Annotated in this window: 37 protein-coding genes and 1 tRNA gene; 12 read left to right on the top strand and 26 right to left on the bottom strand. The window is 69.2% G+C overall.

Annotation, left to right across the window (positions count from 1 at the left end):
• Positions 1-220 precede the first annotated feature (220 nt).
• Positions 221-919: a demethylmenaquinone methyltransferase gene (locus tag ACTH43_RS14230; protein WP_441445557.1), complete on the bottom strand. Its 699-nt coding sequence runs from the start codon at positions 917-919 to the stop codon at positions 221-223.
• Positions 920-1047: 128 nt separating this feature from the next.
• Here ACTH43_RS14230 and serC point away from each other — a divergent pair, with 128 nt between their 5' ends.
• Positions 1048-2211: a phosphoserine transaminase gene (gene serC / locus ACTH43_RS14225; protein ID WP_441445556.1), complete on the top strand. Its 1164-nt coding sequence runs from the start codon at positions 1048-1050 to the stop codon at positions 2209-2211.
• Between the two features lie 138 nt (positions 2212-2349).
• Here the strand turns inward: serC and ACTH43_RS14220 are convergent, their stop codons facing one another.
• The 12 genes from ACTH43_RS14220 to ACTH43_RS14165 all read right to left on the bottom strand — a co-directional run bounded on the left by ACTH43_RS14220 (position 2350) and on the right by ACTH43_RS14165 (position 16660).
• Positions 2350-2874 carry a MarR family winged helix-turn-helix transcriptional regulator gene (locus ACTH43_RS14220; RefSeq protein WP_441445555.1) on the bottom strand — a complete coding sequence of 175 codons (525 nt, stop codon included), beginning with the start codon at positions 2872-2874 and terminating at the stop codon, positions 2350-2352.
• A complete protein-coding gene (locus ACTH43_RS14215; RefSeq protein ID WP_441445554.1) occupies positions 2871-4376 on the bottom strand; it encodes an NCS2 family permease in 1506 nt (501 codons plus the stop codon). The genes ACTH43_RS14220 and ACTH43_RS14215 overlap by 4 nt, the downstream gene beginning before the upstream one ends.
• A gap of 52 nt (positions 4377-4428) precedes the next feature.
• A complete protein-coding gene (gene nagB / locus ACTH43_RS14210) occupies positions 4429-5229 on the bottom strand; it encodes a glucosamine-6-phosphate deaminase (RefSeq protein WP_441445553.1) in 801 nt (266 codons plus the stop codon).
• A 235-nt stretch (positions 5230-5464) separates the two neighbouring features.
• On the bottom strand, positions 5465-6838 hold the full coding sequence (locus tag ACTH43_RS14205) for an NAD(P)/FAD-dependent oxidoreductase (protein WP_441445552.1): 1374 nt from the start codon (positions 6836-6838) through the stop codon (positions 5465-5467).
• A gap of 88 nt (positions 6839-6926) precedes the next feature.
• Complete coding sequence (locus tag ACTH43_RS14200; RefSeq protein ID WP_441445551.1) at positions 6927-7880, bottom strand: Ppx/GppA phosphatase family protein; 954 nt, start codon at positions 7878-7880, stop codon at positions 6927-6929.
• Positions 7877-8422 carry a DUF501 domain-containing protein gene (locus tag ACTH43_RS14195; protein ID WP_441445550.1) on the bottom strand — a complete coding sequence of 182 codons (546 nt, stop codon included), beginning with the start codon at positions 8420-8422 and terminating at the stop codon, positions 7877-7879. Before ACTH43_RS14195 ends, ACTH43_RS14200 begins: the two co-directional genes overlap by 4 nt.
• Positions 8419-9108, bottom strand: a complete 690-nt coding sequence (locus ACTH43_RS14190; protein WP_441445549.1) for a septum formation initiator family protein — start codon at positions 9106-9108, stop codon at positions 8419-8421. Before ACTH43_RS14190 ends, ACTH43_RS14195 begins: the two co-directional genes overlap by 4 nt.
• A 132-nt stretch (positions 9109-9240) precedes the next feature.
• The gene (gene eno / locus ACTH43_RS14185; RefSeq protein ID WP_441445548.1) at positions 9241-10524 is read right to left on the bottom strand and encodes a phosphopyruvate hydratase; all 1284 of its coding nucleotides are present in this window, start codon (positions 10522-10524) and stop codon (positions 9241-9243) included.
• A 66-nt stretch (positions 10525-10590) separates the two neighbouring features.
• Positions 10591-11496 (bottom strand): MazG nucleotide pyrophosphohydrolase domain-containing protein, encoded by a 906-nt coding sequence (locus ACTH43_RS14180; RefSeq protein ID WP_441445547.1) that lies wholly within the window; start codon positions 11494-11496, stop codon positions 10591-10593.
• 10 nt (positions 11497-11506) lie between these two features.
• Positions 11507-15109: a transcription-repair coupling factor gene (mfd, locus tag ACTH43_RS14175; RefSeq protein ID WP_441445546.1), complete on the bottom strand. Its 3603-nt coding sequence runs from the start codon at positions 15107-15109 to the stop codon at positions 11507-11509.
• Complete coding sequence (gene pth / locus ACTH43_RS14170) at positions 15106-15720, bottom strand: aminoacyl-tRNA hydrolase (RefSeq protein ID WP_441445545.1); 615 nt, start codon at positions 15718-15720, stop codon at positions 15106-15108. Before pth ends, mfd begins: the two co-directional genes overlap by 4 nt.
• Before the next feature lie 334 nt (positions 15721-16054).
• Entirely contained in the window at positions 16055-16660 is a 606-nt protein-coding gene (locus tag ACTH43_RS14165) for a 50S ribosomal protein L25/general stress protein Ctc (protein ID WP_441445544.1), read from the bottom strand.
• Positions 16661-17033: 373 nt separating this feature from the next.
• Between ACTH43_RS14165 and ACTH43_RS14160 the strand changes: the two genes are divergently transcribed.
• A complete protein-coding gene (locus tag ACTH43_RS14160; RefSeq protein ID WP_441445543.1) occupies positions 17034-17612 on the top strand; it encodes a hypothetical protein in 579 nt (192 codons plus the stop codon).
• A 157-nt stretch (positions 17613-17769) separates the two neighbouring features.
• Here ACTH43_RS14160 and ACTH43_RS14155 read toward each other — a convergent pair whose 3' ends face one another.
• The 3 genes from ACTH43_RS14155 to ACTH43_RS14145 all read right to left on the bottom strand — a co-directional run bounded on the left by ACTH43_RS14155 (position 17770) and on the right by ACTH43_RS14145 (position 20388).
• Positions 17770-18750 carry a ribose-phosphate diphosphokinase gene (locus tag ACTH43_RS14155; protein WP_441445542.1) on the bottom strand — a complete coding sequence of 327 codons (981 nt, stop codon included), beginning with the start codon at positions 18748-18750 and terminating at the stop codon, positions 17770-17772.
• Entirely contained in the window at positions 18747-20255 is a 1509-nt protein-coding gene (gene glmU / locus ACTH43_RS14150; RefSeq protein ID WP_441445541.1) for a bifunctional UDP-N-acetylglucosamine diphosphorylase/glucosamine-1-phosphate N-acetyltransferase GlmU, read from the bottom strand. Before glmU ends, ACTH43_RS14155 begins: the two co-directional genes overlap by 4 nt.
• A 61-nt stretch (positions 20256-20316) precedes the next feature.
• Positions 20317-20388 (bottom strand) — tRNA-Gln (locus ACTH43_RS14145).
• A gap of 259 nt (positions 20389-20647) precedes the next feature.
• Here ACTH43_RS14145 and ACTH43_RS14140 point away from each other — a divergent pair.
• The 3 genes from ACTH43_RS14140 to ACTH43_RS14130 all read left to right on the top strand — a co-directional run bounded on the left by ACTH43_RS14140 (position 20648) and on the right by ACTH43_RS14130 (position 24040).
• On the top strand, positions 20648-21295 hold the full coding sequence (locus tag ACTH43_RS14140) for a TetR/AcrR family transcriptional regulator (protein WP_441445540.1): 648 nt from the start codon (positions 20648-20650) through the stop codon (positions 21293-21295).
• A 20-nt stretch (positions 21296-21315) separates the two neighbouring features.
• Complete coding sequence (locus tag ACTH43_RS14135; protein WP_441445539.1) at positions 21316-21852, top strand: MarR family winged helix-turn-helix transcriptional regulator; 537 nt, start codon at positions 21316-21318, stop codon at positions 21850-21852.
• A 304-nt stretch (positions 21853-22156) separates the two neighbouring features.
• Positions 22157-24040, top strand: a complete 1884-nt coding sequence (locus tag ACTH43_RS14130; RefSeq protein WP_441445538.1) for an ABC-F family ATP-binding cassette domain-containing protein — start codon at positions 22157-22159, stop codon at positions 24038-24040.
• A gap of 85 nt (positions 24041-24125) precedes the next feature.
• Here the strand turns inward: ACTH43_RS14130 and ACTH43_RS14125 are convergent, their stop codons facing one another.
• The 4 genes from ACTH43_RS14125 to ACTH43_RS14110 all read right to left on the bottom strand — a co-directional run bounded on the left by ACTH43_RS14125 (position 24126) and on the right by ACTH43_RS14110 (position 29427).
• Entirely contained in the window at positions 24126-25826 is a 1701-nt protein-coding gene (locus ACTH43_RS14125) for a DUF222 domain-containing protein (protein WP_441445537.1), read from the bottom strand.
• 795 nt (positions 25827-26621) lie between these two features.
• Positions 26622-27548: a 4-(cytidine 5'-diphospho)-2-C-methyl-D-erythritol kinase gene (locus ACTH43_RS14120; RefSeq protein ID WP_441445536.1), complete on the bottom strand. Its 927-nt coding sequence runs from the start codon at positions 27546-27548 to the stop codon at positions 26622-26624.
• Positions 27548-28456, bottom strand: a complete 909-nt coding sequence (gene rsmA, locus ACTH43_RS14115; protein WP_441445535.1) for a 16S rRNA (adenine(1518)-N(6)/adenine(1519)-N(6))-dimethyltransferase RsmA — start codon at positions 28454-28456, stop codon at positions 27548-27550. The genes ACTH43_RS14120 and rsmA overlap by 1 nt, the downstream gene beginning before the upstream one ends.
• On the bottom strand, positions 28453-29427 hold the full coding sequence (locus ACTH43_RS14110; RefSeq protein WP_441445534.1) for a TatD family hydrolase: 975 nt from the start codon (positions 29425-29427) through the stop codon (positions 28453-28455). The genes rsmA and ACTH43_RS14110 overlap by 4 nt, the downstream gene beginning before the upstream one ends.
• 321 nt (positions 29428-29748) lie before the next feature.
• Between ACTH43_RS14110 and rpmF the strand changes: the two genes are divergently transcribed.
• Positions 29749-29919 carry a 50S ribosomal protein L32 gene (rpmF, locus tag ACTH43_RS14105; protein ID WP_096799564.1) on the top strand — a complete coding sequence of 57 codons (171 nt, stop codon included), beginning with the start codon at positions 29749-29751 and terminating at the stop codon, positions 29917-29919.
• A gap of 259 nt (positions 29920-30178) precedes the next feature.
• Here the strand turns inward: rpmF and rsmI are convergent, their stop codons facing one another.
• Positions 30179-31021, bottom strand: a complete 843-nt coding sequence (rsmI, locus tag ACTH43_RS14100; RefSeq protein ID WP_441445533.1) for a 16S rRNA (cytidine(1402)-2'-O)-methyltransferase — start codon at positions 31019-31021, stop codon at positions 30179-30181.
• Between the two features lie 95 nt (positions 31022-31116).
• Between rsmI and ACTH43_RS14095 the strand changes: the two genes are divergently transcribed.
• Both ACTH43_RS14095 and malQ read left to right on the top strand, forming a co-directional pair.
• Positions 31117-32718: a dolichyl-phosphate-mannose--protein mannosyltransferase gene (locus tag ACTH43_RS14095; RefSeq protein ID WP_441445532.1), complete on the top strand. Its 1602-nt coding sequence runs from the start codon at positions 31117-31119 to the stop codon at positions 32716-32718.
• Positions 32719-32763: 45 nt separating this feature from the next.
• Positions 32764-34887, top strand: a complete 2124-nt coding sequence (gene malQ, locus ACTH43_RS14090) for a 4-alpha-glucanotransferase (protein WP_441445531.1) — start codon at positions 32764-32766, stop codon at positions 34885-34887.
• Here malQ and ACTH43_RS14085 read toward each other — a convergent pair.
• From ACTH43_RS14085 to ACTH43_RS14070, 4 genes are all read right to left on the bottom strand, one after another.
• Positions 34874-35347, bottom strand: a complete 474-nt coding sequence (locus tag ACTH43_RS14085; protein ID WP_441445530.1) for an S-ribosylhomocysteine lyase — start codon at positions 35345-35347, stop codon at positions 34874-34876. The two genes, malQ and ACTH43_RS14085, sit on opposite strands and share 14 nt — an antisense overlap.
• Before the next feature lie 77 nt (positions 35348-35424).
• Positions 35425-35970, bottom strand: a complete 546-nt coding sequence (locus ACTH43_RS14080) for a LysR substrate-binding domain-containing protein (RefSeq protein WP_441445529.1) — start codon at positions 35968-35970, stop codon at positions 35425-35427.
• A 90-nt stretch (positions 35971-36060) separates the two neighbouring features.
• Complete coding sequence (locus ACTH43_RS14075) at positions 36061-36930, bottom strand: alpha/beta fold hydrolase (protein ID WP_441445528.1); 870 nt, start codon at positions 36928-36930, stop codon at positions 36061-36063.
• Between the two features lie 10 nt (positions 36931-36940).
• Complete coding sequence (locus ACTH43_RS14070; protein WP_441445527.1) at positions 36941-37651, bottom strand: alpha/beta fold hydrolase; 711 nt, start codon at positions 37649-37651, stop codon at positions 36941-36943.
• Positions 37652-37841: 190 nt separating this feature from the next.
• Between ACTH43_RS14070 and ACTH43_RS14065 the strand changes: the two genes are divergently transcribed.
• Together ACTH43_RS14065 and ACTH43_RS14060 are read left to right on the top strand one after the other, a co-directional pair.
• Positions 37842-38189, top strand: coding sequence for a hypothetical protein (locus ACTH43_RS14065; protein ID WP_441445526.1), 348 nt, complete (start codon positions 37842-37844; stop codon positions 38187-38189).
• Positions 38190-38250: 61 nt separating this feature from the next.
• Complete coding sequence (locus ACTH43_RS14060; protein ID WP_441445525.1) at positions 38251-39099, top strand: NAD-dependent epimerase/dehydratase family protein; 849 nt, start codon at positions 38251-38253, stop codon at positions 39097-39099.
• Between the two features lie 117 nt (positions 39100-39216).
• Here the strand turns inward: ACTH43_RS14060 and ACTH43_RS14055 are convergent, their stop codons facing one another.
• The gene (locus ACTH43_RS14055) at positions 39217-40191 is read right to left on the bottom strand and encodes a LysR family transcriptional regulator (protein ID WP_441445524.1); all 975 of its coding nucleotides are present in this window, start codon (positions 40189-40191) and stop codon (positions 39217-39219) included.
• A 75-nt stretch (positions 40192-40266) separates the two neighbouring features.
• Between ACTH43_RS14055 and ACTH43_RS14050 the strand changes: the two genes are divergently transcribed.
• Together ACTH43_RS14050 and ACTH43_RS14045 are read left to right on the top strand one after the other, a co-directional pair.
• Positions 40267-41106 carry an aldo/keto reductase gene (locus tag ACTH43_RS14050; protein WP_441445523.1) on the top strand — a complete coding sequence of 280 codons (840 nt, stop codon included), beginning with the start codon at positions 40267-40269 and terminating at the stop codon, positions 41104-41106.
• A 62-nt stretch (positions 41107-41168) separates the two neighbouring features.
• On the top strand, positions 41169-42101 hold the full coding sequence (locus tag ACTH43_RS14045; RefSeq protein ID WP_441445522.1) for an aldo/keto reductase: 933 nt from the start codon (positions 41169-41171) through the stop codon (positions 42099-42101).
• Positions 42102-42340 lie beyond the last annotated feature (239 nt).

Here is a 42340-nt window from a genome sequence, read left to right as displayed (position 1 = left end):
CTGGCCGTTCCTTGTTCCCGTTGTCCGGGGCACGAGGAAGAACATTACGGGCCTGGCGCACCCCCGTCAAGCCAGAACGACCATTTCCGAAGTGGCCTCGACCACACACGCCTTCCGGCGGCCTTGCGATTGCCAAAAGGCCTGGTCACGGCGCTCTCTTCGCGCTGGTTCCGCGCACCGGCTCATTCCTCGGGTCCTCGAGCACGCCGGTACCCGGGACTCAGGGGTGGGGCACTACTCCTCGGTGGAGAGCGACGATGCCTCCGCTGAGGTTCCGGTACTGGGTCTGCTCGAGGCCGGCGTCGATGAACCATCGGCGCAGCAGCTCCTGGTCCGGCCATTCGAGGATGGACTCCGCGAGGTACTCGTAGGCGTCGACCGTGGTCGCGACCTTGCCCGCCACCGCCGGCAGAGCACGCAGCAGGTACTTCTCGTACACGGTGCGGAACGGCTTCCAGGTGGGAGTCGAGAACTCGCAGACGACGATCCGGCCGCCGGGCCTGACAACCCGGGCCATCTCTGACAGCGCAGTTCTCGGCTCCTGCACGTTGCGCAGCCCGAAGGAGATGACGGCGGCGTCGAAGGAGTCGGTCGCGAAGGGCAGGTGCTGGGCGTCGGCACCCACGAAGGGCACCGGGGCACCACGGCGGCGGCCCTCGGCCATCATCCCGAGGGAGAAGTCTGCTGCGACTACCCGGGCCCCCGCGCGGGCGATCGCGGTGGTCGAGGTTCCGGTGCCGGCGGCGAGGTCCATGACCACATCGCCCTGCTCTATGTCGAGCGCCTCGACCATCAGCTCACGCCACATCCCCACCTGCCCCATGGCGGCGACGTCGTTCATCAGGTCATAACGTTTGGCGATACCGTCGAACATCGTCGCGACGTCGTACGGCTGCTTCTCGAGATCGGCACGGCTCATGCTCCGATCTTCCCACGCAAGTCGTCGCTCGCGGACCGACTGCGGCCCATCCGGCATCCGCTGGAAGAATGGGGACGGGCGCCCCGCACCGTCGGCGCCCCAGGCCCGCCCTCAGGAGGAGAACCCGAATGACCGATGCCAGCTCTGCACGCTCCGCAGCCATCAGCTCCCTGTCCATCCCTCAGGAGCTGCTTCCGGCCGACGGTCGCTTCGGCTCCGGCCCGTCGCGGATCCGTGCGGCGCAGATGGAGGCGCTGCAGTCGGTCTCGCGCTCGGTGCTCGGCACCTCTCACCGCCAGGCTCCGGTCAAGGACGTGGTGGGGCGGGTGCGCTCAGGACTGTCCGAGCTGTTCGCTCTGCCGGAGGGCTATGAGGTGGTGCTCGGGAACGGCGGCTCCACCGCATTCTGGGACGTGGCCGTGTTCGAGCTGATCGAGCGTCGCTCCCAGCATCTGGTGCTCGGAGAGTTCTCGCAGAAGTTCGCCTCCGAGGCCGCGGGCGCCCCGCACCTCGAAGATCCCGAGATTCTGCGCTCCGAACCCGGGGCGCTGCCTCAGGCAGCTGCGAACCCTGATGTCGATGCCTACGCCTGGCCGCACAACGAGACCTCGACCGGTGTGATGGCGCCGGTGCAGCGTCCGGCCGGTGCGGGCCAGGACCAGCTGGTCCTGGTCGATGCGACGTCGGTGGCCGGCGCCGCCGCGGTGGACATCTCGCAGACGGATGCGTACTACTTCGCCCCGCAGAAGGCATTCGCCTCGGACGGAGGCCTGTGGCTCAGCGTCCTGTCCCCCGCCGCGATCGAGCGTGCGCAGCGCCTCGGAGCAGCGAGCGACCGGTGGACGCCGTCGTTCCTCTCGCTCACGAGCGCGATCGAGAACTCCCGCAAGAACCAGACGTTGAACACTCCCGCGGTCGCCACCCTCGTGCTGCTCGCGGAGCAGATCGAATGGATGCTGGCGCAGGGCGGTCTGGCATGGGCGGACGCCCGGACCAGGGCCACCAGCGGAATGCTCCATGAGTGGGCCGCCCGACGCGACGAGATTACGCCCTTCGTCGCGGATGCTGCTGCGCGATCGCAGGTCGTGACCACCTTGGATGTGGACGAGGCGATCGATGCCACGGCGATCACCTCAGTGCTGCGCGCACACGGTGTGGTCGACATCGAGCCGTACCGGAAGCTGGGACGCAACCAGCTGCGGATCGCGACCTTCCCCGCCGTCGGCGAGGACGACACCGCGGCGCTGATCTCCGTGCTCGATCACGTGCTGGACGCGAGCCGCGACGCCTGACGCACACCCCGCAGAACACGACGGCCGGGCCATCCCTGTGGGGTGGTCCGGCCGTCATCATGTTCGGTCGAGTTGGGGCGGGCGTACCGGGAGGGCGAGCGCAGAGGCGGGCTGCCCGGTTCTCTCCCCCGACGTCGGTCAGTGTCGGGGCGGGATGAGGATCTGCCGCAGCAGTGTGGAGGCGTCCCGCAGGCCATCCCGCTGCGCAGGGGTGGCCTCGCCGAGCCGGGCGCGGAGCCACGCATCGCGCTGCTCGCGCCCCGCGAGCACCACCTGCAGGCCCTCTTCGGTCAACGTCACCCGGACCTGCCTGCCGTCGCCGGGGTGAGCGGCCCGCTCCACGAGTCCCGCCTCCTCCAGTCGCCCCAGGATCCTGGTCATCACCGGTGGGCTGACATGTTCGAAGTCAGCGAGGGCGCCGGGGGTGGATTCGCCGGCGCGCTGCAGGTAGGCCAGCACCGAGAACTGCGGCGCGGAGACGGCATCGGAGGCGGTGTGGGAGCGCAGGATCCTGGAGGAGACCAGCAGCACCCGCTGCAGCTCGGCAGCGAGCTCCGCGACCTGGGTCGCCTCAGCTGCGTCCACCCGCCCGGACGCCTCCACGCCCTCGGCGAGAGGACGCTGAGGATCCCTCGCGTCCGCCTCGCCGATGCCGGGGCTCACAGCAGCAGGCCCTCGATCGCGCCGCGCAGGAAGTACACGACGAACATCGCAGCGATGAGGTACATCAGCCAGTGCACCTCGCGGGCCTTGCCGCGCACCACCCGGATCAGCACGTACATGACGAAGCCTGCACCCATGCCGACGGTGATGGAGTAGGCGAAGGGCATCAGGATGATGGTGAGGAACGCGGGCACCGCGACCTCGACATCAGAGAAGTCGATGTCGGTGATCTGGGTCATCATCAGGAAGCCGACCATCACCAGCGCTGGGGTGGCCGCCTCGTAGGGGACCATCGCGACCAGCGGTGAGAGGAAGGTCGAGAGCAGGAACAGCACGCCCACCACGATCGCGGCGAGGCCGGTCCTGGCTCCCTCCGCCACCCCGGAGGTCGACTCGACGAAGCTGGTGTTCGAGGACACGCCGCCCAGGCCACCGGCGATGGCGGCGGCGGAGTCGACGACCAGGATCCGCTGGGAATGCGGGATGTCCCCGTCCTCCTCCACGAGGCCTGCACCGGAGGCGACGCCGACCATCGTGCCCATGGTGTCGAAGAAGTCGGCCAGCAGCAGGGAGAAGACGATGACGGTCGCTCCGATGACACCGGCAGCGGTGATCCCGCCGATGGGGTCCACCGTGAACAGGGTCGCGAAGTCTGGCATCTGGACCGGGAACTCGGAGATCGCCGGGACGTTCATCGCCCAGCCGCCGGGGTTGCCGGCTCCGGAGCCGTCGGGGGCGGCGAAGGCGCCGAGGTGCAGCACTCGCTCGATGACCATCGAGAGCACGGTCGCGGTGATGATCGCGATCAGGATCGCTCCGGGCACCTTGCGGATCCAGAGCACGAACATCAGCAGCAGACCGGTGACGAACACGAAGGTGGGCCAGCCGGTGAGCGAGCCGTCGTTGCCCAGCTGCACCGGGGTGCCTGCGGCGGTGGTCACGAACTTCGCGTTGAACAGACCGAGGAAGGCGATGAACAGGCCGATGCCCACGGCGATGGCGGTCTTGAGGAAGGGCGGGACCGCGTCGAACACCGCTTTGCGGAAGCCGGTGAACACCAGCACGAGGATCACGACGCCCTCGAGCAGCACCATCCCCATGGCACCGCCCCAGGTCATCCCGGGCAGCGGCACCACGGAATAGGCCAGGTAGGCGTTCAGGCCCAGTCCCGCTGCGAGGGCGAGCGGGAACTTGGCCCATGCCCCCATGAAGATGCTCAGCAGACCCGCGATGAGGGCGGTGCCCGCGGCGACCGCGGGGAGGTTCGGCTCGGCGCCGCCTCCGAGGTACATGCCGGTCGAATCGGGGACGGTGCCGATGATCAACGGATTCAGCACCACGATGTAGCACATCGAGAAGAAGGTCACCAGGCCGCCACGGATCTCCCTGCTGAGCGTCGATCCACGCTCTGAGATCTTGAAGTAGCGGTCCAGTCCGGACCGGGGAGCCACGGCCGTCGAGCCGGTGGTCGAGGAGGGGGACGAGGGTTCAGCCTGCTGCATGGGACGAATCGTATCCGTCCTCGACCCTGCCGTTCCCCCCGGCCCGCCTGCGTCAGTCCTGCATCACGTCCAGGGGGTTCTCGACCTCCAGCGAACGGGCGTAGCGGTAGTCGTCCGCCAGCTGCAGCTGTGCCCCGGCGGCTTCGTCGACCACCACGACGACGTCCGGGTGGAGCTGCAGGACGGTCGCCGGCCAGCGTGAGCTGATCGCGCCCTCGACGAGCTGGGCGATGGCAGCGGCCTTGCCGGCCCCGGTCGCGATGAGCACGATCCGGCGCGCCTCGAGGATGGTGCCCAGCCCCTGGCTGAGAGCCCGCACCGGGACGTCGGCGGGCCTGTCGAAGTACCGGGAGTTGTCCGTGATGGTGGAGCGGGTCAATCCGACCACCCGGGTGCGGGAGTTCAGGGAGCTGCCGGGCTCGTTGAAGGCGATGTGCCCATTGGAGCCGATGCCCAGGATCTGCAGGTCCACTCCCCCCGCCTCAGCGATCTGGTGATCGTAGGAGACGGCCTCGGCGATCGGGTCGGCGGCTGCACCGTTCGGGGAGACGACGGCGGCATCGTCGATATCGATGTGATCGGTGAAGTTCTCGCGGATGAAGCGGTGGTAGCTCTGCTCGTGCCCCGCGGGCAGTCCCACGTACTCGTCGAGCAGGAAGGCGCGGCTGCCGGCGAAGGACAGGCCCTCCTCCCGGTGTCGACGGATCAGCTCGGTGTAGGCGGGAACCGGGGACGACCCCGTGGCCAGGCCCAGCACGGCACCGGAGGCGCTGGCCTCCTGGAGCGTGCGTGCGAAGGTGTCGGCGACGACCTGCGCGCCTGCTTCGGCGTCGGCCACGATGTGGATCTCCATACGGTCCTGCCCTTCCGTCCCGGTGCGCCTCGGGGCGCTCCTGCTGGTCTGTCCTGCGCGTTCTCAGAAGCTTCAGAGCATAGCGGCCGACGGACCCGCTCTCGGTGCGCGGCGGGGCCGACCGTCGCGACGGAGATGAAGCAGACACGACGACGCTGCCGCACACCTGGTGTGGGGCAGCGTCGTCGTGTCTGCTGGACGGGCGGGCCGGCTCAGTCCGAGTGGCCCGCTCGGCTCACTTCTTCTTGCCGGAGTTCGCGGCGTACTCGAACGCGGCGCGCGGGGTCTCGGTCTGCGGGATACCGATGATGTCGCGGCGGGAGATCAGGTTGGTAACCCAGCCTGCGACGACGGAGGCCTTGCGGCCGAAGGTCGGCATCGCGTACACGTGGTAAGAGCGGGCCATCACCCAGGCCGGCAGGCCGCGGATGTCGAGCTCCTTCTCGCCCAGCTGCAGGCGGCCGACGCCCTTGTACATGCCGAGGGTCGCCATGACGCCGAGGTTCTTGTGGTAGTAGTCCACGAGCGGACGTCCCTGCACGGAGCGCGCGATGTTGTCGGCCAGGCGCTTGGCCTGACGGACCGCGTGCTGTGCGTTGGGCGGGCAGAACTTGCCCTCGCCCGAGGCGAGATCCGGCACCGCGGCGCAGTCGCCGGCGGCGAAGACATCGTCCATCGGGCCGTCGACGCCGTTGACGCGCAGATCCGCGAGCGCCTCGAGCTTGCCCATCAGCGGGCCACGCTCGGTGACGACGGGAAGGTCGGAGACGTCGGGGTCCGAGAGTACCGGGGCGGGCTTCACGCCGGCGTTCCACACCAGCAGGTCGGTCTCGAACTCGTCGCCGTCGCTGGTCTTGATCACGCCGTTCTCGGCGGAGTTCAGGAAGGTCTCGAGCTTGACCTCGATGCCGCGCTCGCGCAGCTGGTTCAGCACGTAGGCGCGCTGGTCCTCGGTGAGCTCGGGGAAGATGAACGGCGCGCCGTCGACGAGCACGAAGCGAATGTCCGAGGCGTGCAGGTCGGGGTAGTAGCGCAGTGCGTCACGGACCATGTCCTCGGTCTCGGCGACAGCCTCGCCACCGGCGAAGCCACCACCGATGAAGGTGAAGGTGAGCAGGCGCTTGCGCACTGCCGGGTCCTTGGTGGAGGCGGCTTCTGCGAGGTTTCCGAGGATGCGGTCGCGCACGGCGGCAGCCTCTTCGACCTGCTTGAAGCCGATCGCGTTCTCTGCCAGGCCCGGGATGGGCAGCAGGCGCGGCACGGCACCGAGGCCGACGACCAGGTAGTCGTAGGCGATCTCGAGCTTCTCGCCCTCTTCCATGTCCACGACGACGGTCTTCTCGGCGCTGCGGATCGCGGAGACTGCGCCGGTGACGACCTTCGCACCGGGGAGCACCTTGCGCAGGGGCGCAAGGACGTCACGCGGGTGGATGCTGCCTGCGCCGACCTCGGGGAGGAAAGGCGCGTAGGTCATGTACGGGCGAGGGTCGACGACCGTGATCGCGACCTCCGCGCCGAGGGTCTTGCGCAGCTCGGACGCGGTCGTCAGACCGACGGAACCACCGCCGAGGATGAGGACATGGGGCTTACCGCCGAAAGTGTTGGTCATGCCCCCAGCCTAGAACCGTATGGCGTCCGAGACAAAAAGTATGAGACGAAATTGGCCATCCACGGCTCACGCAGGCGCTGAAGAGGCCTCACGGCACCGCATCGAGCAGGTCCAGGGCGATCCCATCGAGGATATCGTGCTCGCTGGTGCGGGTCTCGGTGATCGCTGCGGCCGCCGCCACCCGGCTGACGATCCGGGACCAGATCAGGGCTCCGGCTCCGATCACATCGATGCGACCTGGGTGGATGACCGGTCGGAGGGAGCGCTGCTGCCTGGTCTCCCCGAGCAGGGTCCGGCAGATCGACTCGACCTGATCGATCGGCAGGCTGGCACCGTGGGTGACGTCGGGACGATAGTCCTGGATCCCGGCGGCCACGGCAGTGACGGTGGTCACTGTCCCCGCGACACCGACCAGAGCGGCGGTTCGCTGCAGCGGCACCTCGGCCTCGGCGGCGTCGAGATGAGCGTCGATGTCCGCCGTGGCGGCGGCGATCTCGGCCGCCGTGGGCGGGTCCGAGTGCAGGTGACGCTCCGTCATGCGGACCGAGCCGATGTCCATGCTGATGCGGTGGGTCGGGGTCTGTGTGCCGAGCACCAGCTCGGTGGACCCGCCGCCGATGTCGACCACCAGCCGTGGGCCGTCAGGCAGGCCCTGCACGGTGCTGACCGCGCCTCGGAAGGAGAGGGCCGCTTCTTCCTCCCCGCTGATGACCTCGGGCTCCACCCCGAGGATCTCGCGGATCCCGTCGATGAACAGGTCTCGGTTGGCGGCGTCGCGGGTCGCCGAGGTGGCGACGAAGCGGATCTCCTGACGGGTGACGGCGTGGCGATCGATGAGGATCCGATAGCGGCGTGCGGCCTCGAGAGTGCGCTCCACGGCGACGGGGTCGAACTGCCCGGTGCGGTCCACGCCGAGCCCCAGTCGCACCATCTCCAGCTGCCGCTCGAGGTCGACCATCTCACCGGATGCCTCGTCCCGGCGTGCGATCAGCAGCCGGATCGAGTTCGTGCCGCAGTCGATCGCGGCGACGGGGGCGCTCATCGCGTCTCCGCCTGTTCCGCCGGGGCATCTCCGCAGCGGCAGCGCAGCTCGCCGGCTCCGTCGATGCGCGGCAGCACGAGGTCGGCGATCGGGTTGACGCCAGGGCCCTCTGCGAGGGCCTGCCCGGCGAGCGCGTGGAAGCATTTGACGCGGGTCGGCATCCCGCCGGCGCTGACGTGGTGGACCTCCTCGGCGTCGCCGAGCTCCTCGCGACGTGCGAGGTACCGCTCATGAGCGGCGCGATATGCGCTCGAGAGAGCCTCGTCCTGTGCCAGCTGCTCGGTGAGCTCGGCCATCAGGCCGGTGGCCTCGAGCCGGGAGAGCTCGAGGGTCAGCCAGGGCAGGGTCAGGTAGAGGGAGGTCGGGAAGGGCGTCCCGTCCTCGAGGCGAGGCGCGGTGCGCACCACGGCGGGACGGCCGCAGCTGCAGCGGCGGGCGATGGAGACCACCCCGCGCATGTCCCGGCCGAGCTGCTCGCGCATGACCTCGAGGTCATCCGCGGTGGTCGGGGTCTCGTAGGGCAGAGGAGAAAGTGTTGTCACTGATCGGGATCCTGGTCGGTGGTGTCGTCGGCGGGGTCCTGCTCGGAGACGTCGTCGTCGGTCGACCCCGTCTCATCGGGGATGTCATCGGCGGTCAGGCGGCTGGAGCCTTCCACGCTCTCCCAGAGGACGGAGAACCATTCGCCCTCCTTCGCCGCCTCCTGGGCCTGCTCGGCCTCGGTGAGCGGCACGCCCTGGCCGGAGGTGTCGGTGAGCCGGTACTGGGTCTCCCCCGGCATCGCGAACAGCAGGCGCTCACGGGCGCGCGCGGCGACGTAGGCCGGGTCCTCCCAACGGGCGACCTGGGTGCGCAGATCCTCGACCTGCTGCTCCTGCTGTGAGACCTGTGCGCTCAGCTCGGAGAGCTGCTGGCGCTGGGCCACGTAGGAGTTCACCGTGGGCACGAGTGCGGCCAGGGCGACGACCACCAGGGCCACCAGCGCGAGGGTGCGCCGGGTGATGGTGATCCCCGGCCCCTCCTCCTGAGGGCTTGCCGCGCTGTTGCCGGTGGACGGGCGCGAGGCCGCGACCGGACCGCGCGAACGGGCCGGCACGGCCTTCTTGGACGCCGTGCGCGAGGTGGTGGCAGCAGGACGAGAGGAGGTCCGCGCGCTGGGTCGCCGGCCTCCGGACGCAGCGACCGGGCGCCTCGTCGATCGCGGGGCGCCCGGTCGTCTGCTGGTCATGGCTCGAGGTTACAACCTCGAGCTGAGGACTCAGGCCATTTGCTGCCTGCCTGAATCCCTACGTCTCATTGCTCGCTCAGGCGGTGTACTGAATGCCTGAGCTCCTACCGCTCGTTCCTCGCAGTACGTCGCTCAGGAGGTGAAACGCGGGAACGCGGAGGCGCCAGCGTAGCGCGCTGCCTCGCCCAGCTCCTCCTCGATGCGCAGCAGCTGGTTGTACTTGGCCACGCGCTCCCCACGGGCGGGGGCGCCCGACTTGATCTGGCCGCAGTTGGTGGCCACAGCGAGATCGGCGATCGTGGTGTCCTCGGTCTCACCGGAGCGGTGGGACATCATCGCGGTGAAGCCAGCGCGGTGCGCGAGGTCCACTGCGTCGAGGGTCTCGGACAGCGAGCCGATCTGGTTGACCTTCACCAGCAGCGCATTTGCGGAGCCCTCGGTGATACCGCGGGAGAGGCGCTCGGGGTTGGTGACGAAGAGGTCGTCGCCGACGAGCTGGGTCTTGGCACCGAGACGATCGGTCATGGCCTTCCAGCCCTCCCAGTCGTCCTCATCCAGCGGGTCCTCGATGGAGACCAGCGGGTATGCGTCGACCAGCTCGGCGTAGTACTCGACCATCTCGGCGGCAGTCTTCTGCGCGCCTTCGAAGGTGTAGGAGCCGTCCTTGTAGAACTCGGAGGCGGCGACGTCGAGCGCGAGCGCGACCTCGGTGCCGACCTCGAAGCCCGCCTTGCCGATGGCCTCGACGATCAGGTCGAGAGCGGCGCGGTTGGAGTCGAGGTTCGGCGCGAAGCCGCCCTCGTCGCCCAGGCCCGTGGCCAGCCCGCGCTCCTTGAGGACGGACTTCAGTGCGTGGTACACCTCGGCGCCGACGCGCATCGCCTCGGAGAAGGTCTCCGCGCCGATCGGCGCGATCATGAACTCCTGGATGTCGACGTTGGAGTCCGCGTGCGAGCCGCCGTTGAGGATGTTCATCATCGGCACCGGCAGGATGTGGGCGTTCGGGCCGCCGACGTACTGGTACAGCGGGATGCCGGCGGAGTCCGCGGCAGCGCGAGCGACGGCGAGCGAGACGCCGAGGATGGCGTTGGCGCCGACGGTGCCCTTGTTCTTGGTGCCGTCGAGCTCGAGCATCGCGGCGTCGATCGCACGCTGCTCCTGGACATCCATGCCCAGGATCTTCGGCTGGATATCGGCGACCACTGCGGCGACGGCGTCCAGGACGCCCTTGCCCAGGTAGCGGGACTTGTCGCCGTCACGACGCTCGACGGCCTCGAAAGCACCGGTGGAGGCGCCGGAGGGGACCGCGGCGCGGGCGAACGTTCCGTCATCGAGCAGGATCTCCACCTCGACGGTGGGGTTTCCTCGGGAGTCGAGGATCTCGCGGGCGTGCAGGGCATCGATCAGGGCTGCCATGGGCTGTTCCTTCCGTCGGGTGATGTTCCGTCACGTCCGGTCGGCGCTGACCGTCCATCAGACAGTCTAGGCCGTGCCTCCCGCATCCCGCTCCCGAGTGCCCTCGGTTGCGCTCCGGGACGATTCCTCCTCCGCGGCGAGCTGCGTCCGGGTCCTGGTGAGCAGGGCGCGCAGCGCCGTCTCCGGGTCATCGTCGCGGGACTCGGCGACTGCCACCAGGTCCAGCAGCGCTCGCGCGAGATCTGCTCCCCAGCTGCCGGCGTCCTCTGCCGCCGCGGCCTGATCGGCGGCGGCCAGGAGCTCTTCGAGGCGGCCCTCGGAACGGGCCCGGTGCACCACCTTCGCGGCGGACTGCAGAGCAGGCAGCTGCGCGGGGATGCCGTCGAACCAGCCCTTGCGTCGGTGCCCGCGCTCGGCGTTCTCTGCGGCTTTCACCGCGTGCCACTGGGCGATGATCTGGTCGACGTCCTCGGGATCCCGGAGCGCCTGCTCACGCATGGCTCCGAACACGTGGGGGTTGCGCCGCTCCATCTTCGCGACGAAAGCACGAGCCACGTCATCAACATCCCACGAGGGATCCCCCTCCTGCCCGACCCGGGCGTGGAAGAGGATCTGGAACAGCAGGTCGCCGAGCTCGTCAGCGAGCGCCCCAGGGCCGTGGGCGGCGGGGTCGTCGATCACCTCGAGGACTTCGTGGGTCTCCTCCAGGAGATATCGGGCCAGCGAGGCATGGGTCTGCTGGTGCGTCCAGGCGTCCCCGTCGGGCGCTCGCAGCGCGTCCATCACTGCGACCGCCCGCAGCAGCGCCCCGCCACGGGGGTCCGGGGCGGCGGGCTCGGGCGCCGAAGTCGCAGGCTCGAGCGTCGAGGTCGCAGGCTCGGGCACGGCCGCGAGTTCGAGCTCAAGCTCAAGCTCGAGCTCAGACTCGGGCGCGGGCTGTTCGGGAACGGAGGGCCGCTGAGGTCGGTTCACAGGCGCGAGGCTACTTCGCCGGGGCTCGGGACGTGATCTCCTCCGCCGCTGCCGGGACCAGCGTGCGCAGGATCTCGCGCGCCCAGTCCAGCAGCTCATGGTCCCGCAGCTCGGTGCCACCGAAACGAGAGGTCGTCGGTCTGGGCACCAGCACCTGCCGGGTCGCGGGCTTGAGCAAGGTGCCCGGATAGAGCCGCTTCATGCGCATCGCGGCGGAGTCGAGCACCTCGAGGTGCGCGAAGCGGATCATCTTGCCCTGTGCCTGGACCTCGTCGACGCCGGCCGCGCGGGCATCGATCCGGAACCGGGCGACATCCAGCAGCACCTCCACGGAGGCTGGCAGCGCGCCATAGCGATCGGAGAGCTCGGCACGGATCTGGTCGATCTCCGCCATCTCACGCACCGCGGAGAGCTTCGAGTACGCCTCGAGACGCAGCCGCTCGGAGCCGATGTAGTCGTGCGGGATGTGGGCGTCCAGCGGGAGCTCCACTCGGATCTCCTTCTCGGGCGCCTTGCCCTCGCCGCGGAAGGCGGCCACGGCCTCCCCCACCATCCGCACGTACAGGTCGAAGCCGACCCCGGCGATGTGGCCGGACTGCTCCCCGCCCAGCAGGTTGCCGGCGCCGCGGATCTCGAGGTCCTTCATCGCCACCTTCATGCCGGCACCGAGATCGGTGTTCGTGGCCAGAGTGGTCAGGCGATCGTGCGCGAGCTCGGTGAGCGGCTTGGTCGCGTTGTAGAGGAAGTACGAGTAGGCGCGCTCGCTCGAGCGCCCCACCCGGCCGCGCAGCTGGTGCAGCTGGGAGAGGCCGAACTTGTCGGCGTGCTCGACGATCAGGGTGTTGGCGTTGGCGATGTCCAGCCCGGTCTCGACGATGGTGGTGCACACCAGCACATCGAAATCCCGTTCCCAGAAGTCGACGATCACGCGTTCGAGCTGGTGCTCGTTCATCTTGCCGTGGGCGACCTGCACCCGGGCATCGGGCACCAGCTCCCGGAGGTGGGCGGCGACCCGATCGATGTCCTCGACCCGGTTGTGGATGTAGAACACCTGCCCCTCGCGCAGCAGCTCACGACGGATCGCGGCGGTGACCTGCTTGTCCTCCTGCGCGCCGACGTAGGTCAGCACCGGGTGACGCTCCTCGGGCGGGGTGGCGAGGATCGAGAGCTCGCGGATGCCGGTGACGGCCATCTCAAGGGTGCGCGGGATCGGCGTGGCGGACATGGACAGCACGTCCACGTTCGTGCGCATCGCCTTGAGGGTCTCCTTGTGCTCGACGCCGAAGCGCTGCTCCTCGTCGATGATCAGCAGACCCAGGTCCTTGAATCGCACGTTACCGGTGAGCAGACGGTGGGTGCCGATGACGACGTCGACGGTACCGTCGGCGACGCCTTCGATCGTGGCTTTGGAATCCGCGGGATTCTGGAAGCGGGAGAGACCTCGCACCGTCACGGGGAATCCGGTGTAGCGCTCGGTGAAGGTGTCCAGATGCTGCTGGGCGAGCAGGGTGGTGGGCGCGAGGATCGCCACCTGCTTGCCATCCTGCACCGCCTTGAACGCGGCACGCACCGCGATCTCCGTCTTGCCGTAGCCCACGTCGCCGAGGATCAGTCGATCCATCGGCACCGACTTCTCCATATCGCGCTTCACATCGTCGATGGTGGAGAGCTGATCGGGCGTCTCGACGAACTCGAAGGAATCCTCGAGCTCCCGCTGCCAGGGCGTGTCCGGTCCGAAATCGTGGCCGGGCGCGGACTGCCGTGCCGAGTACAGCCGCACCAGCTCGTCGGCGATCTCGCGGATCGCCCGTCGGGCCTTCGACTTCGTCTTGGCCCAGTCCGCGCCACCCATGCGGTTGACGCTGGGATCCTCGCCGCCGACGTACTTGGTGACCTGGTCGAGCTGGTCGCTGGGGACGTAGAGCCGGTCACCGGGCTGGCCCTTCTTCGAGGGCGCATATTCGATGACCAGGTACTCGCGAGTGGTGCGCTTGGCCCCGGTGCCGACGGTGCGGCTGGTCATCTCCACGAACCTGCCCACCCCGTGATGAGCATGGACCACGTGGTCCCCGGGACGGAGCTGGAGCGGGTCCACGACGTTGCGGCGGCGCGAGGGCATCTTCCGCTCCTCGCCGCGCCGCGCTCCCGATTTGCCGGTGAGGTCGCGCTCGGAGGTGAGCACGAGCCGGAGCTCCTCGTCGATGAGACCTTCGACGAAGGGGCCGACGGTGACCACGGCCTCGCCCGGGGCGACAGGCGCCTCGAGCGCGGCGGAATAAACTGCGGGAAGCCCCTCGCCGCGCAGGTTCTCCGCGACGTGGCGGGCACCGCCGGGGCCGACCATGGTGGAGATGACCGTCCAGCCCTCGAGGCGTCGACGCTCGAGGTCCTTCGCGGCGTCCCCTGGCTTGCCGGAGTAGCCGGGGTGGGTGGTGGAGGCGGTGGTGACGTCGACGTCCGTATCGAGCCCGAAGGCGGCGAGGGTGAACCAGGGGCGCCCGCCCTCGCGGGCGTGGCCCTTGGCCTCGGACAGCGGCACGAAGCTCGCCGCACCTACGTCGATCGGCAGGCCGCCACCGGCGGCGGCGCTGGACCAGGCCGCGGCGAGGAACTCATCCGTGGTGGCGACCAGCTCGTCGGCCCGGGCTCGCGCCTTCTCGGGATCCAGGATGAGGAACCGAGCCCCGGCGGGGAGCACGTCGGCGACCTGCTCCATCTCCCCCACCAGCACCGGGCTGAGGGACTCCATGCCGTCCGCGGCGATGCCGTCCGCGATCCTCAGCAGCAGATCCCGCACACCAGGCAGCTCCTCGGCGCGGGCACGGGCACGCTCCCTCACCGCAGGGGTCAGCAGGATCTCGCGGCAGGGCGGGGCGTCGAGCCCCCGCGGCGCGGGATCCAGGGACCGCTGATCGGCGATGGAGAAGTAGCGGACGTCGTCGATCTCGTCGCCGAAGAGGTCCACGCGGACCGGATGCGGTTCAGTGGGCGGGAAGACATCCAGGATGCCGCCGCGCACGGCGAACTCCCCGCGCTTCTCGACCATGTCCACACGCACATAGGCGGCGTCGACGAGATCCCGTTCCAGATCTTCGAGCGGGTAGGTCTCCCCCACGGCGGCGCGCACCGGCCGCAGATCGCCCAGTCCGGTGGCGATCGGCTGCAGCAGGGAGCGCACCGGCATCAGCAGCACGCGGACCGGGATCTCGGTCTCGGGGTGCGCGATGCGTCGCAGGGTGGCCAGTCGCTTGGCGACCGTATCCGCGCGGGGGGAGAGCCGCTCATGCGGCAGGGTCTCCCAGGCTGGCAGCTCGGCCAGGTGCTCGGTGCCGACCAGGGCCGTCAGCGCCGCCCGCATGTCTTCGGTGGCCCGGGTGGTGGCGGTGACCACGACCAGGGGCTGTTCGGCGCTCGCCTGCCGCGCGAGATCGGCGACCAGGAAGGGGAACAGCCCGGTGGCGGCGACGATGCTCCCGCCTTCGCCGCTCTCGGTGCCCGCGGCGATCAGCTCGCGGACTGCCGTGAGGTCGCGCCCGGCGGCGAGCTGGTCCAGGAGCGGTCGCAGCGGAGGCTGCTGGGTGGTCTGGACGGGGGCGGTGGTCTGGGCGGTCATCGGACCTCTCGGGAGTGGAAGCGCTGCTGGGCGGCGGTGAGGCCCTCGAGGATCACGGACTCGACCGCGTCGGCCGCATCGGTGATCAGCAGCTCGAGGGTCTTTCGCTCGGTGGAGCTGAAGGGGGCGAGCACATGGTCGGCGGTGTCGCGGTTGCCGGGCGGCCTGCCGACGCCGACCCGCACCCGCAGGTAGTCCTTGGTGCCCAGGGCCTTGGTGATGTCGCGCAGGCCGTTGTGACCGCCCTCCCCGCCGCCGCGCTTGAGGCGGAGCGCGTCGAAGGGGATGTCGACCTCGTCGTGCACCACGACCACCTGCTCGGGCGCGATGTCGTAATAGGCGGCCAGCGCCTTGACCGGCCCGCCGGAGACATTCATGTAGGAGGTGGTCTTGGCGAGGATGACCCGCTCGTCAGCGCCGGGGAGGCCGAGCCGTCCCTCGAGGACCACCGCCTGGGCCCGACGGGCCGCGGTGAATCGACCGCCGCCGGCGTCCGCGATGTGGTCGAGGACCATCTGGCCGACGTTGTGCCGGGTCGCGGCATACTTCGGGCCCGGATTGCCGAGGCCCACCACCAGATAGGGGCCTGGCCGGCGTTCGCTGGCGGTCATGGGCTGCTCCTTGCTGCTGCTCGATGCTGCGTGCTGCCGCTCGCTGCTGCGTCGTACGGTCCGCTGCTGTCGGCATATCTCGTCGGGATCGGCGCTCAATGCTGCCCGCCGATCTCCGCCCGACCTGGGACGGTCCCGACTTGCGACGGGATCAGCACCGGAAAGGCTCGAGGCGGGGCGGGCTCGACTCGAGACAGGCTCGAAGCGACGCAGAGCGCACAACCCCGGACACAGTACCGGGGCGCCGCGCACAGCGCGACGCCCCGGTCCATGGGGTGTGAGCAACGGAGCGGGGCGACAGCGGCACTGAGCCCGCTGTCTCCGCTCCGGGAGGTCACTTCTCCTCGGCGGACTCTTCCGAGGCCGCGGCCTGGCCCTCGGACTCCTCGTCGGACTCCTCTTCGACGCGCGGGAGCTGCACGGAGGCGACCAGGATCTCGGCGTCGGTGACCAGCTCGGCATCGCCGGGCAGGGTGACGTCGCCGGCGAACAGCTGGTAGCCGTCCTCGGTGCCCTCGACCGAGACCTCGACCTCCTGCGGGACGTTCAGCGCGTCGACCAGGAGGGTGAGGGTCTGCAGGTCGACGAATGCAGCGGCGGGCGCGACGGGCTCGCCGACGAGGATGACCGGGATCTCGACCTCGACCTTCTCGCCCTTGCGGACGGTGATCAGGTCGAGGTGGTTCAGGGTGCGCTTGAGCGGGTGGCGCTGGATCTCCTTGATCAGCGCGAGGTGCGTGGTGCCATCCGTGAGCTGGAGCTCGAGCAGCGCGTTGGGGTTACGGGCGGCCAGGGCGGTGGCGTGACCGGGCAGCGAGAGGTGGAGGGGGGCCTCGCCGTGGCCGTACAGGACGGCGGGGACCAGGCTCTGGGTGCGCAGGCGGCGCGCGGCGCCCTTGCCGAAGTCCTCGCGCAGTTCGACGTTCAGCTTCTCAGCCATGGGGGTGCTCCTCGTAGATGCGTTGGCTCGACGATGAGCGACGCCACGAGGCACAGGGAGCGGGCTCCCGGTACTCCGCACCGCGTCGATCACGGAGGGGCCGCAGCCCGCTCCCTCGCCGAAGTGACCTGGTGACAATAGCACGCGCGAAGGCGCCGCACTCCGAGGACGTGAGGGGCGCCGCATCGGGCGCCGCGGCGCCCTGCGCACTCCCCCGCCCGAAGCGCCAGGGACCTACGTCCCTGCAGGTCACAGCATCTTCTTCGCGACCAAGGTCCCTGCGACGGAGCCGATCTCGAGAATACGGTGCTCTTAGTCCCTGTCACACCACCACGACCCGTTCCCCCGGTGTCGTCGACCGAAAGGCTCTCCCGTGACTGCCACCGCCGTTCCCTCCGCCTCGTCCGTCCCCTCCGCCACCACTGCTGCCGCGACTCACTCCACCCTCACCGGCGCCGAGAAGAGCGGGTGGGGCTACACGGTGCTCGGCGTCACGCGCCTCATGGTCGGATTCACCTTCCTGTGGGCGTTCCTCGACAAGACCTTCGGGCTGGGCTTCGCCACCCCCACCGAGAACTCCTGGCTGAACGGCGGGTCTCCCACCACCGGGTTCCTCGGCGGCTCGATCGCCGGAGGAAACCCCTTCGCACAGGTCTGGGAGTTCTTCCTCTCGATCAACCCGCTCACGGACGTGCTGTTCATGGTCGGTCTGCTCGGCATCGGCGTGGCTCTGATGCTCGGCATCGGCACCCGGGTGGCGGCGGTGTCCGCCGCGGCGATGTACACGCTGATGTATCTGGCGGCCTTCCCCATCGCCACGAACCCGCTCTACGACGATCACCTGCTGATGGCCGTGATCGTGATCGCTATGGCCGGCCTCGCCGCAGGCGACCACGTGGGCTTCGGGAAGTCCTGGAACCGGCTCGTGAAGGGCAATCGCTTCCTCATCTGAGCTGACCGCCGCTGACCACCGAGCGCAGCCCCGGTGCGCGTCCGACGAAATAGAGAACGACCCCGTCTCCCTGCAGGGGGGGACGGGGTCGCTCTCTTGTGCCCGGGTGCGCCGGGCTCGCCGGGCTCGCCGGGTGCGCCGGGTGCGCCGGGTGCGGTCAGACTTCGCCGTCGAAGAGGCTGGTGACCGAGCCCTCGTCGAAGACGGCTCGGATCGCTCGTGCCAGCAACGGTGCGATCGACAGCTGGGTGAGGCGGTCGAACTGCTTCTCGGGGGGCACCGGCAGGGTGTTGGTGCAGACGATCTCCCGCACGGAGCTGTTCTTCAGCCGCTCGGTGGCGGGATCGGAGAGGATCGCGTGGGTGGTCGCGATGACCACGGAGGACGCTCCGCCTGCCAGCAGGGCGTCGGACGCCTGGACGATGGTGCCCGCCGTGTCGATCATGTCGTCGACCAGGATGCAGGTCTTGCCCTCGACGTCACCGATCACGCGCTTGGCCACAGCCTGGTTGGGCCGGTTGATGTCGCGGGACTTGTGGACGAAGGCGAGGTTCACACCGCCGAGCCGCTTGGCCCACTGCTCCGCCACCCGGATCCGACCAGCATCCGGCGAGACCACGGCGATGTCTTCTTCGCCGTACTTCTCCTGGATGTACTCGGCGAGGATCGGCAGCGCCATCAGGTGATCGACCGGGCGGTTGAAGTAGCCCTGCACCTGAGGGGCGTGCAGGTCCACGGAGATCATGCGGTCCACGCCGGCGGTCTCGTACATGTCCGCCATCAGGCGCGCCGAGATCGGCTCACGACCGCGGTGCTTCTTGTCCTGGCGTGCGTACGGGAAGCTCGGTGCGATCGCGGTGATCCGCTTGGCCGATGCGCGCTTGAGCGCATCGATCATGATCAGGTGCTCCATCACCCAGGTGTTGATCGGCGCGGGGTGGGACTGCAGCACGAAGACGTCGGTGCCGCGCACGGACTCGCCGTAGCGCACGTAGATCTCCCCGTTGGCGAAGTCCCAGGCGTCCATCGGCAAGACCTCGACGCCGAGCTCGGCGGCGACCTCCTGCGCGAGGACGGGGTGTGCCCGTCCGGATGCGAGGACCAGTCGCTTCTCTCCGGGGGTGACGATTCCGCTCATCGCTGCTCGTGCTCCTTGTGCTCATCGGCGGCAGTTCCTGCAGGCGTCTCGGCAGCGGACCCATCGTCAGCGCCGAGGGCAGCGCGTGCCGCGCCCTCGGCCGCGGTCCCCGCGCGGCGTCGCAGCGTCCATCCTTCCATGTTCCGCTGCGAGACCGCGTTCACGCCCAGGGCCCCGGGGGGCACGTCCTTGCGAACCGTGGTGCCGGCGCCGGTGGCCGCTCCGTCCCCGATGACGACGGGGGCCACGAGCACGTTGTGGGAGCCGACGCGCACGTGCTTGCCGATCGTGGTGCGGTGCTTGTTCACGCCGTCGTAGTTGGCGAAGATCGTGCCGGCGCCGATGTTGGTTCCCTCCCCGATCTCGGCGTCGCCGACGTAGCTGAGGTGGGGCACCTTCGCGCCATCGCCGATCTTCGCGTTCTTGGTCTCGACGAATCCGCCGATCTTGCCCTTCGCCCCGAGGTCGGTCCCAGCGCGCAGGTAGGAGAACGGACCCACCGTCGCTCCCGCGCCGATCACTGCCAGCAGCGCGTGGGAGCGGACCACCTCGGCACCCGGCCCCACCTCGGTGTCACGCAGCGTGGTGTCCGGTCCGATCACGGCTTCCTCGCCGATGTCGCTCGCACCGTGGAGCTGGACTCCGGGCAGGATGATCGCGTCCTGGCCGATGGAGACATCGGAGTCGATCCAGGTGGTGGCGGGATCCACGATCGTGACGCCGGCGCGCATATGCCGCTCGAGCGTGCGGCGGTTCATCTCCGCGCCGAGCTGGGCGAGCTGGACCTTGTCGTTGACGCCCTCGACCATCATCACGTCCTCGGTGACGACGGCCCGCACGGAGCGGCCGTCCGCCTGCGCGATGGCGAGCACGTCGGTGAGGTACATCTCGCCCTGCGCATTGTCGGTGCCGATGCGTCCGAGCGCGTCACGCAGCACGGCGAGATCGAAGGCGTAGATCCCGGAGTTGATCTCGTCGATCGCGCGCTGCGCGTCGTCGGCGTCCTTGTGCTCGACGATGCCGAGGACCTCGGTGCCGTCCTCGCTGCGCAGGATGCGGCCGTAACCGGTGGGGTCGGGGACGCGGGCGCTGAGCACGGTGGCCGCAGCCCCGGCGCCTTCATGCGCGGCGACCAGGTCGCGCAGGGTCGCCGGATCGAGCAGCGGCACGTCGCCGTAGGTGACCAGCACGGTGCCCTCCGCGGCGGTGACCTGCTCGAGGCCGCACTGGACGGCGCGCCCGGTGCCGGGGATCTCGTCCTGATCGGCGACGGACACCTCGGAGGCGTGCTCCGCGAGGTGCTCGGCGACGCGATCACGCTCGTGACGGAGCACGACCACCAGCTCGCCGGGGCTCGTGCCCTCAGCGGCGGTCACGGCGTGCACCAGCAGAGATCTGCCCCCGATCTCGTGAAGGACCTTGGGCTTTCGGGACTTCATTCGGGTCCCGGCACCGGCGGCCAGAACTATCACGGCGGCGGGGGCAGTGGTCTCAGCGATTCCCACGTCTGCGGCTCCTCGGGATCGACGGGTGAGGTCTGCGGCACCGCCGCAGGGGCGGTGAGCGTTCCGCCATCAGGACTCGAACCTGAAATTTCAGAACCAAAATCTGAGGTGTTGCCGATTACACCATGGCGGATCGCGTCCGGCAGGGCCTGGCGACGAGCCGGCTCCTCAGGGATCCGGAACGGGCACCCAGCGCCACGGACGCGGCCTGATCCTATCGTCCGTGGCGCCCCTCCCGGACCTCGTCGAGTCCATCGGTGGCACAGGTCGCTCTACCGCCTGCGCCGCTCGGCGACCTGCCGAGCGCGACGTCGTGACGTGCCGAATGCGGTATCGCGCCGTGCCGAGTGCGGTATCGCGGCGTGCCGAGAGGGGTGTGGAAGACTCCGACCATGGCGGAGAACGGGGCAGCCCGCGGTCGATCGACCCGGATGACGGGCAAGGAGCGGCGCGAGCAGCTGGTGGCGGTGGGCCGGCAGCTGTTCGCCGAGAAGGGCTTCGACATGACCACGGTCGAGGAGATCGCGGCCCGTGCCAAGGTCTCCAAGCCCATCGTGTACGAGCACTTCGGAGGCAAGGAAGGGCTGTACGCGGTGGTCGTGGACCGCGAGGTCTCCACGCTGCTGGGGGACCTGGAGAGCTCCCTCCAGAATCAGCGGGAGCACCCCCGGGTGCTGATGGAGCGTGCCGCGCTGGCGTTCCTCGCCTACATCGACGAGAACGAGGACGGCTTCCGCATCCTCGTGCGGGACTCCCCCGTCAGCCACACCCTCGGCACCTTCTCCTCCCTGCTGACAGATGTGGCCGGACGCGTCGAGGAGATCCTCGCCGCCCAGCTCACCCTCCATTCGTATCCGCCTCGAGACGCTGCCCTGTACGCGCAGATGCTGGTGGGGATGGTCGCGTACACCGGTCAGTGGTGGCTCGAGACCCGCGAGCCCCAGAAGGAGATCGTCGCGGCACGCATGGTCAATCTGTCCTGGTACGGACTCAGCGCCCTGCAGAAGACCCCGGCTCTGCGCGGCGACACCCACAGCTGAGCGGCACCTAGACTCGGCTCATGCCCCCTATGCCTGAGGACGCCGACGCATGCCGCCACGACGAGGTCGACCGCATCGTCGAAGGCTGGCAGAGGGCACGCGCCGATCTGGACGTCGCACCGCTGGCGGTGTTCTCCCGCATCTCCCGACTCTCGAGGTATCTCGAGGTCGCCCGCCGCAGTGCCTTCACGGACGCGGGCCTCGAGGGATGGGAGTTCGACATGCTCTCCGCGCTGCGCCGCAGCGGCGAGGATGCCCTCTCCCCCGGCGCACTCATGCACGAGACGCTGGTGACCAGCGGCACCATGACGACCCGGATCGACAAGCTGGTCGCACGGGATCTGGTGAGCAAGAACCGCAGCCCGCACGACGGCCGCGCGGTCGAGGTGAGGCTGCGAGCCGATGGCGTCGCCCGGGTCGATGCGGCGATGGAGCGGCTGCTGGACGCGGAGCAGGAGCTGCTCGAGCCGCTCGCCCCCGACGGACGCTCCAGCCTCGCCGACACCCTGCGCTCTCTGCTGCTGACCTTCGAGTCGGAGACGCCCCGCTCAATGTGAGGGCTTCCCGTGCGGTGGCCGTCGACTCTCTCGTCGCCTCCATCAGCACCGCCGCCACCAGCACCGCCGCCACCAGAGTCGTCGACCGGTCCCGAGGCCCTCGGCCGCAATCAGCGCCGCTGACCGCTCCCAGAGCCGTTCACCGCCATCAGGAATTGTGAGCTGCACGATTCTTCGACAGTCCAGGGTCGCCTGAAGCGCCCGAGCACGCGACCGTTGAGGATGTCTGGCCGTTCGCCCCGCCGCCCCGTCTCCCCGCCATTCCGCCACGACCCACCGACACCACTCTTGAGGACTTCATCGCATGGCTCATCTGCTCGGCACCCAATCCCTGCACGTCGCGCTGCCCGACCGCGTGCTGCTGGATGACATCACCGTCGGGATCGACGAGGGCGACCGGATCGGGGTGGTGGGGCGCAATGGTGATGGCAAGTCCACCCTGCTGCGGCTGTTGGCGCGTTTCAGGGAGCCCGACGAGGGCCGGGTCACCGTGCGCGGCGGGGTCCGGGTCGGTGTGCTGAGCCAGCAGGACGAGGCGACAGCCGAGACCAGCGTGCATGAGCGCGTGCTCGGCGATCGACCGGACTACGAGTGGGCCTCGGATCCGCGGATCCGCGATGTGCTCGAAGGACTGCTCGGGGGCATCGACCTGGATGCTCCGCTGACCGATCTCTCCGGCGGCCAGCTGCGGCGCGTCCACCTGGCAGAGCTGCTCGTGGGCGACTGGGACGTGCTCCTGCTCGATGAGCCCACCAACCATCTCGACGTCGAGGGGATCTCCTGGCTCGCGGAGCATCTGCGCCGACGCTGGAGCCCGAAGGATGGCGGGCTGGTGGTGATCACGCACGACCGCTGGTTCCTCGACGCGGTGTGCACCCGGATGTGGGAGGTGCACGACGGGATCGTCGAGCCCTTCGAGGGCGGCTACGCGGCCTATGTGCTGCAGCGCGTCGAGCGGGACCGGCAGGCGGCGACCATCGAGTCGAAGCGGCAGAACCTGATGCGCAAGGAGCTGGCCTGGCTGCGCCGGGGTGCACCTGCCCGGACCGCGAAGCCGAAGTTCCGCATCGATGCCGCCAATGAGCTGATCGCCGGGGAGCCGCCGGTGCGGGACACCGTCGAGCTGACCCAGCTGGCGACCTCGCGGCTGGGCCGCGACGTGATCGATGTGCTCGATGTCGACGCCGGTTATGACGATCTCACCGTGCTGCGCGATGTCACCCTGCATATCGGGCCAGCGGATCGCATCGGCGTGCTGGGCCCCAACGGGGCCGGCAAGTCCACGCTGCTCGCACTGATCACCGGGGACCTCGAGCCGCAGGCGGGCCGGGTCAAGCGGGGCAAGACGGTGACTGTCTGCCAGGTGTCGCAGCGGCTCGAGGGGCTCGAGGAGCATCTGAACTCCAGGGTCAGCGATGTGGTGGCGAAGTACCGCACCACCTTCCGGGCAGGGAAGGACGAGGTCTCCCCCGGACAGCTGCTGGAGCGTCTCGGCTTCACGACGGCGCATCAGAAGGTTCTGGTGGGAGCACTCTCCGGTGGGCAGCAGCGACGCCTGAACCTGCTGTTCACCCTCCTTGAGGAGCCCAATGTGCTCGTGCTCGACGAGCCGACGAACGACATGGACACCGACATGCTCGCTGCCATGGAGGATCTGCTGGACACCTGGCCCGGGCCGCTGATCGTCGTCTCCCACGACCGGTACCTGCTGGAGCGGGTCACCGATATCCAGTACGCGGTGCTCGACGGTGCGGTGAGGCATGTGCCGGGCGGCGTCGAGCAGTACCTCGCGCTGCGGGCAGAGGGCCTGCGTGAGGATGCGGCATCTGGTGGGTCCTCGTCGGCGAAGGGCGCGGCTGGACGCTCTGCGGGAGCGAAGGCTGCGGGGTCGAAATCTGCGGGAGCGAAGTCAGCGGGTGGCTCCGCTGGCGCTGGCGGCGGCGCGTCCGAGTCCGCATCGAATGTGTCGGGGGCGCAGGCTCATACGGCGCAGAAGGAGCTCGGTGCGATCGAGCGGAGGATGAAGAAGCTCGACAAGCAGACGACGTCGCTGCATTCCACACTCGCGGCGCACGACCAGTCCGACTATGTCGGGCTGCAGAAGATCACCGATGAGCTGCGCGCTGTCGAGGCGGAGATCGAGGAGCTCGAGGAGCGCTGGCTGGAGCTGTCCGAGCTGCTCGAGTGAGGGCGGTCCGGAATCCCTGGAGGCCTCGTGCAGGGACTCCTTACAGGCCGTCGATTTACTGGCTGTCGAGTTGCCAGCTGTCGAGCTACCAGCTGTCGATGATGTCGAGGTGCGGAGTGAAGATGTAGTCGGTGCGCCCCTGGAGGAGCCAGTGCCGATTGCGTCGGGCATTGCGAAATCTCGGATGCGGATCGGTGAGATCGAGAGCCCTGCGCTCCACTCGTGCGAAGGCTCGATGGAACGAAGCATTGGGATCCTCTGGACCACCCGGGGGAACGCCCGCGATCGGGTCGCGCCGTTCTTCGTCGGCGCCGGGATGTACTGCGGAGACCGTGTCATCGTCGGGCGCGCCGCTTTCGGGGTCTGACGCATCTCTCATCTGTCGTGCTGACTCGTCCAGGAGTCTGAGCCCGGTGCCGAGGGGGTCGAAGTTGATGCCCCGTCGCCTGGCCTTCTGTCCGTATCGGCTTGTCCACTCGACAGTGCGTCTGACGCCGTTCTCGTCGGTGATGACCCGGGCTCTCTCGCCGGATTCTTCCTTCTGGTTGTCGCCGACGCACACGCCGTTGCCGTTGAGAAGAGAGGTGGGGCCTCCCTGCGACCAGGGAACGATGTGATCGTTCTGCCGGATGTTCGCGTCGCAGTAGGGCGCGCGACAGGTCTGGTGACCCAGGCGAAGGAATCGGGCGAGGGCGGGCGGGAACTCACGGGAGACGGAATCGACGGCGACGAGCTGCCCGTCCTCTGGGTCGAGGTAGAGCCGACGGAGGGCCATGGTCAGATCGGGGTCGTCCACATCTGACGTCGCCGCATCGAGCATCTCCTGGCGGATGTGTTCGTACGGCACCGGGCCGTAGCCCTCGATGGTGGCGGCGTCGGCGTGCTCGGGTGCGAGCAGGGAGCGGTCCGTGATGATGACGGCGATCTCCAGCGTGGAGGGGTCGATCCCTTCTCCGCGTCCGATCAGGGCATCGGCGAAGAGGTCCGCCATGATCTGCTGATGGCCGCGCCGGTCGCCGTGGGCGCGAGCCTTCTCCGCAGCCACCGAGAGCCCTTTGCGGATTCGGGCCCCGTCGAGCGCCGGCAGGTGCGCGGTGACAGTGCACATGCCGTGCTCACCCCGGCGCACAGTGATGCTGCGATCTCGCTTCGCTGTGCGGTGGCGGTCCGCAGCGCCACGAGGGTCCAGTCCGTGCAGCACCTTGGCTGCTTCACCGGCCAACTCTTCAGGGCCGCAGCCATCGAGGTAGGGCAGGTGGGCCGCGAGGATCTCATCGACCTGGGTGCGCTGAGCGGGGGTTGCCGGCCCCATCGTGCGACCCACCTTGTGCGCAGAGGTGGCAAGGATCCGGCCCTGCGCGAGCGCGGTGAGCATGCCGGGCATGGAGAGGACCAGCCGGCGAGAGGAGGACATCGACTGGCCGACGCAGGACTTCGACTGCTTCAGGGCTTTCGATGTCTCCGAGCGTGCGATCTTCACCGCCTGCTTCGGCGTGTCCTCGCGGCGCAGGGAATCTTCCTTGACCACGTGCTCCAGGTGGACCAGCGCCCGTGCCTGCACCGCTGCGATCGCACCGTTCAGATCCTGGACCCGCGCCAGCAGCGAGATGGTCTCGGACGCGGCCAGCTTCTCCAGCGCGAACGACCCGTCCGCACCGATCTCAGCAAGCACGGAACGCACAGCGGTGATGTCGGTGTCACCGATCCACAGCTCTTCGTCGTTCGCGGAGATCGGGAGTGTGCTGCGCCGCCGAATGCGTGCCGCGACGGACCGGGGCCCTGACACCTCCGAGCCCGAGCCCGATCCTTCGCCCGCACCCGCATGGCGAGACGCATCACCAGAAACGCCGCGCCCGGCCTCCTGGGAGTCTGCATCATCACTGTGCGACTGATCTGTCATGGCGCCATTTTCGCACACCTATTCGACGAAAGGAAGGCGCGAGGGAACTCTACCAATCAGTAATCTTGAATTGTGGATAACTGGGAGTGTGGAGGAACCGTCGCGGCAACTGCGAAGTGCGGGAACGGCACTATCCTGCTATTCACGGGCAGCATACGAAGCGGCCAGGCGGCCTCATCGAAGCAGGTCCAGATGTTGTACAACTGAGGGCGCCAAGACACCACATCCACACAGACATTTCCAATCGCTGCTTTCTCTTGCATTATTCACAGACGGAGCCATATAGTCACGTGGGACACGCACGACCGGCGTCCGGACACCGAAATAGCGATCCCTTTACCATCAACTTCGCAATCACAGATCGCACCGAGAGGAACAGCAGGTAGCCGCGGATGACCAGTTTGTCCGCGCTCGATGGGCACCTGGAAGTGCCCCGTACAGAACGAGGTCTCCGGCTACCGGTGGCGATGCTCAGCGCATTGGAAGGTGGCCAGCGCGTCGGAAGGTGGTCAGCGCATTGGAAGGTGGTCAGCGCGTTGGAAAATGGCCAGCGCGTTGGAAGATCGTGAGCCCCATAGAGCCCATGGAGTCCCAGCTCGATCGAGGCCCCGAAACGACGATCTCGCTGCCGGCAGAGTGAAGAGCCCCGACGCATAAGCGCGAGACTCCGTCGCTCGACGCTCAGCTCGCTTCGAGCACGCTCGCCCCCGGCGCGGAACCCCGCGCCACCAGGCAGCTCTCGACGAGTCCATCGCGCATCAGTCCCGCGGCGATTCCTCGGGCCTGCGCTTCGTCCTCGACCAGCACGGCGACCGTCGGCCCTGAGCCGCTGACCAGCGCGGCCGGCGCTCCCAGCCGTTCGGCGGCCTCGACCACCGGCTCCAGGCGCGGATGCAGCGCGAACGCTGCGGCCTGCAGATCGTTGTGCAGGGTATCCGCCAGCAGTTCGAGGTTCGCGCCGCTGAGCGCCTGCAGCTGCCGCTCATCCAGATCCGGCTGCTCGGGCAGTGCACGCCCGTTCGTCAACGAGATCTCGTCGAACTTCCGGAACACCTCCGGCGTCGAGAGGTGACCGCCGGGGACCGCGAGCAGCCAGGTCCATTCGCCATGGGTGAGCACGGTGGTGAGGTCGGTGCCGTTGCCGCGCCCCAGCGCCGTGTGGCCGAGCATCGCGAAGGGGACGTCGGCTCCCAGCTGCGCTCCGAGCTCGCGCAGCTTCTCGCTGCCGAGCCCGGTCCCCCACAGGCGGTCGAGCGCGACCAGCGTCGCCGCGGCGTCCGCCGACCCGCCGCCCATGCCGCCGGCGATCGGCACCTGCTTGTGGATGTGCAGCGCAGCGCCGACCTCCAGAGCGCATTCCTCACGCAGCAGCTGAGCCGCCCGCAGGGCGAGGTTGCTGCCATCCAGAGGGAGCTCTCCGGGGACTTCCGAGGTGAGCTCCAGGCTGAGAGTGCTCGCACGGGTCGCGGTGACCGTCTCGTAGAGGTCGACTGCCTGGAACACCGTGGCCAGGGAGTGATAACCGCGTCCGTCAACCCCGCCCACCATGAGCGACAGATTGATCTTCCCCGGGGCGCGGACGACCACGCGGTCCAGTGCGGACGGCATCAGAGGGCCTCACCCTCGGTCCGTGCCAGCCCCTGTTCCGCCCGGGCGATGGCCCGGAACTGATCGATCTCCAAGGTCTCGCCACGGGCGCCGGGGTCGATGCCGGCGGCGCGCAGGATCTGCTCGGAACGCGGTGCGGTCCCAGCCCAGCCGGCGAGCGCGGCACGCAGTGTCTTGCGGCGCTGGGCGAAGGCGGCATCGATGATCGTGAAGACCGACTCCCGCTCCTCGGCGGTGCCGAGCGGCTGCTCGTGCCGCACCAGCTCCACGAGCGCCGAGTCGACGTTGGGAACCGGCCAGAAGATCTGTCGGGAGATCTTCCCCGCATGCACGGCCCGCCCGTACCAGGCGAGCTTCACGCTGGGGCCGCCATAGGTGCGCGAGCCCGGGCCGGCGATGAGACGGTCCACCACCTCGGACTGCACCATCACGAGGGCCGAGCGGAGGGAGTCGAAGCGCTCGAGCATCGTGAGCAGGATGGGGGTGGCGACGTTGTAGGGAAGATTGGCGACCAGCGCGGTCGGCTCACCCGCTCGGGGCAGCGCAGGCAGCTCGGTCACCTGAAGGGCGTCGTCGTGGAGGAGCTGGAAGCGGTCGTCCTCGACGCCACGGGCACGCAGCGTGAGCGGGAGCAGCTCGGCCAGGCCGCGATCCAGCTCGACGGCGACCACGTCGGCCCCCGTCTCGAGCAGGCCGAGCGTCAGGGACCCCAGTCCGGGTCCTACCTCGAGCACCGCCTGCCCCGGCTCCACGTGGGCACGGCCGACGATGGTCCGCACGGTGTTCGGGTCCATCACGAAGTTCTGCCCGCGCTGCTTCGAGGGCCGGATGCCCGCGGCCTCGGCGAGGTCACGGATATCGCGCGCGGTGAGCAGGAGCCCTGCGCTGGGCGTCGTCTCGCCGCTCATGCCGCCACCTCCAGAGGCCATCGGTAGACATCCTGGGTGGTGGTGCGGATCGCGCGGCATGCCTGCTCCAGGTCGGTGCCCGTCACCTCGGCGATGGTGGCCATGGTGTGAGGGATCAGGTAGGAGGAGTTGGGTCGCCCGCGGTAGGGCACCGGGGTGAGGAAGGGTGCGTCGGTCTCGACCATCACCTGACCGAGTCCCACCTCCGCGAGCGCGGTGCGCAGGTAGCCGGCGCTGCTGAAGGTCACGGTCCCGGCGAAGGAGAGGAACCAGCCGCGATCCACGCAGGTGCGCGCGAACTCGGCATCGCCGGAGAAGCAGTGGAAGACGGTGCGTTCGGGGGCGCCATCGGCCTCGAGGACTTCGAGGACGTCGCGATGGGCGTCCCGGTCATGGATCTGCAGCGGCAGATCGAGTTCCCTGGCGAGCGCGATGTGGGCGCGGAACGACTCGATCTGGGCGGTGCGGGCCTGGTCGTCGTCCCGTGAGGTGCGGAACCAGTCCAGCCCCGTCTCCCCCACGACCACCATTCCGGGGCCGCGCAGCAGTTCGGACACCTCGGCGATCGCCTCATCCAGCCCCACCAGTTCACGGCCCTTTTGGTCCTTGCCCCGTGCATGGAGCGCCGCCTCGTTGGGGTGCACGGCGATACCGCCGCGCAGGGTGGGCGGGCATGTCTCCGAGGCGAGCAGTGCCGCGGTCCAGCGCACCGCCTCGAGATCCGAACCGATCGTGATCTGCGCATCGACGCCGACGGCGGCGGCCCGTGCGACATGGTCGAGCACGCTGAGCTGCTCGTCTCCGTCGGCGAAGTCGAGATGGCAGTGGTTGTCGATCACAGGGAAGGGCAGCGGCTCCGGGATCGCGGGCCAGGAGCGGTCACGCTTCTTCCCGCGAGGATCGATGTCCTCACGGTCGCGCACCGGCGGCGGGACCGCGGCGCCGGACGGGTTCTGGTGCTCAGACGGCATGCGACCATGGTAGGAGGATCGGGGTGAACCCAGGACCAACGGGGCGCCCCCGAGCCGCGAGCGTGACCAGACTGTGCCCGGTTCGGCCAGAGAGGGACCTCAAGCCGGCGCGCTGAGTGAGGTGCGACGCATCCCACCACTCCGGTGCGATAGCTCACGGGCCCGGAGCGAGCGGTGAAGGCCACGATGTGGCAAGATGAGTCGTCGTTGTGCGTCCTTTCGTGCACCCGAGCGCCCCGATTCCTCACGGACCGGGTTCGGGTCGCTGCTCGGGACGGGCGTCAACGCCAGTTCACCCTCCGGACCGTCAAGGAGCATCCCATGGCAGTGCCCAAGTTCAAGATGTCCCGTGCGCGCACGCACTCCCGCCGCTCGCAGTGGAAGGCCAACAACGCCGACCTCGTGCAGGTGACGGTTCGTGGCCGCACCGCTTCCGTGCCGCGTCGCCTCGCAAAGGCGTACCAGCGCGGCCTCCTCCAGATCGAGGACTGATCGACGTACTGCGAGCTTGCGAGCGGTAGGAAATCAGTCGAGTAGTCGCAGACTGATCTCGATCAAGGAGTGATCCGGCGCGGGCCCAGCCCGCTCCACCGAGATCTCCGCCGACGCCCCCGACAGCAGCTGCTGTCGGGGGCGTCGTCATGTTCGCTCCTGTTCGGTGGCAGCGATGATCCGCGCCCCGTCAGCCACGGAGTCGCGGCTGCGGTGCTGCAGCCGCAGTCCCTCACCGCGGCGAGTCAACCGCGATGCCTCAGCTGCGCCGCTTCAGCGCGAGGTCGTAGAGCTCACTCGCGCCGACCCCGGGATGCGCCCGGGCGAGCTCCTTGGCGGCATCCTTGAGCCGCTCCCCTGCCGCAGCCCGGGCCAGCACCTGCTCGACGAGGCTCTCAGCAGTGACAGCGGCGGGCTCGGCCCCTGCCACCACGAGCACCACCTCTCCGAGCACGTCGCCGTCGGCGGCCCAGGCAGCGAGCTCGGCCAGCGTGCCGCGCACGATCTCCTCATGGGTCTTGGTCAGCTCCCGGGCGACAGCGCCGCGGCGGTCCACCCCGAAGGCCTCAGCCATCGCGGCGAGCGTGGCGGCGGTGCGGCGCGGCGACTCGAAGAAGACCATGGTGCGCAGTTCGGATGCGAGCGGTTCCAGCGCTGAGGCCTTGCGACCCTCGCGCCGCGGAGGGAAGCCCTCGAAGGTGAAGTGGTCCGGGGCGATCCCGGAGGCGGCCAGCGCGGTCAGCACCGCCGAGGGGCCGGGGATCACGGTGACCCGGAAGCCCGCCTCGGCCGCCGCCCGCACTGCCTCGAAGCCCGGGTCGGAGACCACCGGCATCCCGGCATCGGTGACGATCAGCACCCGCTGCCCTGCCGCGAGCGCTTCGAGCAGCACGCCCGTCCGTTCGGCCTCGTTGTGCTCGTGGTACGAGAGGATCCGCCCGCTGGTCTCCACCTCGAGATCGCGCACCAGGCGGGCGAGCCGTCTGGTGTCCTCGGCGGCGATCAGGTCCGCCTCGGCCAGCGCACGCATCAGGCGCACCGAGGCGTCGAGCGGATTGCCGATAGGGGTGGCGGCGAGGGTGAGGACTCCGGGTTCGAGCATCTGGCCATGCTAACCAGCCTGCGGCTCGCGGGCACTCCGCTGTCGCTCCCCGCGCGCCCCGCTGCTCCCGCCGGGTGATGTCCTAGCATGTGCGGGTGCACACGGAGGAGGAAGCCACCCACCGCGCCCCCGTCGAGGACGAGCCGGGCGCGCTACTCGCCTCCTACCGTCGGCGGCTGAAGACCTTCGACCTGCCGCTGTCCCGGATGGCATGGGCCGGGGCGATGGCTGTGTTCGGGCTGGCACTGGTGCTGCGCCTGTGGGGCCTGGGGTCTGTCGAGGAGCTGATCTTCGACGAGACCTATTACGTCAAGGACGGCTACGCCATCACCCAGGAGGGTGTGGAGATGTCCTGGCCCGAGGAGCCGGACGCCGCCTTCGAGGCCGGGGATGTGGACTCCTACGAGCCCAAGGGCGCGTACGTGGTCCATCCTCCGCTGGGCAAGTGGCTGATCGGCGGCGGGATGCTGCTGCTGGGCGCGGACAACCCCTGGGGCTGGAGGATCTCCTCGGCGGTGCTGGGCTCGATCGCGGTGCTGCTGCTGGCACGGATCGGCCGACGGCTGTTCCGCTCGACCACCGCCGGTCTGATCGCGGGCCTGCTGCTGGCGATCGACGGGGTGTCCCTGGTCCACTCCCGCACCAGCCTGCTGGACCCCTTCTTGATGTTCTTCGTGCTCGCGGCGTTCGGTGCACTGCTGATCGACCGTGATCGCTTCCGCGAGCGACTCGCGCTGGCCTCGGCGGCGATGCACGCCAGCGCCGAGAGCGCCCCTCCGCTCGGGGTCTCAGGCGGGATCCGGCCCTGGCGCCTGCTGGCCGGCCTGCTGCTGGGGATGGCCTGCTCGGTGAAGTGGTCCGGGCTCTACTTCGTCGCGGTGTTCGGGATCATGACGGTGCTGTGGGACTGGTGGGCGCGCCGCACCATCGCCCAGCGCGACTGGCTGCTGGGCGGCCTGGTCCGGGATGCCGTGCCCGCCTTCCTCGCGATCGTCGGCATCGCGCTGGTCACCTATGTGGCGTCGTTCGCCGGCTGGTTCGCCTCTGCGGTCGGCTACAACCGCCACCTCACGGCGGAGCAGGACATGGCCACCGGCAACGGGGTGCTCGACTCGCTGTTGTCGCTGTGGCTCTACCACCGCCAGGCCTATTCCTTCCACGTCGGGCTGGATTCGGAGCATCCCTATGCGGCGCACCCTGCGGGCTGGCTGTTGCAGCTGCGCCCCACGAACTTCTACTACCGCTCCTACGAGTATGGGGAGCAGGGATGCGAGGTCGCCAAGTGCGGCGCGCACATCCTCTCGGTCGGCAATCCGCTGATCTGGTGGCTGGGGACGCTGGCGCTCCTGGTGACGCTGGTGATCGCGGTGGTCTTCCGGGATGGACGGGGCTGGGCAGCGCTGTCGGGAATCGCCGCCGGCTACCTCCCGTGGCTGATGTACACCGACCGCACGATCTTCACCTTCTACGCCGTGGCGTTCTCGCCCTGGCTGATCCTGTGCCTGGCCTATGTGATGACGCTGGTGATCGGTCCCGCCGGCGCGGACAGGGAACGACGGCTGGCGGGCGGTCTGTTCGTCGGCTCCCTGCTGGTGCTGATCGTCCTGGTCTCCGCGTTCTTCTGGCCGGTATGGACCGGCCAGGTGCTCGACGTCGAGCAGTGGCGGTACCGCATGTGGCTGCCGTCCTGGACCTGAGCCGACACGGTACGTCGCGGCAGCACCGGCCGCTACGATTGCCCCATGGCCCCAGATTCCTCAGCGCTGCGTGATCTCGCCCGCGACCTCGGTGTCAGCACCCAGTACTGGGGCTGGGACGGCACCCTCAAAGATGTCGCCGACGACACCTTGCACGCGATCCTCGGCGCGCTCGGTGCGCCCGCGAGCACCGAGGAGGACATCGCCTCCGTACGGCGCGCGCGTGAACGTGCCCCTTGGGAGCGCACGCTCCCCCCGGTGACCGTGCTGCGCGAGGACCGCGCCACCACGGTTCCCGTCCATATCGAGCACGGCACAGCGGTGAGCCTGCACCTGCGGCTCGAGGACGGCGGCCGCCGCGACCTCCACCAGGCTGAGGACCACACCCCGCCCTTCGAGCTCGACGGGACGCTGCGGGGCCGCGCACGCTTCTACGTGCCGCTCGGACTGCCGCTGGGCTGGCATCGACTGGTCGCCGAGACCTCGCAGGGCCCGGTCGAAGCGGACCTCGTGGTCACGCCCGCCCGGCTGACCGTCCACGCCGAGTACGCCGCCCGGCGCGCATTCGGGATCCAGGCCCAGCTGTACTCGGTGCGCTCGGAGCGCTCCTGGGGCATCGGCGACCTCGCCGACATGCGCGATCTCGCCGCGATCAGCGGCGCCCGCCACGGAGCAGACTTCCTACTGGTCAATCCCCTGCACGCCTCCTACCCGACCCCGCCTGTCGAGCCGTCCCCCTATCTGCCGGTCACCCGCCGCTTCACCAGTGCGCTGTACCTGCGCATCGAGGACGTCCCTGAGCACCGGGAGCTGTCCGACTTCGCCCGGCAGCGAGTGAGTCTCCTGCGCGAGGGCGTGTCCGACTGGAACGACCGCGTGGACCGCCTCGAACGCGACGAGGTGCTCACGGCGAAGCTGCAGGCGCTCGAGGAGCTGTTCGGGGTGCCGCTGACCGCGGGACGGCGAGCGCTGCTGGATGCCTACCGTGCCCGTGAGGGGCAGGGGCTGGAGGACTTCGCGCTGTGGTCCGCGATCGCGGAGTCGGTGCGCGGCACGGCCGATGAGGCCTGCCTGCAGAACCTCGATGAGGCCACCCTCGAGCAGGCCCGTCGCGAGCTGTCCGGGCGGATCGACTTCCACGTCTGGACGCAGTGGCTGCTGGACGAGCAGATGAGCGCCGCCCAGACCGCGGCGCGCGATGCCGGGATGCGGATCGGGATCATGCACGATCTCGCCGTCGGGGTCGAGCAGATCGGTGCGGACTCATGGCGGCTGCGCAACGTGCTCGCCGCCGGTGTCGGCGTCGGTGCGCCGGCCGATCAGTACAACCAGCAGGGCCAGAACTGGCATCAGCCGCCGTGGCATCCCGAGCGGCTGCGCGACGCCGCCTATCGGCCGTGGCGGGACATGCTGCGCACCCTGATGCGCCATGCGGGGGCGCTGCGGATCGATCATGTGCTCGGGCTGTTCCGGCTGTGGTGGATCCCTGAGGGTCATGGGGCGGCCGACGGCGCCTACGTCTCCTACGACCATGAGGCGATGATCGGCATCCTCGTCCTGGAGGCGCAGCGCTCGAACACCCTGGTAGTCGGGGAGGACCTCGGCACCTTCGAGCCGTGGGTGCGGGACTACCTCGTGGACCGCGGCATCCTGGGCACCTCGATCCTGTGGTTCGAGTACGACGGCGAGGGCCGTCCGCTGCGCGCCGAGGACTACCGCACCCTGTGCATGGCCTCGGTCAACACCCACGATCTGCCGCCCACGGCCGGCTACCTGGCGGGCGACCATGTGGCGCTGCGCCACGAGCTGGGACTGCTCGAGCGGGATCTCGCCGAGGAGCTCGAGGCTGACGCGACCGGTCGCGAGCAGGTGCTCGACGTGCTGCGCGGCGAGGGGCTGCTCGCCCCGGGCGCGGATATCGAGCAGACCGTGCTGGCCCTGCACCGCCACCTGGCACGGACCCCGTCGATGCTGCTGGGCGTCTCGCTCGTGGACTGCGTCGGTGAGCGGCGCATCCAGAACCAGCCCGGCACCGACGAGGAGTACCCGAACTGGCGGATCCCGCTGGCGGACGCCGATGGCACCCCGGTGTCGATCGACGACATCGCGACCGACGAGCGCACCGCGCGCCTGCTGGCGGCGGTGCGCGAGGGCATCAGCTCGCGGTGACCTGACCCCACTCGGCCCGCCGGTCGAGGAACTCGCGGGCTGCGGCCTGCGCACCCTCGAGGTTGTGGTGGGCGCCCCAGCCGCACTGGACCTCATTGGCGGCGGGCACCTCGGTCGCGGTCAGCAGATCCTGCAGCGTGGCCTCGAGGACGGGGGCGAAGCCCTCGGTGGAGTGGTCGCCCACCAGCAGCACGTAGAAGCCGGTGCGGCAGCCCATCGGGGAGACGTCCAGGACGTCGCCGGAGTGGTTGCGCATGTGCTCGGCCATCATGTGCTCGAGCGAATGGACAGTCTCGGACTCGAGGTGGGCGACATTGGGCTGGGTGAAGCGCACATCGAGCTTCGTCAGCACGTCACCACCGGGCAGCTCCTTGCGATCCGCGATGCGGAGGTAGGGCGCGGCGACGGTGCGGTGGTCGAGGTTGAAGCTCTCGACGTTCATGCGGGGCTGCTCGGTCATCGGTGATGCTCCTTCGTGGGCTCGTTCATGGGGCTGGGTCGAGGCTGGTTCGGGGCTGGGTCGGGGCTGGTTCTTGGTCAGCGGCTGGAACGTGAGGTCCGGCCGCGGACCACGCCGACGAATTCCTGGCGCACCGGATCGTCCGCTGCGCGCGGCCAGGCCAGGGCGATACGGGTGGGCTCAGCATCGTGCAGCGGCCGGGCGACGGCATCCTTGCGGTGGTGGAGCCGGGCGAGCGAGAGGGGGACGCGGGTGTAGCCGACTCCTGCGGCGACGACGGCGATCCGTTCTGCCGCGTCGTCGGGGAGTGCGGAGGGGATCTCGGTCTCGTCCACCAGGTCCTCCTCGCCGACCTCGTCGAGCAGGCTGAGCACATTCTCGGTGCCCACCATGATCGCGGCGCGCTCCTCCCACAGCGAGACCATGTGCAGCTCCTCCGCCACCAGCGGCAGACGCACGAAGCACATGTCGACCTCTCCTGCCGTGAGCGCCTCGTGCTGGCGCGAGAGCGGGACGGGGACCAGCTCGAGCCAGGCGTCCCGGTGGCCGGACTTCCATCGGCGCAGGAAACGGTCAGGTTCGACGCCGGGCACGAAGCCGACGCGCAGGGGGGTGGAGTGCATGCCCCCAGCCTACGGCTCCTCGGTCTGTTCTCTCTGCTCCTGCCAGGCTTGTTACGGCCTGCTCTACCGCTCGGGCTGCTCCCGCTGGGTCTAGTCCTGCTGGCTCTGCTCCCGCTGGGTCTGTTCCCGCTGGGCGCGGGCGAGCACTCGCATCAGATCGGCGGTGAAGCGGCCGGGCGCCTTGAGGTTCACCATGTGGTCGCCGTAGGGAAGCAGCTCCAGACGGCCATGCGGGGCGGCTGCGACGAGGCTCCGCTCATGTGAGCGCAGGTGGTCGCTCCGGCCGTGCAGGAAGGTGACCGGAGCATCGATCCGGCGCAGATCGTCGTGCAGGTCCAAGGAAGCAACCGCGGCGAAGGCGGGGGCGATCACGGAGGCGTCCGCTCGGCCGCCGCGCAGGTAGGCCCGAGCTCCGTCCTGCCCGAGGATCCAGGTGAAAGGGTCACCGCTCCTGCCGCTGCGCATGCCCGGCACGAGATCTGTGCCCCGGATCAGTGCCCCGTACAGGCTCGCTCCACGCGGGCCGGGCTGGAGGGCCGCCCCGCAGGCGGTGAGCGAGCCGAGTGCCCCCGGGACTGCGGCGAGTCGCGCGGCGACGTGGATCGCGAGCATGCCGCCGAGGGAGCTGCCCACCAGGTGCACCGGTTCGCCGATGCGCTGGTGGCTGTGGAGGACTGCGTCCTCGATCGCTGCCACGGCGGCCGGGAGCGTGAACGGCTCACCGCGGCGGGTGCCGTGTCCGGGCAGGTCCGGCGTGACCACCTGGTGCCCCGCGGCGCGCAGCGATGGCAGCTGGAGGTCCCACTGGCTATGGGAGGTGCGAGTGCCATGCACCAGGACGACCGGCCAGGGGCCCGGCAGCTGTGCCGCGCCGTCGGTGGCGTCCAGCAAGGCGGCGTCAGCGGCATCCAGCGCGGCGGCGTCTGCGGCGTCCTTCGCGGCGTCGTGGTCTGTGTTCATTCCGTCATGCTCACACCAGCGCGCTCGCCCGTGCGGAGCGGTCCAGCAACTTCGCGAACCGCTTCGGTCGGGAGAGGTTCGCGATATGACCGGCATCGGAGAGGATCACCAGCTCCGCGTCCCGGGCGGCCTCGATGAACAGTGCCTCGTGGCGTCGGAACGGATCGTGCTCGCCGTTGATGAACGTGATCGGGACGTCGATCTCCGCGATATCTGCGAGCAGATCGAGACCGCCGATGAGCCGCACCACGGCATGGACCACCCCATGGGCGCGACCACCGCCGTAATAGCGCTTGGCCGCCTTGCGGGTGTGACGGCGGGCGAAGGCGCGGGCCACCCGGGCGTCGGAATCGCCGGGCAGCCAGTCCTTCATCGAGATCCACAGCCCGTAGAGCCGGGCCGTCGCGGGTCCCGGCACGATGGTGCAGTCCGCCGCGACCACCCCGGCCAATCGGCTCGGATGGGTGCCGGCCCAGTGCAGGGTCAGGTAGCCGCCGAGGGACAGCCCGACCAGCAGCGGACGCTCCGCGCACGCGCCGACGGCCTCGTCGATCGTCGCCAGCGCACCGTCGAGGCTGAACTCCTCGTCACGACGACGGCCATGCCCGGGAAGATCCGGGGCGATCACCTCATAGCCCCGCTCGCGCAGCCGTCGCACCTGCCCCTTCCACATCGTCCGTGAGGAACGGATGGCATGGATCAGCACGATGCTCTGCGTCATGGTCGTCCGCTCCCCGCTCAGCCCTGCCCGCCGCACGATCTTCCCGAACGACAGCGTAGCGCCGTCCGTGCGGGCACCGGGAGGCCGGGCCACGCGCTCGACCAGATGAGCAGGAGGGTGAGCAGGGGGTGAGCAGGGCGGGTGAGCATGTCCCGTGAACAGGACGGGTGAGCACGGATAGCCTTCGCCCATGCCCAGCTACCGCATGCATGTGCCCATCGGGACGCTCCACCCCGGCTGCTCCCCCGGCGATGTCATGGAGCAGGCCGTGCTCGCCCTCGGCACCCTGCACGTGGTCGAGCAGAAGGAGGTGGAAGCACCTCTGGTGGCCGGACGACGGGTCGGGCGGGTGGCACTGCGCTTCGCGGTCGACGCGAGCGTTCGCAGCACGGAGGATGCTGTCGCACGCCATGCCCTTGCGGTGGTCATCGAGCATCTCGAGGACACGGCCGCCCGCGTGGCCCCGGGCAGCGCCGTGGTGCTCACCCGAGGCATGGGCGGCCGGTTCCACCCGATTCCCACGACAGCCGGGGCCTGAGAGACGTCAGGCGTGCGGAATGCGGCCGATGGGGGCAATACCGATGGTGCATCATGAGCGCATGAGAATCGCAGTGACGGGTGGCTCGGGAAAGCTTGGACGCACGGTGGTCAGCAGCCTCCGTGACCACGGACATCTGGTCGTGAATCTCGACCAGTCAGGGGAACGGGGCTCCGGTTTCGTGCGCATCGACCTGCGCGATGCCGGCCAGGTGCTCGACGCGCTCACCGGCATCGATGAACAGGCACCTGAGGGGTTCGACGCCGTCGTGCACCTCAGCGCGATTCCGGCGCCGGGGCTCGCGACCAACACTGCGACGTTCCAGAACAACCTCCTCAGCACCTACAACGTGTTCAACGCCGCGATCAAGGCCGGCATCACGAACATCGTGACCGCCTCGAGCGAGACGGTGCTGGGACTGCCCTTCGACACCCCACCCCCGTACATCCCGGTCGACGAGGACTACGCGGCGCGCCCGGAATCGACCTACTCGCTCTCGAAGCACCTCGAGGAGCAGATGGCGATCGAGCTGACGCGCTGGCATCCGGAGCTGAAGATCATCGCACTGCGCTTCTCGAACGTCATGGATGGGGCGGACTACGCCGAGTTCCCGTCCTTCGATGCCGATGCGACGCTGCGCAAATGGAATCTCTGGGGTTACGTCGACGGCCGTGACGGCGCCGAGGCCGTGCGTCTCGCGCTCGAGCACCGGGCCCCTGGCTTCGACCGCTTCATCATCGCCGCCGCCGATACCGTGATGTCGCGCGACAACACCGAGCTCGTCGCCGAGGTCTTCCCTGATGTCCCCGTGCACGGCGACATCGCGGGCAACGGGACGCTGCTGTCGATCGACAGGGCCCGCACCGTCCTGGGCTTCGAGCCGAAGCACAGCTGGCGCAGACCGGTGTGAGGACCGGAGCCCCGTAACTCCAGAGCGCGGGCCCGGGCGGAGGAGTGCTCGAGCACGCGGCGTCGACGTCGTGCTGAGCCCTCCGGCTGAGGTCCTCCGACTGACGCTGCGCTCGCCCTATCCGTCGATCGGCTGCGGGGCCCGCGCCTCGTCCGCCAGCTCGCGGGCGAGGGAATCTGGCTGATCGCAGAGGTCCGCGCCATCGGTTCCGAGACAGGTCTCCCCGAGCAGCTCGAGCAGCATTCCCGCAGGAATGTCCGTCCTCTCGTGCATCGGGCTGATCGCGCTGACGGTCCACTCCACGGAGGTCGCACCGGGCAAGGGCGCCTGACCCAGCCCCTCGGCCTGCGGCCTCGCCGCGACATGCTGCGGGACGATGGCGATGCCGAGCCCGCGCCTGACCAGGTCGAGCAGGGTGTGGACGTCGTTGACGCTGCAGCGCACCCGGCGGGAGATCCCATGCGCGGCCAGCAACTCATCGTTCAGCGTGCGCACACCCCAGGAAGCACCGAAGTCCACGAACGCCTGCCCGTCCAGCAGATCCCAGCTGAGCTCCGAGTGCGAGGCCAGCGGATGAGCAGGCGGCAGGAGCACCACCAGCGGCTCATGGCCGAGCGGCACATGCCGTACGGCCCCCAGATGCCGAGTGGTCGCGACGAAGGCGACGTCGAGGTGCCCGGTGCGCACGGCATCGACCAGCTCATGGGAACCGGACTGGACGAACTCTGTCTCCACCAGGGGATACCGGCGATGGAAGCGCTCCAGGAGTGCGGCGACGTCGACGAGGCCGAGGCACTGCTCGGCACCGACCCTCAGCGAGCCGGTGACGGTGCGGCTGACCCTGACCACGGCGTCGCGGGCCCGCGCCGCCTCATCGAGGATCGCGCGGGCGTGCGGGAGCAGCGCATAGCCCGCGGGGGTGGGCTCGACCCTGCGGGTGGTGCGGTCGAAGAGCGGCGTGCCGAGCTCCGTCTCCAGACTGCGGATCGCCGAGGACAGTCCCGATTGGGAGATGCCCGCGAGGTCCGCGGCGCGCGTGAAGTGCCGCTCCTCCGCGAGGGCGACCACATATTCCATCTGGCGAAGCTCCATTGACCACTCCTGCTTCTCAATCTCATCGATGCAAGCTGTTGGACGAGTAGATTACGCGCTTCTAGTCTGTCCTGCATGACATCAGTTCCCACCCTCACCCTGAACTCCGGCCATCGCATCCCCCAGCTCGGCTACGGCGTCTTCAAAGTTGCGCCGGCTGAGGCCGAGGAAGCAGTGAGCACCGCCCTGGAGCTCGGCTACCGGCATATCGACACCGCCGCGATCTACGGCAATGAAGAGGGCGTCGGCGCTGCGATCGCGCGCAGCGGCATCCCGCGCGACGAGCTGTTCGTGACCACCAAGCTGTGGAATGACCAGCAGGCGGGCGAGGCCCCGCACGACGCGATCCGCACGAGTCTGGAGAAGCTGGGCCTCGACTACGTCGACCTCTACCTCACGCACTGGCCGACCCCCGAGAAGAACACCTACTCCAACGCCTGGGAGAAGCTCATCGAGATCCGCGACGCGGGTCTCTCCCGCTCCATCGGGGTCTCGAACCATCTTCCCGAGCATCTGGATCGCATCGTCAAGGACACGGGAGTCGTCCCCGCTGTCGACCAGATCGAGCTGCACCCGGCCCATCAGCAGAGCGACATCCTGGCCTGGGGTGCCGAGCACGGCATGCACATCGAGTCGTGGGGCCCGCTGGGGCAGGGCAAGTACCCTCTGTTCGAAGCTCCGGCCGTCGCCGCAGCCGCAGCAACGCATGAGGTGTCTCCCGCTCAGGTGGTGCTCCGCTGGCACCTGCAGCGCGGCATCATCGTCTTCCCGAAGTCCGTGCACCGCGAGCGCATGGCCCAGAACCTCGACGTGTTCGGCTTCGAGCTCACCGCGGACGAGGTCTCCAGGATCGACGCCCTCGATCCTCGTGACGGCTCCGGACGCGTGGGCGGCCACCCGCTCGAGGTCAACTGACCGCCCCGCCTTCCGCGAGCAACCTCCACCCCATATGACGACCAAGGGACACGATCTCGACCATGAAGACCTTCACACTGCCGGGCACGGACATCACCGTTCCCAATGTGACCCTGGGACTGATGCGCATCCAGGACAAGACCGATGACGAGGTGCGGACCCTGATCCGTACCGCTCGGGAATCCGGCATCAGCTTCCTCGATCACGCCGACGTCTACGGCTCCGACCTCCACGGCTGCGAGCGACGCTTCGCCGAGGCTCTCCAGCTCTCCGCGAGCGAGCGCGCCGACTGGGTGATCCAGACGAAGGCCGGGATCGTGCCCTCGGGGCCCTACTTCGACTTCTCCTACGAGCACATCATCGAGTCCGTCGAAGGATCGCTCAAGGCCCTGGGCACCGACTACATCGACATCCTCCTCCTGCACCGGCCGGACGCGCTGGTGGAGCCCGAAGAGGTCGCTCGGGCCTTCGACGAGCTCGAGGCCGCGGGCAAGGTCCGTGCCTTCGGAGTCTCCAACCACACGCCCCGCCAGATCGATCTGCTGCGCAAGTTCGTGCGGCAGCCGATCGTCGCCAATCAGGTGCAGCTCTCCATCACGCACTCACCGCTGATCGCCCAGGGCGTGGCGGCCAACATGCAGGCGCTCGATCAGTCGATCACCCGCGACGACGGCCTGATCGACTACTGCCGGCTCCACGACATCACGCTCCAGGCGTGGTCGCCGTTCCAGGCCGGGTTCTTCAACGGACCGTTCCTCGGCTCGCCGGACTATCCGGAGCTGAACGAGGTCATCGATCGGCTCGCGGCGAAGTACGACGTCCCCGCGATCGCGATCGCCGTCGCCTGGATCACGCGCCATCCCGCTCGGATGCAGGTCGTCCTCGGCACCACCACGCCGCAGCGGGTGGCTGATGCGGCGCTCGGCTCCGAGGTTCCTCTCGAGCGTTCGGAGTGGTACGACCTGTTCCGCGCTGCGGGGTACACGGTCCCCTGAGCCCGCCGGCACACATAGCAGAAGCGGGCGCTGGCGGGGTGGCCGTAGCGGTCAGAGGCCGGGGGTGAGGGGGATATGGGGGGGCTGTTGGGGGGGTGGTCGCCCCGCGCGGGGGATGGGGGGTGGGGGGGGCGGCCGGGCCCCGCCCGCCCCCCACCGGCGGCGGGCCCCCCCCCCCCCCCCGCGTCGTCGGCATCTCCGACGAGGCGATGGGGGAGAGGGTCCACGCGTCCGTTGTG

The sequence above is a fragment of the Brachybacterium sp. genome (assembly GCF_052095815.1).
Classification (GTDB): domain Bacteria; phylum Actinomycetota; class Actinomycetes; order Actinomycetales; family Dermabacteraceae; genus Brachybacterium.
Note: the sequence above shows the minus strand (reverse complement) of the source record. Positions and strands in the feature narration are given on the sequence as shown.

Excerpts from the sequence above, each read along its gene's own strand:
- ACTH43_RS14230 (WP_441445557.1), bottom strand. The coding sequence starts at position 919 with ATGAGCCGTGCCGATCTCGAGAAGCAGCCGTACGACGTCGCGACGATG.
- eno (WP_441445548.1), bottom strand. The coding sequence starts at position 10,524 with ATGGCAGCCCTGATCGATGCCCTGCACGCCCGCGAGATCCTCGACTCC.
- ACTH43_RS14135 (WP_441445539.1), top strand. The coding sequence starts at position 21,316 with ATGCCCCCTATGCCTGAGGACGCCGACGCATGCCGCCACGACGAGGTC.
- malQ (WP_441445531.1), top strand. The coding sequence starts at position 32,764 with ATGGCCCCAGATTCCTCAGCGCTGCGTGATCTCGCCCGCGACCTCGGT.
- rsmI (WP_441445533.1), bottom strand. The coding sequence starts at position 31,021 with ATGCTCGAACCCGGAGTCCTCACCCTCGCCGCCACCCCTATCGGCAAT.
- ACTH43_RS14205 (WP_441445552.1), bottom strand. The coding sequence starts at position 6,838 with ATGACCAACACTTTCGGCGGTAAGCCCCATGTCCTCATCCTCGGCGGT.
- ACTH43_RS14155 (WP_441445542.1), bottom strand. The coding sequence starts at position 18,750 with ATGAGCGGAATCGTCACCCCCGGAGAGAAGCGACTGGTCCTCGCATCC.
- ACTH43_RS14130 (WP_441445538.1), top strand. The coding sequence starts at position 22,157 with ATGGCTCATCTGCTCGGCACCCAATCCCTGCACGTCGCGCTGCCCGAC.
- mfd (WP_441445546.1), bottom strand. The coding sequence starts at position 15,109 with ATGACCGCCCAGACCACCGCCCCCGTCCAGACCACCCAGCAGCCTCCG.
- ACTH43_RS14075 (WP_441445528.1), bottom strand. The coding sequence starts at position 36,930 with ATGAACACAGACCACGACGCCGCGAAGGACGCCGCAGACGCCGCCGCG.
- ACTH43_RS14050 (WP_441445523.1), top strand. The coding sequence starts at position 40,267 with ATGACATCAGTTCCCACCCTCACCCTGAACTCCGGCCATCGCATCCCC.
- ACTH43_RS14080 (WP_441445529.1), bottom strand. The coding sequence starts at position 35,970 with ATGCACTCCACCCCCCTGCGCGTCGGCTTCGTGCCCGGCGTCGAACCT.
- nagB (WP_441445553.1), bottom strand. The coding sequence starts at position 5,229 with ATGGAGATCCACATCGTGGCCGACGCCGAAGCAGGCGCGCAGGTCGTC.
- ACTH43_RS14215 (WP_441445554.1), bottom strand. The coding sequence starts at position 4,376 with ATGCAGCAGGCTGAACCCTCGTCCCCCTCCTCGACCACCGGCTCGACG.
- ACTH43_RS14190 (WP_441445549.1), bottom strand. The coding sequence starts at position 9,108 with ATGACCAGCAGACGACCGGGCGCCCCGCGATCGACGAGGCGCCCGGTC.
- ACTH43_RS14140 (WP_441445540.1), top strand. The coding sequence starts at position 20,648 with ATGGCGGAGAACGGGGCAGCCCGCGGTCGATCGACCCGGATGACGGGC.
- ACTH43_RS14065 (WP_441445526.1), top strand. The coding sequence starts at position 37,842 with ATGCCCAGCTACCGCATGCATGTGCCCATCGGGACGCTCCACCCCGGC.
- ACTH43_RS14165 (WP_441445544.1), bottom strand. The coding sequence starts at position 16,660 with ATGGCTGAGAAGCTGAACGTCGAACTGCGCGAGGACTTCGGCAAGGGC.
- pth (WP_441445545.1), bottom strand. The coding sequence starts at position 15,720 with ATGACCGCCAGCGAACGCCGGCCAGGCCCCTATCTGGTGGTGGGCCTC.
- ACTH43_RS14200 (WP_441445551.1), bottom strand. The coding sequence starts at position 7,880 with ATGAGCGCCCCCGTCGCCGCGATCGACTGCGGCACGAACTCGATCCGG.
- ACTH43_RS14120 (WP_441445536.1), bottom strand. The coding sequence starts at position 27,548 with ATGCCGTCCGCACTGGACCGCGTGGTCGTCCGCGCCCCGGGGAAGATC.
- ACTH43_RS14085 (WP_441445530.1), bottom strand. The coding sequence starts at position 35,347 with ATGACCGAGCAGCCCCGCATGAACGTCGAGAGCTTCAACCTCGACCAC.
- ACTH43_RS14060 (WP_441445525.1), top strand. The coding sequence starts at position 38,251 with ATGAGAATCGCAGTGACGGGTGGCTCGGGAAAGCTTGGACGCACGGTG.
- rsmA (WP_441445535.1), bottom strand. The coding sequence starts at position 28,456 with ATGAGCGGCGAGACGACGCCCAGCGCAGGGCTCCTGCTCACCGCGCGC.
- ACTH43_RS14045 (WP_441445522.1), top strand. The coding sequence starts at position 41,169 with ATGAAGACCTTCACACTGCCGGGCACGGACATCACCGTTCCCAATGTG.
- ACTH43_RS14055 (WP_441445524.1), bottom strand. The coding sequence starts at position 40,191 with ATGGAGCTTCGCCAGATGGAATATGTGGTCGCCCTCGCGGAGGAGCGG.
- ACTH43_RS14070 (WP_441445527.1), bottom strand. The coding sequence starts at position 37,651 with ATGACGCAGAGCATCGTGCTGATCCATGCCATCCGTTCCTCACGGACG.
- serC (WP_441445556.1), top strand. The coding sequence starts at position 1,048 with ATGACCGATGCCAGCTCTGCACGCTCCGCAGCCATCAGCTCCCTGTCC.
- rpmF (WP_096799564.1), top strand. The coding sequence starts at position 29,749 with ATGGCAGTGCCCAAGTTCAAGATGTCCCGTGCGCGCACGCACTCCCGC.
- ACTH43_RS14110 (WP_441445534.1), bottom strand. The coding sequence starts at position 29,427 with ATGCCGTCTGAGCACCAGAACCCGTCCGGCGCCGCGGTCCCGCCGCCG.